Annotated in this window: 55 protein-coding genes and 1 pseudogene (1 of these 56 cut by a window edge); 33 read left to right on the top strand and 23 right to left on the bottom strand. The window is 58.9% G+C overall.

The window, feature by feature from the left end; genetic code table 11:
* The 9 genes from ACN0RV_RS00280 to ACN0RV_RS00240 form a co-directional block, all read left to right on the top strand.
* A protein-coding gene (locus ACN0RV_RS00280) for a GNAT family N-acetyltransferase (RefSeq protein WP_417344536.1) crosses the window boundary here: on the top strand, nt 1-66 show its 3' end. 345 nt of this gene lie to the left of the window's left edge; only the last 66 of its 411 coding nucleotides appear in the window; its start codon lies off the left edge, out of view; it ends in the stop codon at nt 64-66.
* Between the two features lie 133 nt (nt 67-199).
* Complete coding sequence (locus ACN0RV_RS00275; RefSeq protein WP_417344534.1) at nt 200-853, top strand: thiol:disulfide interchange protein DsbA/DsbL; 654 nt, start codon at nt 200-202, stop codon at nt 851-853.
* 127 nt (nt 854-980) lie between these two features.
* Nucleotides 981-2,363, top strand: coding sequence for a sensor histidine kinase (locus ACN0RV_RS00270; RefSeq protein WP_417344532.1), 1,383 nt, complete (start codon nt 981-983; stop codon nt 2,361-2,363).
* Complete coding sequence (locus ACN0RV_RS00265; protein ID WP_417344530.1) at nt 2,360-3,013, top strand: response regulator; 654 nt, start codon at nt 2,360-2,362, stop codon at nt 3,011-3,013. Before ACN0RV_RS00270 ends, ACN0RV_RS00265 begins: the two co-directional genes overlap by 4 nt.
* 145 nt (nt 3,014-3,158) lie before the next feature.
* Nucleotides 3,159-4,757: an Ig-like domain-containing protein gene (locus ACN0RV_RS00260; protein WP_417344528.1), complete on the top strand. Its 1,599-nt coding sequence runs from the start codon at nt 3,159-3,161 to the stop codon at nt 4,755-4,757.
* A 190-nt stretch (nt 4,758-4,947) separates the two neighbouring features.
* Nucleotides 4,948-5,925 carry an SLAC1 anion channel family protein gene (locus ACN0RV_RS00255; RefSeq protein ID WP_417344526.1) on the top strand — a complete coding sequence of 326 codons (978 nt, stop codon included), beginning with the start codon at nt 4,948-4,950 and terminating at the stop codon, nt 5,923-5,925.
* Between the two features lie 160 nt (nt 5,926-6,085).
* The gene (locus ACN0RV_RS00250; RefSeq protein ID WP_417344524.1) at nt 6,086-6,787 is read left to right on the top strand and encodes a response regulator transcription factor; all 702 of its coding nucleotides are present in this window, start codon (nt 6,086-6,088) and stop codon (nt 6,785-6,787) included.
* Nucleotides 6,780-8,210: an ATP-binding protein gene (locus ACN0RV_RS00245; RefSeq protein ID WP_417344522.1), complete on the top strand. Its 1,431-nt coding sequence runs from the start codon at nt 6,780-6,782 to the stop codon at nt 8,208-8,210. Before ACN0RV_RS00250 ends, ACN0RV_RS00245 begins: the two co-directional genes overlap by 8 nt.
* A complete protein-coding gene (locus ACN0RV_RS00240; RefSeq protein ID WP_417344520.1) occupies nt 8,203-9,174 on the top strand; it encodes a hypothetical protein in 972 nt (323 codons plus the stop codon). The genes ACN0RV_RS00245 and ACN0RV_RS00240 overlap by 8 nt, the downstream gene beginning before the upstream one ends.
* A gap of 79 nt (nt 9,175-9,253) precedes the next feature.
* Here the strand turns inward: ACN0RV_RS00240 and ACN0RV_RS00235 are convergent, their stop codons facing one another.
* Genes ACN0RV_RS00235 through ACN0RV_RS00220 form a run of 4 tightly spaced genes read right to left on the bottom strand, consistent with a single transcriptional unit; the run spans nt 9,254 to nt 12,484 of the window.
* Nucleotides 9,254-10,540 (bottom strand): ATP-binding protein, encoded by a 1,287-nt coding sequence (locus tag ACN0RV_RS00235; protein ID WP_417344519.1) that lies wholly within the window; start codon nt 10,538-10,540, stop codon nt 9,254-9,256.
* Nucleotides 10,540-11,235 carry a response regulator gene (locus ACN0RV_RS00230; protein ID WP_286342990.1) on the bottom strand — a complete coding sequence of 232 codons (696 nt, stop codon included), beginning with the start codon at nt 11,233-11,235 and terminating at the stop codon, nt 10,540-10,542. The genes ACN0RV_RS00235 and ACN0RV_RS00230 overlap by 1 nt, the downstream gene beginning before the upstream one ends.
* A complete protein-coding gene (locus ACN0RV_RS00225) occupies nt 11,232-11,618 on the bottom strand; it encodes a DUF3019 domain-containing protein (RefSeq protein WP_417344517.1) in 387 nt (128 codons plus the stop codon). Before ACN0RV_RS00225 ends, ACN0RV_RS00230 begins: the two co-directional genes overlap by 4 nt.
* 8 nt (nt 11,619-11,626) lie before the next feature.
* Nucleotides 11,627-12,484, bottom strand: coding sequence for a MipA/OmpV family protein (locus ACN0RV_RS00220; protein WP_417344515.1), 858 nt, complete (start codon nt 12,482-12,484; stop codon nt 11,627-11,629).
* A gap of 185 nt (nt 12,485-12,669) precedes the next feature.
* Here ACN0RV_RS00220 and ACN0RV_RS00215 point away from each other — a divergent pair, with 185 nt between their 5' ends.
* The 13 genes and pseudogenes from ACN0RV_RS00215 to ACN0RV_RS00155 form a co-directional block, all read left to right on the top strand.
* Complete coding sequence (locus tag ACN0RV_RS00215) at nt 12,670-13,443, top strand: MipA/OmpV family protein (protein WP_417344513.1); 774 nt, start codon at nt 12,670-12,672, stop codon at nt 13,441-13,443.
* A 16-nt stretch (nt 13,444-13,459) separates the two neighbouring features.
* A complete protein-coding gene (locus ACN0RV_RS00210) occupies nt 13,460-13,918 on the top strand; it encodes a CC0125/CC1285 family lipoprotein (protein WP_417344511.1) in 459 nt (152 codons plus the stop codon).
* A 510-nt stretch (nt 13,919-14,428) separates the two neighbouring features.
* Entirely contained in the window at nt 14,429-16,396 is a 1,968-nt protein-coding gene (locus tag ACN0RV_RS00205) for a Cache 3/Cache 2 fusion domain-containing protein (RefSeq protein WP_417345368.1), read from the top strand.
* 110 nt (nt 16,397-16,506) lie between these two features.
* On the top strand, nt 16,507-18,963 hold the full coding sequence (locus ACN0RV_RS00200; protein ID WP_417344509.1) for an EAL domain-containing protein: 2,457 nt from the start codon (nt 16,507-16,509) through the stop codon (nt 18,961-18,963).
* 674 nt (nt 18,964-19,637) lie between these two features.
* Complete coding sequence (locus ACN0RV_RS00195; RefSeq protein WP_417344507.1) at nt 19,638-20,180, top strand: Na+/H+ antiporter subunit E; 543 nt, start codon at nt 19,638-19,640, stop codon at nt 20,178-20,180.
* A gap of 66 nt (nt 20,181-20,246) precedes the next feature.
* On the top strand, nt 20,247-20,525 hold the full coding sequence (locus ACN0RV_RS00190) for a monovalent cation/H+ antiporter complex subunit F (protein ID WP_417344505.1): 279 nt from the start codon (nt 20,247-20,249) through the stop codon (nt 20,523-20,525).
* On the top strand, nt 20,509-20,811 hold the full coding sequence (gene mnhG / locus ACN0RV_RS00185) for a monovalent cation/H(+) antiporter subunit G (protein WP_417344503.1): 303 nt from the start codon (nt 20,509-20,511) through the stop codon (nt 20,809-20,811). Before ACN0RV_RS00190 ends, mnhG begins: the two co-directional genes overlap by 17 nt.
* Nucleotides 20,799-21,116, top strand: a complete 318-nt coding sequence (locus ACN0RV_RS00180) for a Na(+)/H(+) antiporter subunit B (RefSeq protein WP_417344501.1) — start codon at nt 20,799-20,801, stop codon at nt 21,114-21,116. Before mnhG ends, ACN0RV_RS00180 begins: the two co-directional genes overlap by 13 nt.
* A 1-nt stretch (nt 21,117) precedes the next feature.
* Nucleotides 21,118-21,774: a hydrogen gas-evolving membrane-bound hydrogenase subunit E gene (gene mbhE, locus ACN0RV_RS00175; RefSeq protein ID WP_417344500.1), complete on the top strand. Its 657-nt coding sequence runs from the start codon at nt 21,118-21,120 to the stop codon at nt 21,772-21,774.
* Nucleotides 21,771-22,100, top strand: a complete 330-nt coding sequence (locus tag ACN0RV_RS00170; protein WP_417344499.1) for an NADH-quinone oxidoreductase subunit K — start codon at nt 21,771-21,773, stop codon at nt 22,098-22,100. The genes mbhE and ACN0RV_RS00170 overlap by 4 nt, the downstream gene beginning before the upstream one ends.
* Before the next feature lie 23 nt (nt 22,101-22,123).
* The gene (locus tag ACN0RV_RS00165) at nt 22,124-23,560 is read left to right on the top strand and encodes a complex I subunit 5 family protein (RefSeq protein WP_417344498.1); all 1,437 of its coding nucleotides are present in this window, start codon (nt 22,124-22,126) and stop codon (nt 23,558-23,560) included.
* Nucleotides 23,557-25,053, top strand: a complete 1,497-nt coding sequence (locus tag ACN0RV_RS00160; protein WP_417344496.1) for a complex I subunit 5 family protein — start codon at nt 23,557-23,559, stop codon at nt 25,051-25,053. The genes ACN0RV_RS00165 and ACN0RV_RS00160 overlap by 4 nt, the downstream gene beginning before the upstream one ends.
* Nucleotides 25,050-25,763 (top strand): annotated as a pseudogene (locus tag ACN0RV_RS00155) (proton-conducting transporter membrane subunit); the annotation flags it as partial. The gene ACN0RV_RS00160 and the pseudogene ACN0RV_RS00155, both read left to right, overlap by 4 nt.
* A 543-nt stretch (nt 25,764-26,306) precedes the next feature.
* On the opposite strand, the gene ACN0RV_RS00150 reads toward ACN0RV_RS00155, so the two are convergent.
* The 4 genes from ACN0RV_RS00150 to ACN0RV_RS00135 form a co-directional block, all read right to left on the bottom strand.
* Nucleotides 26,307-27,494, bottom strand: coding sequence for an NAD(P)/FAD-dependent oxidoreductase (locus ACN0RV_RS00150; protein ID WP_417344495.1), 1,188 nt, complete (start codon nt 27,492-27,494; stop codon nt 26,307-26,309).
* Nucleotides 27,495-27,562: 68 nt separating this feature from the next.
* Nucleotides 27,563-28,567 carry an NAD(P)H-dependent glycerol-3-phosphate dehydrogenase gene (gpsA, locus tag ACN0RV_RS00145; protein WP_417344493.1) on the bottom strand — a complete coding sequence of 335 codons (1,005 nt, stop codon included), beginning with the start codon at nt 28,565-28,567 and terminating at the stop codon, nt 27,563-27,565.
* Nucleotides 28,568-28,580: 13 nt separating this feature from the next.
* A complete protein-coding gene (secB, locus tag ACN0RV_RS00140; RefSeq protein WP_417344491.1) occupies nt 28,581-29,066 on the bottom strand; it encodes a protein-export chaperone SecB in 486 nt (161 codons plus the stop codon).
* Between the two features lie 138 nt (nt 29,067-29,204).
* Nucleotides 29,205-29,639 (bottom strand): rhodanese-like domain-containing protein, encoded by a 435-nt coding sequence (locus tag ACN0RV_RS00135; RefSeq protein ID WP_417344489.1) that lies wholly within the window; start codon nt 29,637-29,639, stop codon nt 29,205-29,207.
* 237 nt (nt 29,640-29,876) lie between these two features.
* On the opposite strand from ACN0RV_RS00135, the gene gpmM reads away from it, so the two are divergent.
* The 4 genes from gpmM to ACN0RV_RS00115 are packed head-to-tail and all read left to right on the top strand — an operon-like array spanning nt 29,877 to nt 34,591.
* Complete coding sequence (gene gpmM, locus ACN0RV_RS00130; RefSeq protein ID WP_417344487.1) at nt 29,877-31,412, top strand: 2,3-bisphosphoglycerate-independent phosphoglycerate mutase; 1,536 nt, start codon at nt 29,877-29,879, stop codon at nt 31,410-31,412.
* 1 nt (nt 31,413) lies between these two features.
* Nucleotides 31,414-32,553: a murein hydrolase activator EnvC family protein gene (locus tag ACN0RV_RS00125; RefSeq protein ID WP_417344486.1), complete on the top strand. Its 1,140-nt coding sequence runs from the start codon at nt 31,414-31,416 to the stop codon at nt 32,551-32,553.
* A 35-nt stretch (nt 32,554-32,588) separates the two neighbouring features.
* On the top strand, nt 32,589-33,779 hold the full coding sequence (locus ACN0RV_RS00120; protein ID WP_417344484.1) for a S41 family peptidase: 1,191 nt from the start codon (nt 32,589-32,591) through the stop codon (nt 33,777-33,779).
* Nucleotides 33,752-34,591 carry a divergent polysaccharide deacetylase family protein gene (locus tag ACN0RV_RS00115; RefSeq protein WP_417344478.1) on the top strand — a complete coding sequence of 280 codons (840 nt, stop codon included), beginning with the start codon at nt 33,752-33,754 and terminating at the stop codon, nt 34,589-34,591. The genes ACN0RV_RS00120 and ACN0RV_RS00115 overlap by 28 nt, the downstream gene beginning before the upstream one ends.
* Before the next feature lie 42 nt (nt 34,592-34,633).
* On the opposite strand, the gene ACN0RV_RS00110 is transcribed toward ACN0RV_RS00115, so the two are convergent.
* The 7 genes from ACN0RV_RS00110 to ftsY all read right to left on the bottom strand — a co-directional run bounded on the left by ACN0RV_RS00110 (nt 34,634) and on the right by ftsY (nt 40,942).
* Nucleotides 34,634-35,506 carry a hypothetical protein gene (locus ACN0RV_RS00110; protein WP_417344472.1) on the bottom strand — a complete coding sequence of 291 codons (873 nt, stop codon included), beginning with the start codon at nt 35,504-35,506 and terminating at the stop codon, nt 34,634-34,636.
* A 233-nt stretch (nt 35,507-35,739) separates the two neighbouring features.
* Nucleotides 35,740-36,618, bottom strand: a complete 879-nt coding sequence (locus ACN0RV_RS00105) for an AraC family transcriptional regulator (protein WP_417344470.1) — start codon at nt 36,616-36,618, stop codon at nt 35,740-35,742.
* A gap of 60 nt (nt 36,619-36,678) precedes the next feature.
* Nucleotides 36,679-36,963 (bottom strand): YkgJ family cysteine cluster protein, encoded by a 285-nt coding sequence (locus tag ACN0RV_RS00100; RefSeq protein ID WP_417344468.1) that lies wholly within the window; start codon nt 36,961-36,963, stop codon nt 36,679-36,681.
* 68 nt (nt 36,964-37,031) lie between these two features.
* On the bottom strand, nt 37,032-37,892 hold the full coding sequence (gene rpoH / locus ACN0RV_RS00095) for an RNA polymerase sigma factor RpoH (RefSeq protein WP_286340942.1): 861 nt from the start codon (nt 37,890-37,892) through the stop codon (nt 37,032-37,034).
* Nucleotides 37,893-37,976: 84 nt separating this feature from the next.
* The gene (gene ftsX / locus ACN0RV_RS00090; RefSeq protein WP_417344465.1) at nt 37,977-38,930 is read right to left on the bottom strand and encodes a permease-like cell division protein FtsX; all 954 of its coding nucleotides are present in this window, start codon (nt 38,928-38,930) and stop codon (nt 37,977-37,979) included.
* Nucleotides 38,927-39,604, bottom strand: a complete 678-nt coding sequence (ftsE, locus tag ACN0RV_RS00085) for a cell division ATP-binding protein FtsE (protein ID WP_417344463.1) — start codon at nt 39,602-39,604, stop codon at nt 38,927-38,929. Before ftsE ends, ftsX begins: the two co-directional genes overlap by 4 nt.
* Before the next feature lie 3 nt (nt 39,605-39,607).
* Nucleotides 39,608-40,942 carry a signal recognition particle-docking protein FtsY gene (gene ftsY / locus ACN0RV_RS00080; protein ID WP_417344461.1) on the bottom strand — a complete coding sequence of 445 codons (1,335 nt, stop codon included), beginning with the start codon at nt 40,940-40,942 and terminating at the stop codon, nt 39,608-39,610.
* 124 nt (nt 40,943-41,066) lie between these two features.
* On the opposite strand from ftsY, the gene rsmD reads away from it, so the two are divergent.
* The gene (gene rsmD / locus ACN0RV_RS00075; RefSeq protein ID WP_417344459.1) at nt 41,067-41,672 is read left to right on the top strand and encodes a 16S rRNA (guanine(966)-N(2))-methyltransferase RsmD; all 606 of its coding nucleotides are present in this window, start codon (nt 41,067-41,069) and stop codon (nt 41,670-41,672) included.
* Nucleotides 41,672-41,914 (top strand): DUF1145 domain-containing protein, encoded by a 243-nt coding sequence (locus tag ACN0RV_RS00070; RefSeq protein ID WP_417344458.1) that lies wholly within the window; start codon nt 41,672-41,674, stop codon nt 41,912-41,914. The genes rsmD and ACN0RV_RS00070 overlap by 1 nt, the downstream gene beginning before the upstream one ends.
* Here the strand turns inward: ACN0RV_RS00070 and ACN0RV_RS00065 are convergent.
* Nucleotides 41,908-42,912: a sensor domain-containing diguanylate cyclase gene (locus tag ACN0RV_RS00065; protein ID WP_417344456.1), complete on the bottom strand. Its 1,005-nt coding sequence runs from the start codon at nt 42,910-42,912 to the stop codon at nt 41,908-41,910. The two genes, ACN0RV_RS00070 and ACN0RV_RS00065, sit on opposite strands and share 7 nt — an antisense overlap.
* Before the next feature lie 334 nt (nt 42,913-43,246).
* Here ACN0RV_RS00065 and ACN0RV_RS00060 point away from each other — a divergent pair, with 334 nt between their 5' ends.
* Nucleotides 43,247-44,401 (top strand): HD-GYP domain-containing protein, encoded by a 1,155-nt coding sequence (locus tag ACN0RV_RS00060; RefSeq protein ID WP_417344454.1) that lies wholly within the window; start codon nt 43,247-43,249, stop codon nt 44,399-44,401.
* Between the two features lie 101 nt (nt 44,402-44,502).
* Nucleotides 44,503-45,276: a hypothetical protein gene (locus ACN0RV_RS00055; RefSeq protein ID WP_417344453.1), complete on the top strand. Its 774-nt coding sequence runs from the start codon at nt 44,503-44,505 to the stop codon at nt 45,274-45,276.
* Here the strand turns inward: ACN0RV_RS00055 and ACN0RV_RS00050 are convergent.
* Nucleotides 45,273-45,689 carry a YybH family protein gene (locus ACN0RV_RS00050; protein ID WP_417344451.1) on the bottom strand — a complete coding sequence of 139 codons (417 nt, stop codon included), beginning with the start codon at nt 45,687-45,689 and terminating at the stop codon, nt 45,273-45,275. The genes ACN0RV_RS00055 and ACN0RV_RS00050 overlap by 4 nt on opposite strands.
* A 92-nt stretch (nt 45,690-45,781) precedes the next feature.
* Here ACN0RV_RS00050 and ACN0RV_RS00045 point away from each other — a divergent pair, with 92 nt between their 5' ends.
* Complete coding sequence (locus ACN0RV_RS00045; RefSeq protein ID WP_417344449.1) at nt 45,782-46,333, top strand: lysophospholipid acyltransferase family protein; 552 nt, start codon at nt 45,782-45,784, stop codon at nt 46,331-46,333.
* On the opposite strand, the gene ACN0RV_RS00040 is transcribed toward ACN0RV_RS00045, so the two are convergent.
* The 4 genes from ACN0RV_RS00040 to hutC all read right to left on the bottom strand — a co-directional run bounded on the left by ACN0RV_RS00040 (nt 46,321) and on the right by hutC (nt 51,646).
* Nucleotides 46,321-47,580 (bottom strand): mechanosensitive ion channel family protein, encoded by a 1,260-nt coding sequence (locus ACN0RV_RS00040; RefSeq protein ID WP_417345366.1) that lies wholly within the window; start codon nt 47,578-47,580, stop codon nt 46,321-46,323. The two genes, ACN0RV_RS00045 and ACN0RV_RS00040, sit on opposite strands and share 13 nt — an antisense overlap.
* A 119-nt stretch (nt 47,581-47,699) precedes the next feature.
* Nucleotides 47,700-49,232, bottom strand: a complete 1,533-nt coding sequence (hutH, locus tag ACN0RV_RS00035) for a histidine ammonia-lyase (RefSeq protein WP_417345364.1) — start codon at nt 49,230-49,232, stop codon at nt 47,700-47,702.
* On the bottom strand, nt 49,232-50,920 hold the full coding sequence (gene hutU / locus ACN0RV_RS00030; RefSeq protein ID WP_417344447.1) for a urocanate hydratase: 1,689 nt from the start codon (nt 50,918-50,920) through the stop codon (nt 49,232-49,234). Before hutU ends, hutH begins: the two co-directional genes overlap by 1 nt.
* Before the next feature lie 18 nt (nt 50,921-50,938).
* Nucleotides 50,939-51,646, bottom strand: coding sequence for a histidine utilization repressor (hutC, locus tag ACN0RV_RS00025; protein WP_417344446.1), 708 nt, complete (start codon nt 51,644-51,646; stop codon nt 50,939-50,941).
* 109 nt (nt 51,647-51,755) lie between these two features.
* Here hutC and hutI point away from each other — a divergent pair, with 109 nt between their 5' ends.
* Nucleotides 51,756-52,985 carry an imidazolonepropionase gene (gene hutI / locus ACN0RV_RS00020; protein ID WP_417344444.1) on the top strand — a complete coding sequence of 410 codons (1,230 nt, stop codon included), beginning with the start codon at nt 51,756-51,758 and terminating at the stop codon, nt 52,983-52,985.
* Nucleotides 52,986-53,056: 71 nt separating this feature from the next.
* Nucleotides 53,057-53,743, top strand: coding sequence for an acireductone synthase (mtnC, locus tag ACN0RV_RS00015; protein WP_417344442.1), 687 nt, complete (start codon nt 53,057-53,059; stop codon nt 53,741-53,743).
* A gap of 37 nt (nt 53,744-53,780) precedes the next feature.
* Here the strand turns inward: mtnC and ACN0RV_RS00010 are convergent, their stop codons facing one another.
* Together ACN0RV_RS00010 and ACN0RV_RS00005 are read right to left on the bottom strand one after the other, a co-directional pair.
* A complete protein-coding gene (locus ACN0RV_RS00010) occupies nt 53,781-54,206 on the bottom strand; it encodes an acyl-CoA thioesterase (RefSeq protein WP_417344440.1) in 426 nt (141 codons plus the stop codon).
* Between the two features lie 91 nt (nt 54,207-54,297).
* Nucleotides 54,298-56,136 (bottom strand): AMP-dependent synthetase/ligase, encoded by a 1,839-nt coding sequence (locus ACN0RV_RS00005; RefSeq protein ID WP_417344438.1) that lies wholly within the window; start codon nt 56,134-56,136, stop codon nt 54,298-54,300.
* Nucleotides 56,137-56,719: the final 583 nt, after the last annotated feature.

Raw genomic sequence — 56,719 nt, 5'->3', positions numbered from 1 at the left:
GAGATCCACCGTCCGAACCTGTATCGCTCACTCTCCGTGAGCGATGAAAGTTCCCCCGAATTCTGAATAGTTTGCAAAAGGCGAAGCGGTTCACCCTTTGGCAACATCAGGGATTGACCTTGGTGTGGCACAAGGGTTTAGCATACGCCCCAACATATGTTCTAAGCTGAATCCACAACCTGACCAAAAGGACAACCGAGTGAGCAAGCGTATTGCCCTGGCCCTGGCCCTGATGTTCGCCCCCCTGGCGACCTGGGCGGCCCAATTTGTTGAAGGTACCCACTACATGGTCGTCAGCGATAAGCCGGCGTCCGAAAAGCCCGTTATCAAGGAGTTTTTCTCCCTCTACTGTGGCCACTGCTACAACATGGAGAAACGCTACCTGCCGCTGATCAAGCCTGGCCTGGACAAGTCCATCGACTTCCAGCAGGCCCACGTGGACTTCATGAACTCCGAGATCGGCAATGAGGTGATCCTCTCTCTGGCCGTGATGCAGGAGATGGGCGTCGAAGAGAAGGTGAAAAAGCCCCTGTTTGCCATCCTGGCGGGCGGCGATCACCACCACGGAGAAGGTGAGTCCCACGACCACGAAGCGGAAGCGGGCATCCACAACCGCAACGACATCAAGAAGGTATTTACCGACAATGGCGTCGACGTTGCCGACTACGACAAGATCGCCGCCAGCGATGCGGTCAAGCAGAAGGTGATGGGTTGGATGGTGGACCAGCAGAAGTTCCGTATCCAGAGCGTCCCCACCTTCGTGGTCAACGACAAGTACATGATCAACATGAGCCAGATCCGCACCCTGAGCGAGCTGACTGAGTTGATGAACTATCTGGCCACCGAGAAGTAGCTCTGGCACAGACGACAAAAAAGCCTCCACCTGCGGAGGCTTTTTTTGTGACCTTTGCTGAACAGCGGCGAAGAAAACCCCAAGGAGATCACACCACCTCCTCCCCGCATTGAGCTAGGCTGGCCCCATGAATGAGCTCTTAGTGTTCAATGTCTACCTGTTTTACGGTCTGGTGTTTTTCACCATCGGCTGCGTCATCAGCTTTCGCAACCTCAAGGTCAGCAAACTGGCCATCGCCTCCGCCCTGCCCGCCCTGGCCCTGTTCGGCTTTACCCATGCCTTTCATGAATGGTCTGAACTTTATCTCAAGCTGTGGATCGGCACCCTGACCCACCAATGGTGGGTGTGGATCAAGCTGATGCGCATCGCCAAGTTGCTGATCTCCTTCCTGGCCCTGGTATGGTTTGCCTGGAAAATGCTGGACATTCTTACCGCGCCCCACCGGCGCTGGCTGGGCACCCTGGTTCCTGGCCTTCTGATTCTCTATCTGATCGCCACCCTGGTGCACCTGGCTACTTTCCCCATAGAAGACTCTCTGCTGCTCTCGGTGCAGTTAACACGCTGGATATTCGGTCTTGCAGGTGGTTGTCTGGCCGGAGTGGCGATGATCTACTATGCCCGGGAATTGTCCGCCCTCCATCACCAGGGGGCGCACCCCTTCGCCTGGGCAGGCATCGCCCTCATAGCCTACGCCATTGCAGCAGGCCTTCTCTCGTCAACCTGGGGAATCTGGGTTCCCATAGTACGCATGCTTTGTGCGTTCGGCCTGCTGGTGAGTCTGCTCCAGGCACTCAAGCTGTTCGATCTGGAGTACCAGGAACAGATCGAGGAGCAGCAGCGGCGCATCATGCGAGGAGAAAAGCTGCGGGCCATGGGGGAGTTGGCTTCCGGTATCGCCCATGAGATCAAAACGCCTCTGAGTTACGCGACCCTAAGCTGCGACCTGCTGGAACGACAACTGGACGGGGCTCCGGAGCCAAGACGCCAACTTGAGCGGATACGCCACGGTCTGAATCGAGCTAGTCACATCAGTCAGGAGGTGTTGCATTTTGCCAGAAACGACAATGAGCACTGCCAGGTATCTATCACTCATGTCATCGACTCCGCCCTGAAGCTGATGCAGCACCGGCTGAAACACTTCGATGTGGAGCTGAACCTGCAAAGCGGATTGCTGGTGGAAGGGGATTCGGTCAAGCTGGAAGAGGTGATCATTAACCTGGTCAACAATGCCATTGATGCCAGTGGCGATGAACGCCGCCTCAGACTGAGCGCCCAGGAGTACCGAGACCGCGTGCTGGTGACCGTAGAAGACTGGGGAAAGGGCATGACAACAGAACAACTGAATCAGGCCATGAGTCCCTTCTTTACCACCAAACCCCAGGGCCAGGGTACCGGTCTGGGTCTGGCGATCTGCCAGCAGATTATCCAGCAGCATCAGGGCGAACTGGTGCTGACCAACAAAGCCCCTGGCCTGGAGGCCAGCTTCACTCTGCCAAGGAGCGCCCCGTGACCCTGACCGTATTGCTTGCCGAGGATGACCTGGAACTCAACGACACCATCACCGAGGTCCTGCAGTCTGAGGGGTGTGACGTCTACGCCTGCCACAGTGCCGAGCAGGCGCTGGATCTGGCCGAGCAGCGCAAGTTCGATATCGCCCTGTTTGACCTGGTGATGCCCGGCATGACCGGCGTCGAGGCGATCGCCGCCCTCAAGCGGTTGCAACCGGGCATCAGCGTGGTGATCACCACCGCCTTTGCCACCGTAGACACCGCAGTGGACGCCATGAAGAAGGGGGCCGACGACTTCATTACCAAGCCCTTCAACCTGGCCACCCTGATCACCACCCTGCGACGTGTTCAGGCCCAGAAGCAACCTGCGATGGCTTTAGAGGATGAAGACGCCAACAAGGTGTTCTCCGCCCTCTCCAATCCCATGCGCCGGGCGGTGCTGCAACAGCTTGCCCGACATAAGAAACTTCGCTTTATGGATCTCTGCCGCCTGGCTGGGGTAGAGAACCACACCCAGTTCAACTTCCACCTTCGCCAACTCAGGCAAAGCGGCCTGGTCGAGCAAAATGCGAGCAAGGTCTATTTTCTGACAACACAAGGGCAACAAATGGTGGCCCTACTCAGCTCCTCTTCCGACCAAGTAAATCATTAAAATCATGGGGTTGCCCCCCAATCTGATAAGTTCTCTTATCAGAGGGTAACGTTGTGTCAACTTCCCTAATCTGGATGACATTTTCATCAAATTCGATACTGCAGTTGGGAAACAGACAGTGGAATACCACTGCAGGAGAATGATGATGAAAACCCACACCAAACTATTGGCATCCCTAATTGCCGCCACTCTGCTGACCGCTTGCGGCAGCGACGACAACAACAACGATACCGTCCTTCCGGACCCAAATACGCCACCAGTCGCAGTGGATCTGGATGCCGCCACCACCAGCGCCACTGCCATCATGATCGATGCCCTGGCCTCCGCCAGCGACGCTGATGGTGACACCCTGACACTGAGCTCCGCCATCGCCACCCACGGCAACGCCGAGGTGAAAGATGGCCAGATCCAATACGACCCCGCCGGTTACGTGGGTGACGATGTCATCGATTACAAGGTCAGCGACGGAACAGATGAAACCGCCGCCAAGATCCTGGTCACCGTAACCGAAGAGGTGATTGAGCTGACCTATGTGGGCTCTGAAACTTGTGGCACCTGCCACAGCGGTAAATTCGAGAGCCATCAGAAGCATGGGCATAACTTCAAGATCTCCAAGATCGACGGTGAGATGCCGACCTTCCCCTACACCGATGTGACCGGTGCATTGGAAGCGGTTCAGGATGGCGCAACCGCCCGCAACACCCTTGGCGTGCCCGAATCCTATGAGGGAGTCACCTACACCACCGGCGGCTACTGGAAGAAGATCCGCTTCTTCGACAAGAACGGTCATATCGTCACCGGCGCCGACGTGCAGTACAACCTGTATGGCTCCGGCGACCAGCAGCTCAGCGACTACAAGAATGCAGAGAAATACGATGATCTGGTGTACAAGTGCGGTAACTGCCACAACACCGGCTGGAAGCCCTTTGATGAAACCCTGAACCCCCATCGCCAGGATGACCTGGCCGGCATGGGCGGCACCTTTGCCCTGGCCGCGGTGCAGTGTGAGGCCTGCCACGGCGCTGGCTCCGAGCACGTCAAGGCACCCTCTGCAGAGAACATCACCAAGATTGCCAAGCCACGCAGCTCCGAACTGCTGCAAAGCGACACCATGGGCTTTGGTGCCCCCGTACACTGCGGTGAGTGTCACACCCGGGACGGCGACCGTAACCACAGCAATGGCTACGTCAATAAGTTCCACACCGCCTTCCCTGACAGCGATCTGCCAGAAACCGCCGGCCGCATCGACGCCTCCGGAGGCCTGACCAAGCACCACCAGACCTACGATGAGTTCCTCGGCATCGATCCTGAAACCGGTGAAGCCACCAACCCTCACTACCTGGCGGGTCTGGATTGCGTCAGCTGTCACAACCCACACAAGTCCACCGTTAACCAGGACCAGGCTGAGCACAATGGCGCGGTAAAGGCTTGCACCGACTGTCACGCCAACAAGGAGTTCAACGATGGCACGGTCAGCCTGCACGCCAACTTCGACTGCACCAGCTGTCATATGCCGGAAACCGTCAAGAATGCCACCACCACCACCACCAATGGCGGCGTGACCTTCGGTGACGAGATGACCCACGTAGTGACCATCGACCTGTTCAATGAGAAGCCTCAGATCAGCGAAGACAGCAAGATGAACCCCTTCCTGAAAGAGGCCTGGGCCTGCGGTGAGTGTCACGCCGAAGGCAGCAAGCTGCAGAGCCTGCAGGACAACTATGGAGGTAAGATCCACAAGTAACCCTGCTGACTTTTCCGACCGAACACAACTCATCATTACTGTCGGAAACCTGGCCGCCCCCTTGGGGCGGCTTTTTTCGTTTTTAGTCTCTCCAGAAACCAGCTTTGTGATCCCGGTGCCACTCATTGCGCTGGAATTTTCTACAACGAAACCCTAATATATTAGAATAATCTAATTCAAGGATGTCCGGATGAATCAACAAGTACAGTTGAGCCACTCTTCCAAGCTGGCCTACTTTCCCATCTCCTTCTTCGCCATGATCATGGGGATGAGTGGCCTGACCCTGGCCTGGGAGAAAGCCCATCATGTACTGGGAGCCCCTAATTGGGTGGGCCAGATGCTTCTTGGGCTGACCCTATGTCTGTTTACCGTTGTCTCCGGCAGTTACGTGATGAAACTGTTTACCCAGCGCCAGGCGGTACGGGCAGAGCTAGAGCACCCGGTGAAACTCAGCTTCTTTCCTACCATCTCCATCAGCCTGCTGCTGCTCAGTGCCGCGCTGCTGCCGGTCTCCAGGCCCCTGTCTCTGCTGCTGTGGGCCAGTGGTGCCGTCCTGCACCTGCTGTTCACCCTCTATGTGCTAACCCAATGGATCCACCACCCCAAGTTCCAGATTGCTCACAGCACACCGGCCTGGTTTATTCCCATCGTCGGCAACGTCATCGTGCCCATCGCCGGTGTTGAACACGGCTTCATGGAGATCAGCTGGTTTTTCTTCTCCATCGGCATTCTGTTCTGGCTTATCCTCAAGGCGCTGATCCTCAACCGGGTGATCTTCCACGACCCTCTGCCAGAGAAGCTGCTGCCCACCCTGTTTATCTTCATTGCCCCGCCAGCGGTGGGCTTTGTCTCCTACACCAAGCTCACCGGTGGCCTGGACCCCATGGGACAAATACTGTTTAACGTAGCCATGTTCCTGGTGCTGCTGCTGGTGACTCAGTTCCCCCGCTTCTCCAAGATCCGCTTCTATATCAGCTGGTGGGCCTACTCCTTCCCCCTGGCTGCCGCATCGGTCGCCTCTCAGGTGATGTATACCGCCACAGGCAATGCGGTTTTCGGCTACCTGGCCTACGCCCTGCTGGCTCTGGTGACCGGCGTGATCCTGCTGCTGCTTGTTCTCACCCTGAAGGCGGTGCTCAACGATGAGGTCTGTCAACCCGAGGGGTAGCGGCCGAATAAAGGAAGCCGGGCCCTGTGTCCGGCCAAACCCAGTGCCCCCCCTCCGGTGAACACCGTCTCTCTCCCTGCAACTGACACATATCGCTGTAAGGCGATGTAAGATCACTGGGGTATCGTCGCCCCTCTGGGTACACTTAGGCTCTGGAGAATTGTCGACTGAGTGGACCAAGGTGGCCAAAGCCAAAATTTTGATCGTCGAGGACGATGCTGAAATCGCCCGACTCACCGCCATGTACCTGCAAGCTGAGCAGTATGAAACCCGGGTCGTAGACAGGGGTGACGAGGCTCTGACCGCCATCCGCGAGTTTCAGCCAGACCTGATGGTGCTGGACCTGATGCTACCGGGGATGAGCGGCATCGACGTCTGCCGGGCCGCCAGGGAGTTCTTCCAGCGGCCCATCATGGTGCTGACCGCCTGTGACGATGAGTTCAGCGAGATCAGCCTGCTGAAGATCGGCGCCGACGACTATCTGACCAAGCCGGTCAAGCCCCACCTGCTGACCGCCCGCATCGAGGCGCTGCTGCGACGCTGGCAACCCCAAGGCCAGGAGTGCCTGGAGGTCGGCCCCATCACCGTCAACCGTCGCCGCCAGAAGGTCAGCCTCAATCACCAGGAGGTGGACCTGGCCGAGTCCGAGTACAAGATGCTGTTGCTGCTCGCCGAGAGCGCCGGCCAGGTGGTCACCCGCGAGGAGTGCTGCCGCGCGCTGCGAGGCATCGATTACGATGGTTATGACCGCTCTGTGGACATGCGCATCTCAGGCCTGAGGAAAAAGTTAGGGGATGCCAAGGCCCCCTACCGGCTGATCCTCACCGTCCGCAACCGTGGCTACATGCTGGTCAATGAATAAACTCATCCCCCCGCTGTTCACCCGCATCTATGTGGGCATGGTGCTGGCCCTGGTGGGCAGCGTTTTCCTGACCTCCAGCTTCAGCGACTCCTGGTATGAGGAAACCGAGGTCCAGGACTTCTATGCCGACACCTTCGCCATGGTCACCTTCTTCCGTAAAAGTTGGCAGATGCAGTCGATCTCCGCCGAGGCGTACATCAGCGCCATCGATCTAAGCATGTCTCCCTGGGACACCAAGTGGTTGGAGGGCCTGGATACCCCGGCCTGCGAAGACTGCAAACTGATGGCCAGCTTCGACGACAGTGAGGTCTACCAGCTGGAGGAGTTTCGCTATCTCGCCACCTTCCCTATGCCTGAGCAGGGGGGAGTGCTGGTGATGTACGACAAGGATTTTGCCGTCTTCGAAGAGGACCTCAGGGGCATCCTGGAGGAAGATCCGGAAGCCGCCAGCTCACAACTGCTGTACGACTCCGAGTTCCGCGATCTGGATGAGGGCCTGCTAACCATAGTCGAAGAGGATCCCGACGTCGCCAGCACCCTACTGCTGTTTGGCCTGATGCTGGCCGCCTTCGGCGCGGTGATCTACCTTCCCGCCCGCCAGCTGCAGCGCCAAATACAAAGGCTCAGCGCCACCCAGGCCAAATTTGGTCAGGGGCAGCTGGGCGCCCGGGCCGATGTGCCCCGCTCCGAACCGGTTCGCCAGCTGAGCAGCGGCTTCAACAAGATGGCCGATGCCATCTCCCGCTCCGTCGAGGAGAGCCGGGTGCTGGCCCAGGCGGTGCCCCATGAGCTGCGCACCCCCCTTAGCCGGATCCAACTGGCCAACGGCCTGCTGCGCAAGCAGTGCGACAAGCCTGCGCAGGTGGAGCTGCTGGACGACATCGACAACTACATCGAGGACATGGATCAGCTGACCCATCAGGTACTGACCCTGTTCAGGCTGAACTCCCCGGACAAGGGCACCTGCACTAAGCAGCCCAATGTGAACCTGGCGGAGATTCTGGATCAGCGACTGAAGTGGTTCCAGCAGACCGGCACACTGCCGGTACGGGCCTATATCCCCAACCTCCCCGCCCTGGGAGTAAACCCCACCTGTTTCCGGCTGCTGCTGGATAACCTGATGAGCAACGCCCAGCGCTATGGCCACAGTCAGGTACGCCTCAGCGCCGAGGCAACGGATCAGGGCACCCAGATCCATGTGGAAGAGGATGGCGAAGGGATCCCGGAAACAGATCGCGAACTCATCTTCATCCCCTTCTCCCGCCTGGACAGCAGCCGCACCCAGGCAACAGGTGGACTCGGTCTTGGCCTGGCCATCGCCCAGGCCGCCGCCCACAGACTGGGGGCTCAGCTGTCCGTCAGCGACAGCGAGCTGGGCGGTGCCAGGTTCACCATCGTTTTTAAGGAGCAAATCGGTGCTTAGACCCCTGGCCGTTCTGGCCTTGCTTTCAGCTTCTGTTCACGCCAACGACTTTGTCGACAACGGTAGGCTGGCACCGGAGAACCTCCCTGATTATCTGAACCAATTCCAAAAACAACAACGGCAAGCACGGCTGGAGCTTGATGGTCAGCGATACCCCTTACGGTTTCTGGATATGGACATGGAGGAGCAAAGGGTCTATCTGAGCTTCGATCAGGGCGTTATCGTCGCCGAACTGGGTGAAGAGCCCGATGGCGAACGGGAGCTGGTGATCCTGCTGGGCAATCCGGACGATCAGGATGTCATGATGGAGGCGCCGGGCAGAGTCCTGGTCGATGAACAAGCGCAGCTGACCACAGAGGGGGACAACTCAGTATTCAGGAGCCTCCTCGAAGATGAACAGAGCGGCGCACGCCAGCAGGCGCTGCTGATATTCAATGACTCTGTGTTTGAGGCGGGCAGCAGCAGCCTGAATGTGGTGGGACACCGGGCCGTGCTCAAAGGCGATTTGGGCACCAACGCCTACCTGCAGCTGCGAACCCTGGTTCAGACCCTCCCAGAGGTTACCGAGCTGGTGTTCCAGGAAGTGCCTGGCTCCCTGTTCGACGGCATCAACCTTCACAGCGGCCGACTTGTCCGCCAGGCTGGGCTCACCACGGTAATGCCCTCAGACGGTGAAGCCTACTCCGGTGGCGTGGATCTCTTCCTGGCGGGCGCCAAAAGGGTCTACCATCCAGGTGGCAAGCTAGGGGTGCACTCCTGGTGCTGCGAAGAGGAGAAAGGCGCCGACGAACTGCCGAAGAGCCATCCGGCCCACGATGCCCAGCTGACCTTTGTCCGGGAGATGCTGGGGCCAGAGCTGGGCCCGGAGTTCTACTTCTACACCCTGGAGGTGGCGCCCTTCGATGGCATTCACCTGATGAGCCACGACGAGATTCGCCACTACCTCAAGCCTCAACCCTTTTAGGGCGTGTTGACCTTTGCTGAGTATTTTTGCGCCAGCACCCAGCCACTAAGGCCTCTACGTGTCGACATTGTACCCAAAACTAGGTCGCCTGCTTTAATCCCAGGGAGAACTTTGCCCCTCCCAGGGTTTTAGAACGACCGACGGTCAAGCGGGTATCCATCCACTGGGCAATGCGGGCCACAATGGCCAGACCCATGCCATGGCCGGCGTTGCCCCGGCTCTGGCGCCCGCGGACAAAGGGCTTGAGCACCTGTTCCGCCTCGCTTTCATCGATCCCCTCGCCGTCGTCCTCCACATGAAGCCACACCCGATCGCCTTCCTGCCTAAGGGACAGCTCGACCCGGCTTTGGCCAAACCTCAGGGCATTGCTGACCAGGTTGTTGACCTGCATCCCCAGGTACTGGGGGTCCGCCATCACCCGTGGCAGGCCATCGGGGGCATGGAGTATCAGAATCTTATCGTCGCCCTGCTGATTCTCCAGGGCTCGGCCCACCAGTTCGGTCAGGTCCAGAGATTGCCAGTTGGGGGTGATGTTGGCCTCATCCAGCCGGGCGTACTGCAGCAGGATCGCCACCAACTCCTCCATGGCATCCAGGTCCCGGCAGAGCCTCTGCAGGTAGCGCTGGCGCTGGTCTTCGCTGTGCACCTCCTCTAGGGCTTCAATGCCAAATCTCAGCCTGGCGATAGGGGTTTTCAGATCGTGAGACACCGCCCGGCTCAGCAGCTTGTTGTCCTCAAGCAGTTGCTGAATCCGCTCCGCCATATGGTTGAACTCGTTCTCGATGGGCCGAATGTAGGAAACCCTGCCCGAGCTTACCCGCTGCTCCAACTGGCCCATGCCAAACGCCTGGGCCACCCGGCTGAGGTTGATCAGGCTGCGGATCAGCGGAGACACCCAGACCAGCAGTATCAACACCACCCCGGCGTAGAACATCACGGTAAAGATCTGATTGATGCCGCTCTGCTGCTCGGGGAACTGCAGGCCGGTGCTGATGCTGAGCACCCTCTGGGTCAAAGGCAGGTGGTAGTGTAGGGAGATCCCCTCCTCGGATTCCAGCACCAGGGGCTCACCGGCGAGGAAGCCCGGCCTCAGACTCGGTGGGAGCACAAAGGCGCGCAGATCAGACAGGGCCAGTTGCTCAGGATTATGCCGGTTCCAGCTGCGGATCAGCGAGGCAGACTCCTGCTCCTCATCCAGGGTCCGCGCCAGGGATTCCCCCAGGCGCTGCACCGCCGCCAGCTGGGTAGCGGCATTGGGCTGACTCGCCTCCTGGGAATAAACCGAGGCCAGCTCACTGATGGACCAGCCGAGACCGGCGATGGCCACCAACACCACCAGCATCAGCGACAGGGCCAGACGCTTCATCAGCCCTCCTGCTCCTGGCAGAACAGATACCCCTTACCCCGGACAGTCTTGATCACATAGGGCTGAGGCGGCGCCTCCTGCAGTTTGCGCCTCAGTCTGGAGGCGCGAATGTCGATGGAGCGATCCAGGCCGTCATACTCGATGCCCCGCAGGGTCTGGGTCAGCTCCTCGCGGGTGACCACGGTACCGGCCCGGTTGGCCAGCAGCCACAGCAGGTCAAACTCATTGTCGTTCAGTTCCACCTTCTGACCGGATACCGTCACCGACTTGGCTACCGCGTCCATCTCCAGTTCGCCAAAATGAAGCTGCTCCTTGGGTGGCGCATCCGTGGTGCGACGCAGCAGCGCCTTAATTCGAGCCAGCAGCACCTTGGGCCGCACCGGCTTGGTCAGGTAATCATCAGCCCCGACGTCCAGGCCCAGGATCTCATCCCCCTCCTCGCTGCAGGCGGTCATAAACAGCACCGGCCCACGGTAGAAGGCCCGGGCCTCGCGGCACACCTCGAAGCCGTCTTTGACCGGCATCATCACATCGAGCAGCACCAGATCCGGGGTCTCCTCGGCGATCATGGTCAGGGCGTAGTCTCCCTGGCTGGCCACCGAGACGCTGTAGCCGTGCTCTATCAGATAATCGCTGATCCACTCCGCCAGGGAGAGGTCATCCTCCACCACCAGGATATGCTTGTTACTCATCAGAACAGCCTCCAGCCTGAACGGCTCTGTCTGGGCGCCTTGTAGACCCAGGTCACCTCGACCTTTACTTCAGCCAACGGCACGGGCTCTCCCTCACGAATCAGGCTGAATCGGGTGGTTTTGTCTCCCTCGAAACTGAACAGGTAGTTTTGGCGATTGCGCCCGGTCCAGCACAGCAGCTGCTGCCTGTCCCGCGCCTGCATCAGACAAAAGCGGCCACTTTCCGGGGTCTGCCAATTGAACTCCACGTCCTGGTAACAAAGCTGCCCTTTGTGCAGGGCGATGCAGCGCTCAGGGGTGGCGGTAAACTGCACCGGGCTGTCCATGCCCAGGGCACTCAGGGGCATCAGCATCAGCGAACAACAGAGGGTACGAATGGTCATCATCATCCCTCCTAAAACACGTAGCTGATGGACACGCTCGCCACGGAGCGGTGATCATCGTTGACGAAGGGACTGTCAGTCACCTCTCCGGGGAGGGACCAGAACCGGTAGAAGCCGCGAAACACCAGGCTCTGACTGATGGGGTAGGCCACCCCAAGCTCTACGCCGAAAGAGAGCGACCCATCGGGCCGGTACTCGGGAAACAGGGTGGTGGCCTCCTCCTTGCTCACCCCATAGAGGTGTCTGTTGAGGGTGGCGGAGCTGTACTCCATGCTGCCCAGCATGTGGAAATTCCAGTTCCTGACTTGCCAGGATTTACCCAGGCGCACCGAGCCATAGATCCCCTGATCGTCGTAGTAGTCATGGACCAGCCTCATCTGCAGCACATACTGGTTGTCCCAGTAGCGGGTCGCCCTCAGGCCGGCGCCGATGTAGAGGGAGTCCTCTTCCGAGAGCAGGTAGTAGTTGCGCTCCATCTCATTGAGCTGGGAAGGGTCGACCCCATCGATGCGGCTGATGGAGCCCAGCAGGTTGGCCGCCAGCAGATCCAGCGACCATTTCTCCGAGTTCCAGAAGTTAAATCCCAGGTTGATGCCATCCTGGGACTGATGAATCATCTCGGCGAACAGGCCACCATACTGATAGACACCGCTGATCAGCAGCGATGGCTGCAAGCTGTCGTCATCCTCGTAACGCAGGTCGCCACTGGAACCCAGGTAGCTGACCGCCGCGCCCATCTCAAAGTAGCCACCGTCACCACTGTGAGACACCCCACCAGTGACACTCTCGGCAATGTCTCCCGCCTGGGCGCCCCAGGAGAGCGCCAGCAAGCCGACGGCGGCCCCCCGCAATGCTTTGTTCAGGTCCATATCTTCCTGCCGGTTTCTCTGATTGTTATGCCCCGGCCTTCGGGCCGGTGGAACCGATTCGATAGCGACTATTCTACCCGCAAATCCGTGTCATCCCCATGCCAGGATACATTCGGATACAGAGTCTTATTCCACTGGTGGATAGAGTGACACCCATCAAACAGACAAACACCAGAGTGAACACCATGAAACAGATTGCACTGCTCATCACCGCCGCCCTGATCTCCGGCCAGGCCCTGGCAGACGGCAACACCTACATCCGTAACGGTAACATCTACATCCACGAGGGCAGCTACTTCGCCGGCGCCGGTGTGGCCACCGGCAGCAAGTTTTACAAAGGCCAGGATCACCAGAGCGGCGTCTATCTCAACGGCGGCTACCATGGCGAAGACTTCAACGCCGACCTGGGCGGCATCAACTACCGCTTCTACGGCAACAACGACAGCCAGATGAACTTCAGCGTGTTTGCCGTGGCCACCCCCGGCATCGATTCCGGGGACGCTGACATTTTAAAAGGGATGGAGGACAAGGACTGGGGTGCGGAGCTGGGCCTCAACGCCGATGTTCACTTCGCCCAGGGCACCCTGTCTACCAAGTTCCAGCACGACGTCACCGGCACTCACAAGGGGTATCAGGCCGACCTCACCTACTTCCATCCTTTAACACTGGGCTTCGGCGACTTGGTGCCCTTTGCCGGCGTGCACTACGCCAGTAAGGACTACGTCAACTACTACACCGGGGTAAAAGCCTCCGAAGCCACCCCAGGGCGTCGCGCCTACAAGGCCGACGGAGAATTCAGCTACCACGCCGGTTACCAGCTAGTGGTGCCCATCAGCAAGCACCTGGACATCGTCCACGGCGCCGCCTACACCCGCCTGGGCAATGAGTTTGGCCACTCCCCCCTGGTAGACAGCAAAAATCAGTGGGTGACCACCCTGGGCATGACCTACACCTTCTAACCCTAAGGAGAGAACCATGAGACGCCTGATGCAACTGATGGGCTGCCTGAGCCTGGCCCTGCTGGTGAGCGCCTGCGCCACCTCCTATGACACCGAGAAATCCTTCTGGACCTTCGGCGAAGGGTTCGACACGGTGCAGATCGCCCCGGACAGCTGGCAGATCAGCTTCGTGGGCAACAACGCCACCGACCGGGCGCTGGCGCGCAAGTACGTGCTCTACAAGTCTGCGGAGCTGTGCCGCAATGCGGGCTATCCCTACTTTGTGTTCACCAGTGAGCGGGTGGACCGAGACTCCGTCGGCCAGTTCGGGGTCGGTACCGACATCGATAAGGATTTCCTCATCGGCAGCAGCAGCATCGAGAAGCAGACCTCGCTGATGGTGGAGGTCACCGGCCTCAAGGAGCAGGCAGAACAGGGCGACTCCAGGGTTTACTCCACCGATTACATCCTCGGACACATCAAAATCGATGGCTGATCCCCTGATACCAGGCCGCCTTCGGGCGGCTTTTTGAGCCGCACCGCGTAGGGAACTCCCCTCTTTCAAATACACCAAGCCTTACTGCCGTCAATTGGCCTTCGCCGCATACAAAAATATAGTCTTATCTACTCCCCACCAGGCCAGAGATCCCTCACCATCTAGTCACCCCATGGAATTTCATCTCGAAACCGAGAAAAATCAGCACTGATGGCACTCTAATATTTAAAAGCTCTTTATTTTGCCAAGATAAATTAACAACTTTGATTGCAATATAACCAGAATAAATACCATCAAGTTGGAATCAATTCCAAAAGAAAAAGTCCGTCACACTTCAGCTTGGAATGTCAATCCTACATAAGTTCTTACATTTACATATCTAAAGATGCATATAGAATGCGCCAACCGCCCAATTCTGAATAAAAAACAGTCAGCAGAGCCCTTAATAAAACCATGTTCAATTTCAAACACCGAAGCCTAAGCGTACAACTCGGAGCCATCGTTGCTTTGATGGTCACCCTGTCATTCTCAGGAACGGCATATTTCGTCTACCAAGACGCCTACCAGGCCCTGCTGAAAACAACGTTAACCGAACATGAATCCAAGGTGAAAGCGCTCAGCCTCACCATGGAACAGAGCTTTAGTGGCTACTTGAAACAAGCCGAAGTATTGACCTCAACTCTGCGTAATCAATATATGAAGGGGGTGACGATTAATCCATCCCCAAAACTGTTGTCTGGAAAACAGGTAACCGATTTCTTGGTCTCTGGTGTTGAAGTCAGCAATAACCAAATGGTTGACCAGTTCGCCAAAGATTCCCAAGCTGGCGCGACCATATTCAGTAAAGATGGCAGTGACTACATCCGTCTCTCTACCTCATTTACCAACCCTCAGGGCGAAAGAATCGTAGGCACTCCATTGCAACGAAACAGCCCTGCTTATCAGACGTTGCAACGGGGCGAAGACTATTACAACAAGACCAACGTTCAAGGTAAAAGTTACCTTGCCTATTACTCCCCGCTTCGGAACGAACAAGGAATTGTTATCGGTGCAGTGGCCGTTGCCTTGCTGGTTGACCAGGCTGCCAACGACCTGTTTTCCAGTTTGTCACGCATCCAGTGGGGCGATACCGGTTACACCATCGTCTTTGACGACAGCGAAGCCAATCGAGGAATGTATCTCCACCACCCCCTTAAAGAAAACTTGAGCAAGAACATCATTTCGCTTGCCACAGAAGAGAAGCCATTCCAGAAATTATTCGACGGTGAATCCGGCGTTGTGCACTACCCCCATACCTACAATGGCTTTACCGGAGAAAAGTATCTTGCCTTTGCCAAAGTGCCGGGCTGGGAGTGGGTACTCACTGGCGGAACCTTCATTGACGAAATCACCAAAGGCTCCCGAGCAGCACTGTATCAGATTGTGACCATCGCACTGATCGCAGGACTGGCTACCATCGTTTTCGTAACTTGGGCGCTGAAACGGGTTCTGTCGCCACTAACTGCAGCCAACGACTATATGCGGGCCCTCGGCGATGGCCAGGTCAGCGTTCGAATTCCTGTACCCTCGCACAATGCAGACAATGAAATTACCAATTTGGTAGGCAACATGGGTGGAATGGCAGCAAATCTTCGCAAGACGATAGAGAGCATAAAATCAAACATCACCGAGTCCCGAGCGTCGGCCGATAGCGTAGCCCAATTCTCCGAAAACAGCCTGAAGCAGACTGAGCAGCAACAGCATCAGGTTGACCAGATGGCGACAGCCATTGAGGAGATGGCCTCTTCAGCCAACTCGGTGGCTGAACAGGTCGAGTCAATGGCCAATAATGTCCGTGAAGCCGACGCTGATAGTGAGCAGGGCTCCATCCTCATGGACAATGTAGAACAGGAGGTGGCTCAACTGACTCAGCAGCTTAGTCAATCCACCGAAGCAATTCAGCAAGTGCATGAAGAAAGCAAAAATATCGAATCTGTGACCACCATGATCGATACCATTGCCGACCAAACTAACCTATTGGCACTAAATGCGGCCATTGAAGCTGCTCGCGCCGGTGAACATGGTCGAGGTTTCTCCGTAGTAGCTGATGAGGTCCGGCAACTGGCGCACAGGACTCAGAGCTCTGTTCAGGAAGTGATAGGCATTATTGGCCAACTGCAGTCACGCATTCAATCGTCCGTGAATATGATGAATGCTGGCCAGGAATCAAGCCAACAGGTCAATGACAAGGTAAAAAGTGCTGGAGGGGCTTTCAGAGACATCCGGACTCAAGTGCAAAGTATCGCTTCCATGGCCGAAGGCATAGCGGCCACGTCAGAACAGCAAGCACAGGTAAGCCAGGAGATCTCTTCTAACGCATCCCAGGTCAGTGAAATTACCCATATGACCAAGGATGCTGCAGTTCAAACCGCCAACAGAGCCGAGGAACTCCACCGACTCGCGGAAAACCTGTCCCAACAAATGGAACATTTTCACTAATCGGCATAACAACTGGTTGGCTCCGTAATTTGGCCCTGAGAGGGTATTCACCTCTCAGGGCCTCTCAAACTCTTCGTCGACTCAACACTGAATATGGAAACAACGTTGAAATGGAATTAAGGCTTGGCGTCGCACAAAACTGGAAGCGAACACTGGCTCAGATGACAACCACACTCTGCGCTACAGCCTTTATTGCAGTCAGGGATATACAGGAAGATCTGGTCGTACTGGTCAGCGAAGGCCAGTGCCAGGACGTTACGGAGGCACTTAAGCACCTGTCGCGCATAGAAGAAGTTCACATCGAGAATACTTGCCTAATCGGCAATCCAATCCAGATCGGCACCACCCAGGCTTTCGCCATTTCCCTGTCCAAGCAACGCCCATCGGCATTTCTCTGCCTCGATTCAGTATGTGGCTCATCTCTATCCGAGGCGCAATGGGTGCTGCTGGAAAACTTTCTTGTGAGGGTCAGGCACGACTTGATTGAAATTGATGCCTGCCGCAACCACGACCTGGTCAACGAGCATCTATACCACAACAGGCAACAATCACAGCCCTCACTACAGAGCTTTATCGACAGTCTCGAGGGCTACGTTTGGGTTAAAAATCTGGAAGGAAATTATATTTCCGCAAACGAAAAAACTAGGCGTCACTGGAACACTTCACCCATAGGAAAAAACGCCTTTGATCTGTTTCCCAAAGAAAAAGCGACTGCCTACTCTGATATAGATAAGGAAGTACTACGAACCAGAAACCAAATTGTCACTGATGAATATGCAAACTGGAAAGGCGATACAGGCTGGATAGAAATAGTCAAAGCCCCCCTGCTGTCAGACACTGGCGACCTCATCGGTGTCATAGGTATGACCCGAGATATCACTCAGCGCAAAGCTTTCGAAGAGCAAATACGTATAGCCACTGCTGCCTTCTCAAACTCATACGACGCCTTTGTAGTAACTGACGAAGAAGGAAATATTGTAGAGGTAAATCAAGCATTCTCCAGCATCACTGGTTTTACAAGAAACGAGGTTTTAGGGCTCAATCCCAGGTGCTTAAAGTCGGGCCGCCACAGCCAGGAGTTCTACCAGTCGATGTGGCATAACCTGTCTTCTGAGGGACGTTGGCAGGGTGAAATATGGAACCGCCGCAAGGATGGCACCATCTACCCCCAACTCAGCACAATCAATGCAATTTTTGATGAAAACGGCCGTGTGCGCTACTACATAGCAGTTTTCATTGATATCTCCCAGCAAAAAAAGGCCGAGAGTCGGCTGGCACAATTGGCCTACCATGACTCCCTGACAGGCCTAAAAAATCGCGCATCGATATTGGCATTGATGGACCGCACCCTGACAAGGGTAACAACTCATGGGGAAGCGGGAGCAGTATTGTTCATCGATATCGATCATTTCAAATTAATTAATGACACTCGCGGACACACCATCGGCGACGAGGTGCTAATTGAAGTGTCCCAAAGACTAAAGAAATCAATTCGTGCTGATGATGTCGCCTCAAGACTTGGGGGGGATGAGTTCCTTGTTCTCGTATCAGACACCCAGTGCAGCGCAACGGTAACTGAAATTGTCATACGCATAATGGCATCATTGAGCCGCCCCATCATCGTTAGTGATGGTACGCAGCTCAGGCTGAGCTCCAGTATCGGTGTAGCACAATACCCTCGGCACGGCACGGAAAGTGTTACATTGCTTAGAAACGCCGACGCTGCCATGTTCCACGCCAAGAATTCCGGGCGAAACGGCTTCACCTTTTACAATGAGTCGATGCTGAAGGAGTTTCAAAAAGAGGTCAGAATTAGAGAGGAGGTGCCGCACGCAATCCTAAACAATGAGTTTCATCTGGTTTACCAGCCCAAAGTCGACCTTGCCACCAGCAAACTCATTGGTGTAGAGGCCCTTATCCGATGGCAACACCCTAACCTTGGCCCTATCCCACCGTCCGAATTTATTCCCATAATTGAAAAAAGCGGATATATCGAAGAAGTTGGCCTCTGGGTGATCGAGGAAGCCTGTAAGCAGGGTAAAAAATGGCTCGACAATGGATTCGATGTTGGGCGCATTTCCGTGAATGTGTCAGGCCGACAAATATTGGGGGGTTCGCTTGCTTACGACGTAAAGAGGCTCATCTCATCAACTGGTTTCAAACCATCATTATTGGAGGTGGAGGTCACCGAGAGTTGGCTTGTTCAAAATCTAGAAAGCTCTTCGAACCAATTAGAGCAGCTGAGAGATATGGGAATCTTAATCGCCATTGATGACTTCGGAACCGGATACTCATCCCTTAGCTATTTAGCAAACTTACCGGCAAGCACTCTGAAGATTGACCGGAGCTTCACTCAAAACATCGCCATCAATACCAAAAACCAATTGATCGCCGAAGCAATTATCTCATTGGGTGATTCATTCGGTATGGATGTCATCGCCGAAGGTGTTGAAGATCGACAGCAAGCCGAGATTTTGACTGGGTTTGGCTGTAAGCAGGCACAAGGGTTTCTTTTTGGCAGGCCAATGCCCCCCTCCGAACTAGTTGAAAAATACTACTGCTTATAGTGAATAACACCACACAGCATCGCTGCGCCATGCGCTAACTGGCAACAAGCCATTCTTAAAAGGCGTCGAATTCTTCCTGACTTCCGTCACGGTATTAACTATGAGTTGCCACTATTCAAAAGCCACAACCTTACCAAATTCCCAAAAGTCTCTTGATTCCAAAGTAACTAAGATACTAACCCTGTTCCATCAGTGAAAGCCCTCAGACAACCAGTTCGCCAGGGAAGGGGGAAAGCCAGCCCCCTGATGGTTGAGGTAACCAGCCTCAAGGAGAAGGCAGAACAGGGCGACTCCAGGGTTTACTCCACCGATTACATCCTCGGCCACATCAAAATCGATGGCTGATCCCCTGATACATAGCTCGCCCTGGGAGTGACCAGCCATCTCAGCGTCTCATCGGCCCAGCCCGGCCTCGGGCCATACGCCCCTTGCCACTTATTTGCCATGAAGCCAACCCTGAATTTCGGCCTAACCCTCTGATCATCACCTACACTTTTGAAAGGAAGGGTATTGGTAAAGCGCCCCGAACGGACGACGAAAGACGCACCACACAGCCCTGCCTTCCCAAGCAATCTGCCTGTTGGCACAGTCTGTCTCCAGACCGGATGTTCAGATGTGTGGTGGCGGGTGTGAACACTGCCCCCTGGCAGCAGAGATGGATTTAGGAGCTGTGGATGAGTCAACCCCTGGCGACCGGCAAACAGCACGAAGGCCTGAGTACCCAGCACCTCGGGGCGGGCTGGCGTGCCGCAGCATTTGCCCTGCTGTGGTGGATGCTCAGTGACGGTGCCATGGCATCCTGGTGGGTTGGAGTCCCGGTGGTGCTGTTGGCAACCTGGGTCAGCATGAAACTGGTGGCCCCCTTTAGCTTCTCTCCTGTGGGTTTTGCCCGATTCGTTCCGCACTTCATCTGGTATTCACTGCGGGGCGGGGTTGATGTCGCCTGGCGGGCGTTCCACCCTCGACGCCCCTTGGCGCCAACCCTTATCGACTTTCCACTGAGATTGCCGTCGGGTATGGCCAGGGTGTTTATGGCCAACACCGTCAGCCTGCTCCCCGGCACCCTCAGTACCGAGCTGAGGACAGGGTTGCTGAGAGTGCATGTACTCGATGGGCGCAAAACAGTCATACCGGAATTATTGGAGCTGGAGAGGATCATCGCCCTGGTGTTTGGCACCCCACTGCCGCCAGCCGACGACAGCGACAGGTTGAGTTGAATCGCGGAGATGCCGCCCAACCCCAGCATCTTAGCCACCCCAACCATTTAGGAGAACGGAGTCCGTATGCAGACCCTGCAATTTGTATTAGCACTGTTCCTGTTGCTGAACCTGATTGCCGGTATGTGGCGGGTATTGAGGGGGCCCACCGCGGCTGATCGCATGCTGTCCGCCCAGTTGTTCGGCACCACTTCGGTGGCCACCCTGCTGCTGCTGGCACAGGCCTCCGGCCAGTCAGAACTGCGGGATGTTGCCCTGGTGTTCGCCCTGTTGTCGGCGGTCACTGCGGTGGCCTTCGTGCGACGCGCCTGGCCGGGGGAGGAGGCTGATGATGACAACAGTTAACGCCCTGTCTGTGATTCTGCTGGTCTGCGGTGGGCTGTTTTTCCTGGCCGGCACCCTGGGACTGCTGCGCTTCCCTGACGTCTACACCCGACTGCATGCCTTGACCAAGGCGGACAACCTTGGCCTGGGGCTGATCGTCGCTGGCCTGTCACTTGACGTCGAGAGCTGGCTTACCGTGATCAAGTTGCTGCTGATCTGGGGGCTGGTGATACTTGCCAGCGCCAGCATCGCCCACCTGATTGCCCGGGGTGCGCTTCTGCGGGGTATCAAGATATGGAAGGGGTAACCACGCTCTACTGGCTGCTGGACGGATTGTTGGGAATGGGGTTGTTCTGCCTTGCCTGGCAGGCACTGGCCAGCCCGGACCTGTTCAGGGCAATAGTGCTGTACATCAACTTTGGGTTGCTGATGGCCTTGGCCTGGGTGCGGCTCGGTGCCGTGGATATCGCCCTGGCGGAAGCGGCCATCGGTGCGGGCCTCACCGGCGCACTGCTGTTGGCCGCCCTGGCGAGATTGAAAACCGATGACAAGAGCAACTCTCCGACCGACGACACCACGTCAGATATGGCCCACAAAGGGCAGGAGCGCTGAGATGATCAGAGAATGCTGGGTGCGATGGCCGCTGTTGCTGCTGGTCTTCTCAGGGATCGCCTACGCCGTGGTGATCACCCCCGAGCCAGCACAGCAGTTGCCTCCCCTGGTGGCCAGTCACATGAATGCCAGCGGTGTCACCAATCAGGTGACCGCGGTACTGCTCAACTTCCGTGGCTACGACACCCTGCTGGAACTGGCGGTGCTGCTGGTGGCCCTGCTCGGCGCCTGGTCACTGGGCGGCCTGACAGAGTACCGCTCTCCCCCTCCCGGGCTGGTGCTGGAGATGATGTCACGGCAGCTGGTTCCGGTCCTGCTGCTGGTGGCGGGCTACCTGTTGTGGGCAGGCGCATCCTCCCCCGGCGGTGCATTTCAGGCGGGATCGCTGCTCGGAGCAGCGGGCGTATTGCTGCTGCTGTGTGATTGGCGAGTGGAAAACCGCTTCCTGACGCTGCCGGTCAGACTGAGCATAGTGGCCGGCCTGGGGGTGTTTATCCTGACCGGGGCCGCCCTGCTGCTGGACAGGGGATTCCTGCACTTTCCCCCCATTGTCGCCTCGAAGCTGATACTGGTGATTGAGGCGGCCGCCACCCTCTCCATTGGCATCACCTTAGCCGCCCTGTTTCTGGGCAACCCACCCACAGGGAGGCCCGGATGAACCACGTCTACCTCTATGCCCTGCTTGGTGTTGCCCTGTTTGTGCTGGGACTCAACACCCTGATGGTGCACCGCCACCTGCTGAGAAAGATTCTCGCCCTCAATGTGATGTGCAGTGGCGTCTTTCTGACCCTGGTGGCCCTGGCGTTTCGCAATCCGCAACTGCCGCCTGACCCGGTCCCCCACGCCATGGTGATCACCGGCATCGTGGTCACTGTGTCGGCAACGGCCCTGGCGCTGCGTCTGATGCTCAAGGTGTTCCTGGCCACCGGAAAGAGTGAGCTTATCGATCACCTGCAGGAGTCCCACCACGACCAGGGACCGTAAGCTGAGATGGAAAGGAGTCAACATTGCTGGAGTTTGCCTGGGTCACCCTACTGATCATCTTGCCGCTGCTGGGGGGCATCGCCTGCTTCCTGTTCCCAGCGCGCAATCAGTGGCTGGGCATAGTCACCGCCATCGCCATCCTGGCCTGTGTAGCCGGCCTGGGCTGGCAACTTAGCCACCTGGAGGAGGTGCGCTACCCCATGGGTAGCTGGGGTGCCCCCCTGGGTATCGACCTGTTTGCCGATGGACTGAGCCTGATTATGCTGATGACCACCGCCCTCACCGGCCTGGGAATCAGTGTCTATGCCAGCGGCTACTTCGGTGCAGAGAGGGCTGGCCACTTCTGGCCTCTGTGGCTGCTGCTGTGGGGCGCACTCAATGCCCTGTTTCTCTCCGCAGACATCTTCAATCTCTACGTCACCCTGGAATTGCTTGGCTTGGCGGCGGTGGCGCTGGTGGCCCTGGCCGGCGGCGCTCAGGCGCTGACCTCTGCCATGCGCTATCTGCTGGTGGGTTTGGTTAGCTCGTTGTTCTACCTGTTGGGCGTGGCCCTGCTCTATCACGGTGTTGGCACCCTGGACCTCACCCTGCTGGCCCAGCGGATAACCCCGTCACCTTCGGTATGGGTTGCCCTGGGACTCATGGGCGCCGGCCTTTTGATCAAATCCGCCCTATTCCCCCTGCACTTCTGGCTGCCGCCAGCCCACGCCAACGCCCCGACTCCGGTCAGCGCGCTGTTGTCGGCCCTGGTGGTCAAGGCCTCCTTCTACATCCTGCTGCGCCTGTGGTGGACCCTGCTGCCGGCGACCACAGTGCCACTGGCCCAACTGCTGGGAGGACTGGGGGGCATCGCCGTGTTGTGGGGCGGAGTGCTGGCACTGCGCCAGACCCGACTGAAGCTGCTGATCGCTTACTCGACGGTCTCCCAGCTGGGCTACCTGTTTCTGGCTTTTCCCCTGGGCATCGGTCTCGCCTGGAAGGGAGCGGTCTACATGGTGCTGTCTCACGCCATGGCCAAAGCGGCTCTGTTTATGGCGGCGGGCAACATCATGACTGCGGCAGGCCACGACCGCATTGCCGAGTTTGACCCCATCCTCCAGAAACTGCCTCTGACCATGACCGCCTTCACCCTGGCCGGGGTCAGCATCATGGGGCTGCCTCCCAGCGGGGGCTTCATCGCCAAGTGGTTGCTGCTGCAAGCGTCAGTTCAGTCCGGGCAATGGTGGTGGGCCCTGATCCTGCTGTTGGGCGGCTTCCTGGCTGCGGCCTACCTGTTCAGGGTGATCGGCTGCGTCTTTACCCAGGCCACCCCCTCGGCGTCGCTGCAAAGGTTGTCCCCACAGATGATCTGGCCCCCCCTGGCCATGGCCCTGCTGGCGATCATCCTGGGGCTGTTCGCGGCACCTCCCATGACAATGATGGAGCTGGGAGCACCATTCGGTGTAAGGGGGAGCGGATGAGTTGGAGCCAGTCCCTGCCGCTGCTGATCCTCGGCAGTTCTCTGCTGCCGGGCTTGATCATCTTCCTGCTGCCGGAAGAGAGGGTCATCACCCGCACCACCCTGAACCTGGCTGGCGCGGTGGTGAAGATAGTGCTGGTACTGGCGATGCTGGCAGGCATGTTGCGAGGCGAGCACTATCAGGCTCAGCTGCCCCTGATCGCGGGTCTGGACCTGATGCTGCGCGCCACACCGCTGTCGATGCTGTTTCTGCTGCTCTCCGCCCTACTGTGGCTGGTCACCACGGTCTACGCCGTGGGCTACCTGGAAAATTCCCCCAATCGCAGTCGCTTCTTCGGCTTCTTCAGCCTGTGTGTGACCGCCACAGTCGGTGTCGCCCTGGCGGGCAACCTGCTTACCTTCCTGCTGTTCTATGAACTGCTGACCCTGTGTACCTATCCGCTGATCGTCCATCGCGGCACCGAGGTAGCGCGACGGGCCGGACGCAACTACCTGGCCTATACCGTCGGCGGCGGCGCCCTGCTGCTGCTGGCCACCGTGTGGCTGTTCACCCTAACGGGTTCTCTGGACTTCCGGGAGGGCGGATTCCTGGCCGAGGTGGATGCCTCCCTTCACCCGCAGCTGATCCTGGTGTTCGGCTTGCTGATCGCCGGACTGGGGGTCAAGGCGGCGCTGATCCCCCTCCATGGCTGGCTGCCCCAGGCGATGGTGGCACCGGCCCCGGTCAGTGCCCTGCTGCACGCGGTGGCCGTAGTCAAAGCCGGCGCATTCGGCATCATTCGTGTCATTTTTGACGTTTATGGCATCAATTTCGCCGCCAGTCTGGGGCTGATGCTGCCCCTGGCAGCCCTGGCCGCCATCACCATTGTCTACGGTTCGGTCAGGGCGCTGTTCCAGCAGGAGCTGAAGCGGCGGCTGGCGTTCTCCACCGTCAGTCAGATCGCCTACATCATCCTTGGCGTTGCCCTGGCGGGCCCCATTGCCGCCACCGGCGGTTTGGTGCACCTGGTGCATCAGGGGGTGCAGAAGATCACCCTGTTCCTCTGCGCCGGAAACCTGGCCGAAACCCTGGGCATTCACCACATCGAGGAGATGGACGGGGTGGGCCAGCGCATGCCCTGGACCATGGCCTCCTTCACCCTGGGGGCGTTTGGCATGATCGGCGCTCCTCCCCTGGCGGGATTCTTCAGCAAGTGGTATCTGGGGCTTGGTGCCCTTGAGATGAATCAGGGCTGGGTGATTCTGATCCTCTCCGGCAGCAGCGCACTCAACGCCGCCTACTTCCTGCCCATCCTGCACCGCGCCTGGTTCAGGGCGCCGCCGGCGAACTGGCCGGCGGAGCGCAACCTGGGTCAACAGGAGACAGCCTGGGCGCTGCTGCTGCCTCCCCTGGCAACGGCAGTCATGATCGTGATGCTGGGGGTACTGGCCTCCGCTCCCTTCGGCCTGGTGGAGTGGGCCGGAATCATCGCCGACAGGGGGTTCGCGCCATGACGCTGATGACCCTGCTTCTGACTCTGGCCCCGGGGCTGCCGCTGGTTCTGGCCTTGCCAATCCTGCGCCACGCCTTGCCCTGGCCGCTTCTGCTGGCCCTGCTGCCGACGGCAATCATGGTGCTGATGCCGACCCAGGCTTGGGTATCCCTGTCATGGTTCAATACCGGTGTTGCCCTGAGTCTGGACCCGACCGCGCGCTGGTGGCTGGCGATGTCGGTGGTGGCCTGGGCCAGCGCCTACCTGCTGTTTCCTGCCACCCTTCGGGTCTACCGGGGCACCTGGTTACTGCTGGCCCTCAGTGGCCAGACAGGCGCGCTGCTAAGCACCGACCTGATGGGGTTTTATGCCTTCTCGACCCTGATGAGTTACGCCTTTGTCGGCTTGCTGCTGACCGACTTCGACCCGGCCAACCGCCGCGCTGGCCAGCTCTATCTGATACCGCTGATCATCGCCGATCTGCTGCTGTTTGACGCCATGCTGCTGGCCACTGTCGCCAATGGCAATCTGGGCTTTACCCAGCTGGAGCAGGCAGTGGCACACCCGGACTTCTCCCCCCTCTATCCACTGTTGGTGGCCCTGGGCTACCTGCTGAAGATGGGCCTGTGGCCTCTGCTGCTGTGGATTCCCCAAACCCACCGTTCGCCGAGTCCGGCGCTGTCACTGCTGTTCTGGGTCGGCCCCATCGCCACCGGACTGTTCGGCCTGCTGCGCTGGCTGCCACTGGGTATCCTTGATGCCTCCTTGGCCGGGGGGCTGCTGCTGGCAACCGGGGCCGGCGTGGCTGTGTACGTTCTGTGGCAAGGAGTGTCACAGAGCCGCAGGCGCAAGCTGGGCACCCTGGTGGTGAGCCTGACTGCTGCCGGGGTGACCATGGTGATTGGCGCGGGTCTGATGCTGCCCACTCTCTGGCCCGAGGTTGGCACCGGGCTTCCTTTGCTGGCGGGCATCGGTACTGGGGGGTTGGTCCTCATCGGCGCCCTTGGCTTGGGGAAGGAGGACGCCGTCAGCCCGAAAGGCTCAGCGGTTCCATTTAGCCACAGCGTTGTGTTTCGGAGGATAAAGAGAGTCGCGACCCATAGCCTGCCCAGGCTGCGAGCCGCCTGGTTTGGCTATTGGCGGGAGATATGGCTGAGACACAGGTGGCCTCAACGCCTGGAAGGCGGTGAACGCTACCTGCGTCAGTGGCGCCTGGCCATCACCCTGCTTCTGCTGCTGGCGGTAGCCATGGTGGCACTGCCTGTTTCGGCGTACTCAGGCGTTCTGTCCCGCCACATAGCCGGAAGCCCAGGCCCACTGGAAGTTGAAGCCTCCCAGCCAGCCGGTGACGTCCATCACCTCACCGACGAAGTAGAGTCCGGGGACCCTCTTGCACTCCATGGTCTTGGAGCTGAGCTCATCGGTGTCCACTCCGCCCAGGGTCACCTCGGCGGTGCGGTAACCCTCGTCCCCACCGGGCTTGAGCTGCCAGCGGTTGAGCTGCTCGGGAATGGCGGCCAGGGTGGCCTTGTTCAGCTGCCCCAGAGGCTGATTGGGCCAACTGTGGTAGGCGATCAGCGTCTCCGCCAGACGCCCCGGGAAATGCTCTGACAACCAGGTGGAGAGCTGACGCTTGGGGTTCTGCTCCCTGGCCTGGGCCAGGGCCTCGGCCACGTCTACCGAGGGGAGCAGGTCGATGGTGACCCCCTCACCGGGTTCCCGGTAGTTGGAAGCCTGCAGCACGCAGGGACCGGAGAGGCCGCGATGGGTGATCAGCATCTGCTCAGTAAAGGCCGGGCCACGCTGGGCAGCCACATTGGCGGTCAGGCTGATGCCGGACAGGGGCTCGAAGTGCTGCTTGTCCTGGGGTTGCAGGGTGAAGGGAACCAGACCGGCCCGGGTCGGCTTGAGCTTAAGGCCAAACTGCTCCGCCAGCTTATAGCCATAGGGAGTGGCCCCCAGCTTGGGCATGGAGAGGCCTCCGGTGGCCACCACCAGAGACTGGCATTGGATGCGGCCGATGCTGGTGGCCACGGCAAACCCGCTCTCCAGTCGGCTCACCGACTCAATCTCGGTCCGCAGTCTCAACTGCACCTGGCCCTTGTCGCACTCATCCAGCAACATACGCACGATCTCTTTGGCGCTGTCATCACAGAACAACTGGCCGTGGTCTCGCTCGTGATAGGCGATGTTGTGGCGCACCACCAGATCGATAAAATCCCACTGGGTGTATTGGGCCAGGGCGGATTTGACGAAGTGGGGATTGCTGCACAGGTAATTGGCTGGCTCCACATAGAGGTTGGTGAAGTTGCAGCGGCCACCGCCACTGATCAGGATCTTCTTACCCGCCTGCTTGGCATGGTCGATGACCATCACCTTACGACCGCGGGCAGCGGCGGTTGCGGCACACATCAATCCGGCGGCACCGGCGCCGATCACCAGCACCTCTGTTTCAAGACTCATCACTTCTACCTAAAAACAAAAAGGGATGCGGCTGCATCCCTTTGGAATCATTTTGACCACCGGTCATTTTACTCGGACTTGGGGTCCCGCGACAGCAGTTGTTTTGCTGCCTCTTTCACCGGCTTGCCCTCATAGAGCACCTGGAAAAGCTGTTCACAGATGGGCATCTCCACGCCAACCCGCTTGGCCAGCATGTACACCTCTTTGGTGTTGCGATACCCCTCCACCACCTGACCGATCTCAGTCTGGGCGGTGTCGACATCTTTCCCCTGGCCCAGGGCCAGGCCGAAGCGTCGGTTACGGGACTGGTTGTCGGTGCAGGTCAGCACCAGATCACCCAGGCCGGCCATCCCCATGAAGGTGTTCTTGTCCGCGCCCAGGGCACAACCCAGACGACACAGCTCCACCAAACCACGGGTAATCAGCGCGGTACGGGCATTGGCACCAAAACCGATGCCGTCAGACATGCCAGCGCCGATGGCGATAACGTTTTTCACCGCACCACCGAGCTGCATACCGATAAAATCGGCGTTGCGGTACACCCGAAGCCAGGTGCCGCAATGCATCAGCCGGGCCATCTCTTCGGCGAAATCATCGTCGGTAGAGGCCAGGGAGATGGCGGTGGGCAGGCCGGCGGCCATCTCTTTGGCAAAGGTGGGACCGGACATCACCGCCAGCGGGATCTGCTCACCCAGGATCTCCCGGGCAACGTCCTGCAGCAGCCGGCCAGTCTCGGGCTCCAGGCCTTTGGTGGCCCAGACGACGCGGGCGTCATCACGCAACAGCGGCTGTGCCTGTTTCAGCACCAGGGCGAACACATGGCTCGGCACCACCACCAGCACATTGCGGCTGGCAGCCAGGGCCTTGCCCAGGTCCGCTTCCACCACCAGTTCATCGGGGAAGTCGACGCCGGGGAGAAACTCCTCGTTGCGGCGATCCTGCTCCAGCCGTTCCATGTGGTCCGGCAGGTGCCCCCAGATGATGGTGCGATGACCATTACGGGCCAGGGATATGGCAAGGGCGGTGCCGTAAGACCCCGCCCCTAAAACCGTTACTGCGGCTTGTTCAGTCAACTGACTCGCTCCCTTAGGCGTCAGCTTGCTCGGCAGCGGCTTGCTCCTGCTGACGCTGAACGTACTGAGCGAACAGGCCATCGAAGTTTACAGGCGCCAGGTTCAGTGGAGGGAAGGTACCACGGTTAACCATGCTGGCGATCGCTTCGCGGGCGTATGGGAACAGGATGTTAGGACAACCGGCGCCCAGGGCGTGGGCCAGCTGAGGCTCAGGCAGGTTGGCGATGGAGAAGATACCGGCTTGCTGTACTTCACACAGGAAGGCCACGTCTTCTTCTACCTTGGTGGTTACGGTGATGTTCAGAACCACTTCGTAAACGTCGTCAGCCAGCTTGTTGCTGCGGGTATCCAGGTCCAGCTTAACTTCTGGCTTCCACTCTTTCTGGAAGATAGCGGGAGAGTTAGGAGTCTCGAAGGAGATGTCCTTGGTGTATACACGCTGAATCTGGAACTGAGGTGCGGCCTGCTCGTTGGCTGCGTTGTTAGCTGCTTCTGCCATTTGTCTAAATCCTAAATATTGTTGTCGTCGTTCTGGGCGTCTCGAAACTCCACAACCTGGTTACGGCGGTCGCGCCGGGCCGGCTTGAAGCTGAGTGTGTCGCCATCCATATCGTCTTATGCGCGACCAGAAAGAGGTTTAGCGCCTTTTACGCACTACCAGCAGGTTGGCCGCTTTCCAATCGGTCATGCCACCCTGCAGGCTGAACACCTTCTCAAAGCCCGCGGATACCAACATTTGCGCCGCCTGTACGGAGCTCACGCCAGCGTTACACACAACTATAATGGGAGCGCTCTTGTGGTTTTCAAGGGTCGACAGCTGATTATTTTTAATCTCCGCCAGAGGAATGTGCTTGGCGTTGGCGATGTGGCCCTTGCGGAACTCCTCATCGCTGCGCACGTCCACGACCACAGCGCCCTCTTTGTTGATCATCTGCACCGCCTGCTGGGCGGGGATATTCTTTACCTTGGAGAAGGCGGATTTGATGGTGACGAACAGGAAGGCCACCAGCAGACCCACCCAAGCCGCACTCAGCATGGCGTGACGGCCGAGAAAATCGATATATTCCTGCATTAACTTGCCTAAATCGGTTGACGTTGGTGAGGAGCGAAAGTCGCCAGTATAACCGGATCCCCCGGCATGTGAAGTGTCTGTAACCGGCAGGGACGGGGTGCGGATCACAGCACAGGGGGAAATGAGGATGTAATAAAATTACATTTTTGCCTGGGCGATCTGGAGAAGATCGCTGGTTACGTTGTACACTGACAGCAGTTTTATTTGCGATTGCCTCGACGGCAAAAAGGATAGTAGATGACCAAGCGCACTACCCCACTTGCCCTCCTGATCCTGGACGGCTGGGGACACAGAGCCGACGCTGACGACAACGCCATCAGCAGAGCCAACACTCCCACTATGGATCGCCTGTTCCGCGACTACCCCTCTACCCTGATCTCCGGATCCGGTAACGACGTTGGCCTGCCCGACGGTCAGATGGGTAACTCCGAAGTGGGCCACATCAACCTGGGCGCCGGGCGCATCGTCTATCAGGACCTGACCCGCATCGGCAAGTCCATCGAAGACGGTGAGTTCAACCACAACCCTGTACTGTGCAGTGCCGTAGACAAGGCCAAGGCCAACGACGGTGCCGTGCACATCATGGGACTGCTCTCTCCCGGTGGCGTACACAGCCATGAAGACCACCTGGAAGCCGCCATCCGCATGGCCGCCGAGCGTGGTGCCAAGAAAGTGTACCTGCACGGCTTCCTGGACGGCCGCGATACCCCGCCCCGTTCCGCCCACAACTCCCTGGTTCGCTTCGACAAGCTGTTTGCCGAACTTGGCTGTGGTGCCATCGGCTCCATCGTAGGTCGTTACTACGCCATGGACCGCGACCAACGTTGGGAGCGGGTTCAGGCCGCGTTTGACCTGCTGACCCTGGGCAAGAGCGAACACAGCTACACCAGTGCCACCGACGCCCTGCAGGCCGCCTACGATCGTGACGAGAACGACGAGTTTGTCGCCCCCTCCTCCATCGACGCCGACGCCACCTTCAACGATGGCGACGCGGTAATCTTCATGAACTTCCGTGCCGACCGCGCCCGTCAGCTGACCCGCGCCTTCATCGACGCTGATTTCGACGGCTTCACCAAGGCGAAGGCCCCCAAGCTGGCCGACTTCGTGATGCTGACCGAGTACGCCGCCGACATCGACACCAGCTGCGCCTTCCCGCCTGAGGCCCTGAAGAACACCTTCGGTGAACTGATGGCCAACCAGGGCAAACGTCAGCTGCGCATCTCCGAGACCGAGAAGTACGCCCACGTCACCTTCTTCTTCAATGGCGGCATCGAGCAGCCCTTCGAAGGCGAAGAGCGCATTTTGGTGAAGTCCCCCAATGTGGCTACCTACGACATGCAGCCCGAGATGAGCAGCCTCGAGCTGACCGACAAGCTGGTGGACGCCATTGAGAACGGCAACTTCGACGCCATCATCTGCAACTACCCCAACGGCGACATGGTGGGTCACACCGGAGACTTCGATGCCGCCGTGAAGGCGTGCGAAGCCGTGGACGCCAGCATCCAGCGTGTTCTGGACGTCGTCGAGCGTGCCGGTGGCGAGTGCCTGATCACCGCCGACCACGGTAACGCCGAGCAGATGTGCGACGCCAACTCTGGTCAGGCCCATACCGCGCACACCAGTGAACCGGTTCCCTTCATCTACGTGGGCCGCAACGCCCAGGTACGGGAAGGCGGACGCCTCTCCGACGTGGCTCCCACCATGCTGCACCTGATGGGCCTGGAGATCCCCGAGGAGATGACCGGTACCCCCATCGTCACCCTGGCGGAATAAGATGAAGTTCCTGTCGTTCCTGTGGCCCGCCCTCCTGGCGGGCCTGTTCAGCCTGCCCCTGGCCGCCAGCCAGGAGGAGATTGATCAGCAGCAGCAGCAGCTTCAAAAGCTGCAGAAGCAGATCAAGGCCAGCCAGTCCAAGCTGATCGCCAGCAAGGCCAGCCGGGATAAAACCAGCAAGGCATTGCGCCAGGATGAACTGGCCATCAGCAAGCAGGCGGCGGCCATTCGTGGTAACCGCAACAAGCTGAACAGCCTCAATGGTCAGCTGGCCGAGCTCTCCAGGGAGCAGACCCAGCTGGAACGACAGTTTGAACAGCAGCAACAGCAGCTGGCCGCCCAGATCCGCGCCTCCTGGGTCGCGGGTCAGGGAGAAACCGGCCAGCTTCTGCTCAAACAGAACAGCGCCGACAAACAGCGGCTGCTGACCTATTACCACTACCTCAATCAGGCACGCATCCAGGCCATGGAAGCGATTGCCGCCACCAAAGACGCCCTCACCAACAACCACCGCCAGCAACTGGAGCGCAAAGCCCAACTGGAGCGCACCCAGGAGAATCTGGACAACCAGCAAAAATCCCTTCGTAAGCAACAGGAGAAGCGAAAGCAGACCCTGGCCAAACTGGAGGCTCAGCTCAAGAAGGAGAGTCGCAAGCTCGATCAGCTTGAGGTGGACAGTGAGATCCTGGCCCAGGCCATTGAGGAGGCCCTGGCCGCCCTCGCCGCCCGTCCGGTCTCCCTGGACGGACTGAGAGAGCTCAAAGGCAGGCTGGACTGGCCGCTCTCCGGCAAGGTCAAGCACCGCTTTGGCAGCCACCGACAGGGGCAGCTCAAGTGGAACGGCCTGCTGATCGCCGGGCGGGAAGGCCGCAATGTTGAGGCGGTGGCCCCAGGCCAGGTGGTGTTCTCCGACTGGCTGCGAGGCTATGGCATGGTGGTGGTGGTGGATCATGGCGAAGAGTACCTCAGCCTGTACGGCCACGCCCAAAGTCTGCTCAAGGAGGTGGGCGACCGGGTAGAGGGGGGAGAAGTGATTGCCCTCAGCGGAGACTCAGGCGGACAGTCCGATAGCGGACTATACTTTGAAATCCGTCATCGGGGACTCGCTGTGGACCCGGCCCCCTACCTGAAGAGGCGGTAACACAGCCCCGCCAACGTGGCCAGAGGGTATGCGCTATGCCGCAACTGTTCGCCTTGCTGGTCGGCATTCTGCTTGTATTCAGTCCACAGGCGGAAGAGCACAGGGAAGTGGCGGCGCCGACACTGGAGGAAGCCCAGGAACTGATCGTCACGGTGCAGGACATCGTGGAGTATTACTACGTCGATCAGGTGGATCGCCGTGCCATGATCGAGGGCGCGCTTAAGGGGTTGTTTGAGTCCCTGGATCCGCACTCCACCTACCTGACCCCGCAGACTCTGGAACTGCTCAGAGAAGCCAACGACGGCCACTACTACGGCTACGGCATCGAGGTGAGCATCGAGGAGGGTGTGGTTCAGGTGATCACCCCCCTGGCACACAGCTCCGCCCACTACGCCGGCATCAAGCCCGGCGACATTCTGGTGCGCGTGGACGACCTGCCCGCCACACCGGACACCATGGACAAGCTGATCCAGTACATCAAGAGCGCCAGCCGCGAAGATCGTACCCTCACCCTGACCCTCAAGCGGGAGAAGGCGCCCATGCCGCTGACGGTCAGTCTGCAACCGAGCAACATCACCATCGACAGCACCCAGTTCCGCTCACTGCCCCATCAGGTGGGCTACCTGAAGATCAACAGTTTCAATCGCCAGACCACAGACGAGGTGGCCAGGTTCAGCAGCCGCATCCAACAGGAGGGGCTCACCCAACTGATTCTGGATCTGCGTAACAACCCCGGCGGCATGTTCGATTCCGCCGTTCAGATCGCCGACATGTTTCTCGAGGCCGGCCTGATTGTGTCCACCCATGGCCGTTTCCTGGACGCCAACAACGACTACTACGCCTCAGACGCCGCCCCCTTGGGGCAACTGGAAGTGGTGGTGCTGATCAACGAAGGCAGCGCCTCGGCGGCGGAGATTCTGGCCGGCGCCCTCAAGGATCATCAGAAGGCCACCCTGTTTGGCCAAACCTCGTTCGGCAAGGGGACGGTGCAAAGCCTCATCCCCCTGCTGGGACAGCAGGGTGCCATCAAGCTGACCACCGCCCGCTACGCCACCCCCAACGGCACCTTTATCGACAAGAAGGGGATCGACCCCGATGTTCAGGTGCTGCTGGAGAATGGCGTCGAGAAGCCTATAATGGCTGAATCAGAAATGAACGGACAATGGCTACAGGACAGTCAGTTAGCAGCCGCCTATGAGTGGTTGTTGCAGCCTTCCCGGGAGTAATCATCAGGTACGCTTTTCTGGCTCTGCTGCTGTGGGTACACACCGCCACAGCGGCAGAGCTGACCCTTATTATCGACGATGTAGGATACCGGCAAACCGATAAAGGCGTGCTGGCACTGCCTGCTGCCACCACACTGAGTGTGCTGCCCCATACCCCCTGGGGTCGGCAGTTGGCCGTCGCCGGCTGGCGCCAGGGCAATGAGATCATGCTGCATCTGCCGATGCTGGCCGATGGCGGCAACGCCTTGGGGCCCAGTGCCCTGGTGGGTGGCATGACCCCCTGGGAAGTGCAGCTCACCATCAAGCGCGCCTTGGCGGACATCCCCTTTGCCCGGGGCATCAACAACCACATGGGCAGCACCCTGACCCGCCAGCGCCCCATGATGGACGCCGTCATGGTGGAGGTGGCCGACAGAGATCTCTACTTTGTCGACAGCCTCACCACCCCGGACTCCGTCGCCTACGACGCCGCCGTGGCTCAGGGCATTCCGGCCCTGAAGCGTCATGTGTTTCTGGACAACGAAACCGAAGAAGTGGATCTGCAACAGCAGTTTGACCAGGCGGTGACCATCGCCAAGCGATATGGCCGGGCGGTGCTCATTGGCCACCCCTACCCGGAAACCCTGACCTTCCTGGAGCAGGCGTTACCCTCCCTGGACGGCCAGGGCGTCTCCCTGGTGCCGGCTTCGGCTCTGCTGAGCGACAGACAACGGGCCCAACTCCGGTCGCTGAAGCCGCCCACCGCCTTTCTGCATAAGCTGCCCACGCCGCAGGTGTCCCAGGCGAGCCTCGGCGGTGCCAGCCTCCACTGAAAAGGGCCAGCAATCGCTGGCCCTTTGTCATTGTTCGGCAGTTTAGAAGCCAAACTTGCCATTGCTGTTGGCCCACTGCTCCTGGGGCGGAATCGCTTCGATGGTGTCCCAATGCTCGACAATCTTGCCTTTGCTCAGGCGGAACAGGTCGTAGAAGGCCACATGCTCACCGAGGAACTGCCCTTCGCTCACCGACAGCACGAAGTTGCCCTTACCCAGGGTGATGTGGTGCTTGGTGTAGATCATCGGGGTGCCCGCGTCCGCCAGTGCCCCGAGGGCGGCCATCAGCCCCTCCAGATCATCGGCCACGCCAGGGTTGTGCTGCAGATAGTCACCCTTGCCCCCATCGATGTAGTTGCTGATGTCCCCTGTGCCATCCATCAGAATGGTCTCGACAAACTCGGTGACGATCATGATGTTCTCGTCGGTGCGGTCCAGATCGCTGATTCGGGTCTCCCCATCGAACTGGGTGCGACCGCTGGCGTTGGGCGGCGCAATCTCCTGCAAGTTGTCCCAGTGCTCGACAATCAGCCCATTCTCGAAACGGAAGATGTCGAAGCCCGCCTTGGGGCCGAAGAAGTTGTACTCGGTATGCGCCACCACATACTCACCGTACTCGAACACCCGCTTCACATCCGCTTTGGCACTGCCTTCGGGCAGGGCCTGCAGCACCTCACCGAAGCCGGCCAGACCATCTTTCACCGCCAGGTTGTGCTGGGTGTACTTGTTGGGGTTGATGTAGGCCACAGGGGCCTGATCACCGGTCTCGATGCTCTCCAGCAGGGCCACCACCTTCTGCTCCTTGTCCGTGAGGGTCGGGGCCTCATTGTCGGAGTCGGAATTGGCACAACCCACCAGGCCCAGGGTCAGGACCAATGAGGTAGCGGCTGCCAGTTGTTTGATCTGATGTTTCATGACTGTCTCTCCCTTGGAATCTGCACACCATCCTAGATTTCTCTCGTCGATGAGGCGCGGTGGGTTAGAGCCTAAAAATGGTAAATATCGAACAATTAGACTTGCTAACCAGACCTGATAAACGGAGTTAAACAGAAAAAAGAGAGCCAAGATCGTCAAATGTCGGCGAATTGCCAGACAAATAGGGGATAAGCACTGGAGATTGCGCCATCGAGAAGCTGGTGAATATCCAACTACAGCGTGGGCGTGATAAAGCCCTGGCGAAACTGGCTGGGCGTCATTCGCACCTGTTTCTTAAAGTACTTAACGAAGTTGCTGGCATCTTCAAACCCAAGATCCAGGGCCATCTGAGACGAGGTGTCCTGGCTGATCACCAACCGCCGCTTGATCTCCAGGATGGTGTAGGCATCGATGGCCTGCTTGGCAGTCATCTCCATGGCCGCCTTACACAAGCAGTTGAGGGTCTTATAGGTAACGCCTATCTGGCTGGCGTACCAGTTGGCGTCCCGGGTCCGGTGAAAATGGGCCTCCAGCAGCTCCATGAAACGTCCCAGCCGGGCGCGCTGCTCATCCGGCAACCTCTCCTGGCGATGTTGCGGCTTAAGCCGGTGAAGCAACAGGTTCAGCGCGGAGAACAGATGCATCACCATCAGTGAGTCCGGCTGCTCCAAAGTGGTTTCCCTGGCCATCTCACCGGTCAGTGCCTGACAACGGGCCAGGTTTTCGGCGTCGAGTTGGGTCTGCGGATGGTGGTGTTGATTCAGATGAGTGGGGGTAAAACTGGTCAGGCGCATGTGGTTGTGCAACTTGTCCAGGAAGCCCTGGGTGAACAGCAACAGCTTGCCTTTCAGCTCGGAGCTGAATCGAAACGCCTGCACCTGTCCCGGCTGAACAAAGACCACGGTTCCGGGAGAAATGGGGTACTCCTGAAAGTCCACCATATGATGGCCCTGGCCCTGCTCAATCAACAACAGTTGGAAGAAGCGGATGCGGTGGGGAAGCTGAGGGTCATGCCGCTTCATGGCACGGCCAGAGAGGGACTGCAGAGATAAGATCTCAAGCTCCGCCTGATTGGTCCGACTCAGGTCAAACCCCACCTTGGGAATCGCCATCCCTGTCTCCGCTTCTGTTACCGACAGCCCAGTGTACTGGCTGCCAGCGCAGGCGCAAGGCTATCCCTTGAGTGCCGCCCCGGCTCTCAGGGACTCATAGGTGTCCTGCTCAAGCAGGGTGAGGGTCACCATCGCCTGCTCATCGGTACCGCCGCAGAGATCGGTGTCCGGCTTGAAGGCACCGCACACCACCGGGCGCGTAGGCTGACCGAACAGCTTGCACAGGTTGTTGTCATCCAGCTGAATGCAGCGCACACCGGCGGGCTTGCCATGGGGCATGCCGGGAATGGGGGAACTGATTGAGGGGGCGATGCAGCAGGCACCACAGCCGAGACGACACTCCATACTTCCCCCTTAACCGACTCGGGCCGGCAGAGCCGACCCGAAAATAAACTGATTGAATTTAAAGACCATTATTCCATCAAGTTCTTCAATTTCTTGATGGCGTTCTTCTCCAGCTGACGAATTCGCTCCGCGGATACCTGGTAGCGCTCCGCCAGCTCCTGCAGGGTGGTCTTCTCCTCATCCAGCCAGCGAGTCTTGAGGATCTCCTGACTGCGCTCATCCAGGGTTCGCAGGGCAGCGTAGAGCCTGTCCTTGGACTGGGAGTCGTGATCCTCCTGCTCGATCTCCAGCGCATGGTTGGAGCTCTGATCCTCCAGGTAGTGCACCGGCGCAAAGCTCACATCAGGCTCATCGGGCTCATTGGGGATGTCGAAGGAGGCGTCCTGAGCGGCCAGGCGGGATTCCATCTCCAGCACCTCGGACTCGCTCACGCCCAGGGACTCGGCCACGGTGGCGACCTCCTCCTGGGTAAACCAGCCAAGACGCTGCTTGGCTTTACGCAGGTTGAAGAACAGCTTGCGCTGGGCCTTGGTGGTGGCCACCTTAACGATACGCCAGTTCTTCAGAACGTATTCGTGGATCTCCGCCTTGATCCAGTGCACGGCGAAGGAGACCAATCGTACCCCAACCTCGGGATCGAAGCGCTTCACCGCCTTCATCAGGCCGATGTTGCCTTCCTGAATCAGGTCGGCTTGGGGCAGGCCGTAGCCGGAGTAGCTCTTGGCAACGTGAACAACGAAACGCAGATGGGACATGATCAGCGCCTTGGCCGAATCAATGTCGCCCTCCTGGCGCAATCGCACGGCCAGGTGGTACTCCTCTTCTGCTGACAGCATGGGGATGCCATTGACGGACTGGATGTAAGACTCCAGACTGCCGCCCCCTTGGGGGACCACCATCAAACCCAATGCTTGTTTTTTGTCGCTCATCGATACCTCAGAAATCAACTGGACCGGAGAGTCTATCATGAAACGGGATCCGCTTCACAGCTTCCTCAGTCTGACCTTTGGAGTCTACTGAGGTTCAATGGCGGTGAGATGACGCTGCACCGACAGCCAGGCCCCCAACCAGCATAGCAGCACCGAGGTGCCGACCATGGCGCCCAGCTCTGACAGAGAGAGGCCTTCGAGACGGAAGTTGCTCTGATAGCTGCTGACAAACTCGGCCAGGGCACCATCAAACCAGATCAGGATGGCGCTGACGCAGGTCCAGGCGATTACCGAGGCACTCAGCCCGTACCAGATGCCGGCATAGAGGAAGGGACGGCGAATGAAACCATTGGTCGCCCCCACCAGCTTCATCACCCGAATCTCATCCTGGCGCTGGGTGATGGCCATGCGGATGGTGTTGGCGGTCACCAGCACCACGGCACCAATCAGCAGGGCAGCCACACCCCAGGCCATCTTGGAGAGACTGGCCATCAGCGCCTTAAGCTGCAGCAGCCACTCCAGGTCCAGCCGGGCCATCTCCACCCCATTGAGCCCAGACAGCTTTTGTTTCAGCCGCTGCAGCCGCTCCACCTCGCGATATTGCAGGCTGGGGAGCACCCGGATCACCGGAGGCAGAGGGTTGTCATCCAGATACTGAAGGGCTTCGCCAAACTGAGACATCGCCTTGAAGTCCGCCAGGGAGTCATCGGCGGTGAAGTAATCCACCTGACCTACCTCCTCCATGCCACGCAGTTGCGACTGCAAACTGGCCAGTCGCTGCTCGGACAGGCCGGCATCGAGAAACAGGCTGATCTCTGTAGGATCGGTCCAGTGCTGCTGCACCTGGGCGGAGTTTTTTACCAATACCGCCAGCACCGTGGGCAGGCTCAGGCTGATCCCCAGCACCGCCATGGTCAGCAGTGAGGTCAGTGGCAGGCGCCACAGTTCACCCAATGAGGCAAACAGGTGACGGAAGTGGCTTTGCAGGTAAGCCATGAATCGGCGCCCCAGAGGCTGCTTGTCGGCCCCCAGGCTCATGAGCGGCCCCCCTGCAGATCTTCACTGATCATCCGGCCATCCCTCAGGGTAAGGTTGCGGTAACGCATGCGGGCGATCAGCCCCAGATCGTGGGTGGCGATCAGCACCGAGGTGCCGGTGCGGTTGAAGGTTTCAAACAGCGTCATGATCTCAAGGGAAAGCTTGGGATCCAGGTTACCCGTGGGCTCATCCGCCAGCAGCAACTTGGGCTTGCTGACGATGGCGCGGGCGATGCCCACGCGCTGCTGCTCACCCCCGGAGAGGTGCTCTGGCAGATAACCGAGCTTGTCACCCAGGCCCACCAGTTCCAGCGCAGCCCCCACCCGCTTGTCTATTTCACTGCCGCGATAGCCCTCGATGAGCAACGGCAAGGAGACGTTTTCCCGCACGGTGCGGTCCATCAGCAGGTTGTGGTCCTGGAAGATGATGCCAATCTGGCGGCGCAGGAAGGGGACCTTGCTGCGGGCAAGCCGCCCCACATCGTGGCCCAGCACCTGCACCCGGCCGGTGGTGGGCTTTTCGATGGCGGTGATCAGCTTGAGCAGGGTACTTTTACCAGCGCCACTGTGGCCGGTGAGAAACGCCATCTCTCCCGGCTCAACGGCAAAATCCACCTTGTTGAGGGCCTGGAAGCCCCCGGCGTAGACCTTACTGACCTGCTCAAAGCGAATCATGGATTACTCGTTATCCTCGGTAAACAGTGCCTCGATAAAGGCGGAGCTGTCGAAGGGTCTCAGGTCGTCGATACCCTCACCCACACCAATGTAACGTACTGGAATACCAAACTTATCGGCAAGTGCGAAGATCACACCTCCCTTAGCGGTGCCATCCAGCTTGGTCAGGGTCAGGCCGGTCAGGGAGACCGCCTCATCAAACAGCTGGGCCTGGCTGATGGCGTTCTGGCCGGTGCTGGCATCCAGAGTCAGCATCACCTCATGGGGCGCCTTCTCATCCAGCTTCTTCATCACCCGGACGATCTTCTTCAGTTCATCCATCAGGTGGGCCTTGTTCTGCAGACGGCCGGCGGTATCGGCGATCAGCACGTCGACACCACGGGCCTTGGCGGCCTGCAGGGCATCGAAAATCACCGAGGCACTGTCGGCACCGGTGTGCTGGGCGACGACGGGGATATTGTTGCGCTCCCCCCAGACCTGCAACTGCTCCACGGCCGCCGCACGGAAGGTATCACCCGCCGCCAGCATCACCGACTTGCCTTCAGCCTGGAACTGTTTGGCCAGCTTACCGATGGTGGTGGTCTTGCCCACACCATTCACCCCGACCATCAGGATGACAAAGGGGCCATCCGGGTTGTCGATCACCAGGGGCTGGTCCACCTTCTCCAGGGTGGTTCCCAGCTCACCCTTGAGGTGAGTGAACAGGGCATCGCTATCCTTGAGTTCACCGAAGCTGGCGCGCTCAGTCAGGCTGTCGATGATGCGGCTGGTGGTTTCCACCCCCACGTCCGCCAGCAGCAGCTGGGTCTCCAGCTCCTCGAACAGTTCATCGTCGATCTTCTTGCCGCGGAACAGGGCCAGGAAGCCGCCGCCGATGTTCTCCCGGGTCTTCTTCAGCCCCGCCTTGAGACGAGCAAAGAAGCCTCCCTTCTCCTCCTCCGGCTCTGCTTCCGGCTCAAGCTCGGGCTCAGGCTCAGGCTCAGGCTCAGGCTCGTGCTCGGGCTCAGGCTCGTGCTCGGGCTCAGGCTCGTGCTCGGGCTCAGCAGCAACCACTTCGACAACTGGCTCTGCCTCAGGCTCAACCTCGGGCTCGGCCTCAAGTTGAGGCTGCTCCTCAGACTTAGATTCAACCTCCACCTGGGGTTGCACCTCTTCGGCCTTGGGCTCTACCTCTGCTGGCTTTTCAGCAGCTTGTGGCTCGTTGGATTCATCTTGAGAAACCTGAGGCGCCTGCTCAGAGTCGGAGGGAGCGGGTGCGGCCTGCTCGGGCTGCTGCTCAACCTCGTCGTGCTTCTCGTCTTTGTTACGGCTAAACCAGGAAAAAATGCCTTTCGCCATCTCTTAAACCTTTACTGATGTTCGGGTCCCGCTGTGGTTAGGCTTGGGGCAGAGCCCCTGCTACAATAGCGAGTTTTTCAAGCGCCATAGTCTAACCACAAACGCAGCAAAAACCGAGGAATCCATGGCCAGAGGCTCGCGAAACCCCAAATCCCGCACATCCACCCAAGGTGGCAGTGGTCAGGTCCGCATCATCAGCGGTCGTTTTCGCGGCCGAAAACTGCCGGTCTCAGACCTCCAGGGGCTGCGCCCCACCACAGATCGGGTCAGGGAAACTCTGTTTAACTGGCTTCAGGGCGACACCCTGGATGCCCGGGTCCTGGACTGCTTCGCCGGCAGCGGTGCCCTGGGGCTGGAAGCGCTGTCCCGTTACGCCGCCAGCGTCACCCTGATGGAACTGGATAAAGGGGCCGCCTCTCAGCTCAAGCGCAACCTGACCACACTGGGCGCCGACAACGCCAGGGTGATCCAGGGTGATACCCGCGCCCTGCTGCAACAAGGGGGGCAGCCTCAGGATCTGGTGTTTGTGGATCCCCCCTTCCGTCAGGGACTGGTGGCACCGGTTCTGGCCCTGCTGGAGCAGGAGAACTGGCTGGCAGATCATGCCCTTATCTATGTGGAAACCGAATCTGAGCTGAGCCTGGAGGAGATTCCTCCCCACTGGACACTGCTCAAGGAGAAAGTGGCAGGCCAGGTGGCCTATCGACTGTTTCAGCGGGAGAGTGAATGATGAAATCTCTGTTTAAACTGGGCCGCGGCGCCACCCTGGTGGCCTGGGTGCTGATGATACTGAACCTGATCACCCCTTTACCCCTGGGTGAGTATCTGGCTCTGTTGCTGCTGCTGACCCTGGCGGCCCACGTGAGCCTGGCCGCGGTAACCCTGGTGATTCGCCAGCACGGGCTGGCGGCCAGCGGGCGTGTGTTGCTGTTTGGCCTGTTCGAGTTTTACCGTCCTGACCGGCCTCACTGAAGCAGTGGTTCACCGCAGCAACGGTTGCGCCCAAGCCCCTTCGCCCTGAGCAGATGACTGTCCAGCCGCTCCAGCATTTCAGGCTCCATGCTGGTGCGGTTCCAGCCGCCATAACCCACGGAAACGGTGAAGGTGAGCGCCTCGGGCGAGGTTGGCAGGGGGGAAGCCATGGCCAGCAGGCGAATCTTCTCAGCCAGTCCGGCCAAATTCTTGATGTCGATTCCGGGAATCAGCACCAGAAACTCCTCACCACTCCAGCGCACCACCAGATCCTCTTTGCGTACCGCCCCTTTGAGCAGAGCAGAGAAGTGGCACAGCAGTTCATCCCCTGTGATGTGGCCATAGGTATCGTTCACCTGCTTAAAGCGGTCGATATCCAGCATCATCATCCCCAGCACCATCTTGCCCGGTGATTTGGCCGCCAGACGCCCCCCCAAAGACAGCAACTCTTCCAGACGACTCTCCATGCCTCGGCGATTGAGTAGGTTGGTCAGAGGATCGGTGACACTGTCGTTGGCCAGGGCTTTCCCCAACTCAAGCAGATTCAGATCCGACTCGATGATGTTCACCACTGACTGCAACAGCGCCTGCCACTGATGAATGTGGTCCTGAGATACCAGATCATAGATACACAGGGTGCCAAACAGACAGCCATCGGGCTGACGCACCGGCAACCCCAGATAGCTGAGCACCCCTACCTGGGTTTCCCGGCCGTTGACCCACATCGGCTCCTCCCAGGCGTTGTCTACCGCCAGAGACGAACCGGTTTTCATCACCTGCTCACAGTAGAGGTCGACGATGGGAAACTTATCCCCGGGGGAGGTTAACGGCGGGCAGCCGTCACTGGTGGCCAGGATCTTCATATTCTCGGTGTCACAGCGGGAAAGGTAGGCCCCGGGTAAGCCGGTTACCTGGCTGAGCATGTTGAGCAGGTGATTCCACTGCTTTTGGGCGTGATTTTCCAGCTCCCCCAATAATCTGATGTCCTGCGCCGTCATGGTCACTCCTTTGATACAACCCAGCCCTCTAAACGGGACTCTTCACCTGGCCTCCTGGCGGGCACCTGATTACAAGGTAAGCAAAAGTTACCGTATTCGCGAACTGAATCTCTGCTTTACTGGCGCTTATCGGTCAAATACCGCTTAATTAACATTTTTTTTGCGTTAACAATGGCAGATAATGGCGGGAATGACGCTCAGCAAACTTAGGCAAATTACAAATCGCCGTTAAACACTCGTGGGAGAGTTGATCTCATCGCGTCAGTGGTTAAGGTAACTGAGAACCGGAGACCGAATCAGGGTCGCCCGTAAGGAAGAAGAATACGATAACAAGATGAAAATCATCCCGATAGAGCAGCTGGCGCTGGGCATGTATGTGGAGAGCATCCCAGATCATCCGTCACTGTCCATGGTACAGAAAGGCTATATCCAGGACCCCTCGGTCCTGGGGGTTCTGCGCAACCTCGGGGTGGAGCGCATCATCATCGATCCCAGCAAATCCAAACAGGCACCCGCCAGTGCTACCTGCGCGGCGGCCAAAGTCAAAGCCCCGGCCCCAAGCAAAGCCAGTCTCAAGAGTGAACTTCCCAGGGCAAAGAAACTGCTCAACCAGGCCAAGAAGCTGCAATCCAGGCTGATGTCCGACGTCAAGCTGGGACAGAAGATCGACCTGCAGCCGGTGAACGCCATGGCGGATGAGTTTATCGGAAGCGTATTCCGTAACCCCAGCGCCCTGGCCTGCCTGCGCCTGATCAAGGATAAGGATGATTATCTTCTGGAACATTCACTGGGAGTGACCATCCTGATGACCCTGTTCGCCAGAGCCCTGGGGATCAGCGGCACCACACTGCATCAGCTCTGTGTGGGCTCCCTGCTGCACGATATTGGCAAGGTCCGTATTCCCGAAGAGATCCTCAACAAGCCGGGCAAACTGACCCCAGAGGAGTTCGAGGTGATGAAGAGCCACGCGGCCCACAGCCGCACCATCATCGCCGCCACTCCCGGCATCAGCAAGGTCAGCCTGGATGTCGCTGCCATGCACCATGAGAAGCTGGACGGCACGGGCTACCCCATGGGCCTCAAGGGAGAGCAGATCTCCATGGCGGGCCGTATGGTGGCCATCTGCGACATCTATGACGCCATGACCGCCGACCGGGTCTACCACAAGGGGATGGCCCCCACCCTGGCCCTGAAACGCCTGCTGGAGATGACTCCTCACGCCCTGGATAAGAACCTGGTGGTGAAGTTCATCCAGACCCTGGGCGTCTACCCCAACGGCTGTATGGTTGAGCTTGCCAGCGGCAGGGTGGGCATCGTCATGGAGACTCAGGACAGAAAGCCCACCAAACCTCTGGTGAAGGTGGTGTACAACCTGAAGAGCCATACCCATGTGATGCAGTCGGAGATTGAGCTGGAGAAGCACAATGATTCCATCGTCAAGGCGATCGACCCAAGAGACTACAAGTTGGACCTGACCAACTACCTCTAGGCAGCTATGACAAACAAAGGGGCAGGCAACCCCTTTTGTTGCTGGACTTCGTTAACAGGACAGGTTAACGTACGCACCCCAATTGAGAACAGTTATCATTTATGAACTACTTGATCGCCAGTCTGCTGATCCTGGCCGTCGGCCCCATTCTCCACCATGGTCTGAAAAACTGGACCGGAATCATCACCGCCATCGGCGCCTTCGTGATGGTCTCTCTGGGTGGCCTGGTGCTGTTCGACGTCCTGCCCCAGGTGGTCACTCTAGGGGGACTGCCGGCAATCCTCTTTGTTCTTCTGGGGCTGTTTGGCCCAACCCTGTCAGAGAAACTGTTTAAAAGGCACTCCGCCTTTGCCCATAACCTGACCGTCGCCCTCGGGGTGTTTGGCCTGCTACTGCACGCGGTCACTGATGGCAGTGCTCTGTTTATGGCGGCCAACGAGCAGGGCCCGCTGCTGCTGGCCTTCGGCATTATCCTCCACCGGATGCCTGCCGGCTTGGCGGTATGGTGGCTGCTGCGTCCCGCCTACGGACGACTGATCGCCGTTGGCGTACTCGGACTGATGATGGCCGCCACCCTGATCGGGTACAAATTGGGACCCGAACTGCTGCACCACATGACCGCCACCCACATCGTCTACCTGCAGTCCTTCGTTACCGGCTCCATCCTTCATGTACTCTGGCATCGCCCCCATGAACGACACAGCCACGATCATGATCATCACCATGGCGGCCTGCCGGCCATCAACTCCGCCCACTGGATTGGCGGCGGCCTGGGATTGCTGTTCCTGGTGCTGTTAATGGTGGCCCATCCGGACCACGGCCACAGCGGCGCCAGTGATCATCTTCATGGCGAGGAGCAACACCAGGGGCACTAACTGGTGTGGTCGTGGACGATGCGCCACTGCCCCTCCAGCTTGCGAAATATCAGGGTGAACTCGCCTCCAGGCTGATCCTTTTCACGGATCAGTGTCCAGCGGCCAACCACCAGGGCGGCATCCTCCGCCAGCAACTGCACCGACTCCAGCTCAAACTGCAGCTGACCCATGGTGGCGGCGTCCGGATAGCGATTCAGATACCCCTTGAGGGTGGTATCCCAGCCGTACTTGATCTTGCCGCCGGAGATAAACCTCAGTTGGTCGCTGTGCCAGTAACCCTGCATATAGCCGGGAATGTCTCCCTGGTTCCAGGCCTGACGCTGCTGCTCCAGCACCTGTCGGATCTCCGCCTCGTTGGCCCACAGGCCCGCACTGAATAGCAGGGCCATCAGCCCTATCACCACACGCTTCATTCCACTCCTCCCTGTATTGGCCCGTTTTGGGGCACTTTTCCCAATTGGTATACTCAATACACTATGCATCAGACACTAACCACCTGACCACTATGAGGCAATCTTTCTCCGCTTGGCTGCTCAAACGGCTTGGCTGGACCATCGAGGGCGAGATACCTGCCCGCGGGCGCTACATCGTTATCGTTGGTCCTCACACCAGTAACTGGGACTTCCCCCTGGGGATGCTGGCCCAGTGGGCCCTGGGCATGAGCGCCAACTTCATCGGCAAGCACCAGCTGTTTCGCTGGCCCACCGGCTGGCTGTTCCGGGCCCTGGGGGGCTTCCCGGTCAACCGCGGCAAACAGAACAACCTGGTCAGCACCGCCGTCGAGTTGTTCGCCACCCAGGACAACTTCATCCTTGCCCTGGCGCCGGAAGGCACAAGAAAGCCGGTCTCCCGATGGAAAACCGGCTTCTATCACATCGCCCGCCAGGCCCAGGTGCCCATCTACTGCGCCGGGCTGGACTTCAAGGAGCGCCGGGTGGTGATCCGCCCTCCGCTGATGGCCGGAGAGAACATCGTCGAGGACATGAACACCATCCTCGACTTCTTCCGCGCTATCCCAGGCAAATATCCCCAGCCGGTGCCCCGTTACGAGGAGTGAACCGCGGCCCGGGCAAAATCCTCGCCTGTGGGCCGCTGCATCGGCTTAAGCTCAAACTCCGGCAGTATGGCAAACAGGTGATCGAAGATGTCCGCCTGGATCCCCTCATACACCGGCCAGCGGGTGTCATTGGTAAAGCAGTAGATCTCCAAGGGAAGCCCAAGTTCACTGGGGGCCAGTTGACGCACCATCATGGTCATCTCCGGCCGCAGGTGGCTGCTGGCCTGAAGGTAGGCATCCAGGTAGGCCCGCAGGCACCCCAGGTTGGTCAGGCGACGGCCGTTCACCGTCATCGCCATGTCCTCACGCCCGGCATTGGCCTCGGCCAACTCCGAATGCTTTTGCGCCAGGTAGGGCGCCAGCAAGCTGATCTCCTTGAGTTTGGCCAACAGAGTTTCATCCACAAATTTCACGGAATTCACATCCAGCAGCACGGAACGTTTGATGCGCCGCCCTCCGGACTCCTGCATTCCACGCCAGTTTCGGAAAGAGTCCGTGGTCAGCGCATAGGCGGGGATCATGGTGATGGTCATGTCCCAGTTCTGCACCTTGACCGTCGTCAGGGTGACCTCAAGCACCTCACCGTCGGCACCGTACTTGGCCATCTCGATCCAATCTCCCGGACTGACCAGGCGGTTGGCGGCCAACTGGATGCCGGCCACAAACCCTAAGATGGTGTCACGGAACACCAACATCACCAGACCGGTGGCCACACCCAAGCCGGAGAGCAGGTAGAGCGGCGACTTATCCAGCAGGATGCCGACAAACAGGATCAGGCCGACAATGAACAGGAACAGCTTGGTCAGTTGGACGATGCTCTGCACCGGCAGCCTGCGCCCCTCAGGACGGGTGGCGATCAGCACCCGCACGATATCCAGCATCCCGAAGAACACCCTGAGCACCATCACCAGCATGATCAGTTCCAGGGCCCGGGAGACCAGGTTCTGCCAGGTGGGCCATAGGCTCAGCACCATGGGCGAGAACAGATCCAGCACCACGATGGGCGCGATCTGCGCCAGTTTCTCCAGCACCCTGAACTGTTGAACTGGCACGGACCAGGCGGTATTGCGGGCGATCACCTTGCGTGCCCCGCTGACCAGCACTCGCATAAACAGCCCATACACCAACAGCGCAGTGACCAGGGCGATCACCGCCAGAACCACCACGGTAATGGGGTCATCCCCCTTGGTGGGCATGTCCATGCTGGTCAGCCACTGGGCAAGCCAGTGACGCATCTCATTCTTAATCTCTTGTTCCACGAGGGGGTCCACCAATAGGGTAATGACTCCAGAATACTGGCAGAGCCAACTAGAAAAAAGCCCCGCAGATGCGGGGCTTGTCTCAATTATCGGCTAGCCTGCCTAGATTATAGGCTAGGAAGAACCCCTTGGGGCAACAGGGTGTTGTAACCCGCTTCAAACAACAACTCGGTGGCCCGGGTAATGTCCGGGGCGAAGTACCTGTCCTTGTCGTAGAAACTGACCCGTTGACGCAGCTGCGCCTTGGCCTGCTCCACCTGGGTGCTGGCCTTCAGCGGCTTGCGGAAATCCAGGCCCTGGGCCGCCGCCAGCAGTTCCACCGCCAGCACGCCTCGGCTGTTCTCCGCCATCTCCCGCAGACGGCGGGCGGCGAAGGTGGCCATGGAGACGTGGTCCTCCTGGTTGGCCGAGGTGGGCAGGCTGTCTACGGAAGCGGGATGGGCCAGGGTCTTGTTCTCACTGGCCAGGGCCGCTGCGGTCACCTGGGCAATCATAAAGCCGGAGTTCACCCCGCCGTTGTCCACCAGGAAAGGCGGCAGGCCGGAAAGGTTACGGTCGATCAGCAGGGCGATACGACGCTCCGCCAGGGCGCCAATCTCGGCGATGGCGATGGCCAGGTTGTCTGCCGCCATGGCCACCGGCTCGGCATGGAAGTTACCGCCGGAGATGATGTCACCCTCGTCGGCAAACACCAGGGGATTGTCGGTGACGCCATTGGACTCCACCAGCAACACCTCGGCCGCCTGACGGATCTGGGTCAGACAGGCGCCCATCACCTGGGGCTGGCAACGCAGGGAGTAGGGATCCTGCACCTTCTCACAGCCAGCGTGGCTGTCACCCAGCTCAGAGTTCTCATCCAGCAGGTGACGGAACACCGCCGCAGAGTCCATCTGACCCCGTTGACCGCGTACTTCGTGGATGCGGGCATCGAAGGGGCGACGGCTGCCCAGAGCCGCTTCGACACTCATGGCTCCCACCACAGACGCGCCGGCCCACAGGTCTTCGGCACGGAACAGCCCCTGTAGCGCCAGAGCGGTGGACGCCTGAGTGCCGTTGAGCAGGGCCAGACCCTCCTTGGGCGCCAGCTCCATGGGGCTCAGCCCCGCCTTGGTCAGGCCGGTGGCGGCGTCGATGATCTCGCCGTGATAACGCACCTCGCCCTCACCCAGCAGTGGCAGCACCATATGGGACAGGGGGGCCAGGTCGCCGGAGGCACCCACAGAGCCCTTCTCAGGCACTATGGGGTAAACCTCGGCATTCACCAGGGCGATCAGGGCATCGATCACCTCACGGCGGATGCCGGAGAAGCCCCGGGCCAGGGAGTTGATCTTCAGCACCATCATCAAACGCACGGCGCTGTCGCTCATGGGCTCACCGGTACCGGCGGCATGGGACAATACGATGGAGCGCTGCAGCAGCGCCAGGTCGTCTTTGCCGATGCGGGTGTTGGCCAGCAGACCAAAACCGGTATTGATGCCATAGACCACGCGGTCCTCATCGATCACCTGCTGCACGGTGGCGGCACTCTTGTCGATGGCGGCGTAGGCGCTGTCAGCCAGGGTCAGCTTAACCCGTTGCTGATCGATGCTGCGCAGCTGGGCCAGAGTCAGCTGGCCCGGGTTCAGGGTCAGTTCCAGCATCATTTGTTCTCCATGGGCAGATCCAGGCCCTGCTCACGGGCACAGTTTTTGGCAATGTCATAACCGGCGTCGGCGTGACGCATGACACCTGTGGCCGGGTCATTCCACAGCACGCGACTGATGCGGGTGTCGGCCTCTTCACTGCCGTCACACAGGATGACGATGCCGGAGTGCTGGGAGAAGCCCATACCCACACCCCCGCCGTGGTGCAGGCTCACCCAGGTGGCACCACCTGCGGTGTTGAGCATGGCGTTCAGCAGAGGCCAATCGGATACGGCATCGGACCCGTCCATCATCCCTTCGGTTTCCCGGTTGGGGGACGCCACGGAGCCAGAATCCAGGTGGTCACGGCCGATCACCACAGGGGCTTTCAGTTCACCGTTTTTCACCATCTCGTTGAAGGCACGTCCCAGGCGGGCACGATCTTTCAGACCCACCCAGCAGATACGGGCAGGCAGGCCCTGGAAGTGGATGCGCTCGCGAGCCATGTCCAGCCAGTTGTGCAGGTGCGGGTCATCGGGGATCAGCTCCTTCACCTTCTGGTCGGTCTTATAGATATCCTCTGGATCACCGGACAGGGCCACCCAGCGGAAGGGACCAATGCCTTCGCAGAACAGCGGGCGGATGTAGGCCGGCACGAAACCGGGGAAGTCGAAGGCGTTCTTCACCCCCTCTTCCAGCGCCATCTGACGAATGTTGTTGCCGTAATCCAGGGTCGCGGCACCGCGCGCCTGCAGGTCCAGCATCGCCTGAACCTGAACCGCCATGGAGGCCTTGGCCGCCTTCACCACCGCAGCCTCATCGGTCAGGCGCATCTCGGCGGCCTGAGCCATGGTCCAGCCCTGGGGCAGGTAACCGTTCAGCGGATCATGGGCAGAGGTCTGGTCGGTGACCACATCCGGGGTGATCCCCTTCTCCACCAGCTCACCGAAGATGTCGGCGGCGTTGGCCAGCAGGCCCACAGACACCGGCTTACCTTCCGCCTTGGCCTGGTCGATCATCCCCATCGCCTCATCCAGGCTGTAGGCTTTCTTATCCACGTAACCGGTACGCAGACGGAAATCGATGCGGGTCTCATCACACTCAACGGCGATCATGGAGAAACTGGCCATGGTGGCGGCCAGAGGCTGGGCGCCGCCCATGCCACCCAGGCCACCGGTGAGGATCCAGCGACCGGCAGCCTTTCCGTCGAAGTGCTTCTTGGCCACGGCAACGAAGGTCTCATAGGTGCCCTGCACAATGCCCTGGGTACCGATGTAGATCCAGGAGCCGGCGGTCATCTGGCCGTACATGGCCAGGCCCTTCTTATCCAGCTCATTGAAGTGTTCCCAGTTGGCCCAATGGGGCACCAGGTTGGAGTTGGCGATCAGCACCCGGGGGGCGTTCTCGTGGGTTTTGAACACGCCCACGGGCTTGCCAGACTGAACCAGCAGGGTCTCATCCAACTCCAGGCGTTTCAGGGTATCGACGATCTGATCGAAGCACTCCCAGTTACGGGCGGCGCGACCGATGCCGCCGTACACCACCAGCCCCTGGGGGTGCTCTGCCACATCCGGATCCAGGTTGTTCATCAGCATCCGCAGGGGCGCTTCGGTCTGCCAGCTCTTGGCGTTCAGTTCAGTGCCTCGCGGTGCACGGATCACCCGGCTCTCGTCCAGGCGGCTTGCGGTGTCCTTGTTGGTGCTCATCGTGATCTCCTCACTGTTCTAATTGTCCATCACCAGGTGGCCACCCAGCCGATAGCGGCTTCCAGGGTGAGTCAGTCTGGCAAAGCTCACCGCACCGGAGCGACTCCAGGTGCGGCGTAAAATTCTCAAACAGGGCTCGTTTGGCCCCAGTTGCAGCAACTCTGCGGTGGCCTTGTCCACCACCACCGCCTCCACCTCGTGGTGGGCTTCGGTCAGGGGCGCAACCTGACTCAGGTACTCATGGGGCGTCTGCAGGGCAAAATCCTGATCCAGGTATCCAGGCACCAGCGCCAAGTTGACGTAACGGTGCTCCAGCTGCATCGGCAGCCCCTCCTCCAGGTGCAACAGGGCGGTGTGGCCCACTTCGGTTCCTGGTGTCAGGCCCAGAGCGATGGCCACCTCGGTGTCCACAGCCAGCCGGGTTTTGGCCAGCACCTTCACCCTGTGGTCCTTGCCCCGCCCCTTCACCTCATCGGCAATGTTACGAATGGTCAGCATAGATCCCTGAGACTTTAGGGACGCCACAAAGGTCCCCTGCCCCTGACTGCGCACCAGCACCCCCTGCTCCACCAGCTCGGTGAGGGCCCGACGCGCGGTCATCCGACTACACTCAAACTGTCCGGCCAGGGCGTTCTCCGAAGGCACCTTGGCGTGCTCGGCCAAGGCTCCCTGCTCAATCAGCTCGGTGAGGTGCTGCTTAATTTCAATGAATTTTGGTGCGGCCAATGTGGGCTCCCAGGGTGGTTTCTTCGATCAAAAATGACACAGACAACTTGTATATACAAGCAAAGATTGCCAGAATGCCCATAGATAATTTGAGCCCAAGGAGCGCGAAATGGAGTGGGATCAGCTTTGGATTGACATCAATCTGGCCACCATGGATCCAGACAGATCAGGCAGCTATGGTGAGATTGAGGACGCCGCCCTGGCAGTCAAAGATGGCCAAATTGCCTGGGTGGGCCCGCGCTCTGAACTGCCCGAGTTTGACCCCCTCTCCATTCCGGTGGTCAAGGGCAACGGCCAGTGGCTGACCCCAGGCTTGGTGGACTGCCATACCCACCTGGTGTTTGCCGGCACCCGGGCCAGCGAGTTCGAGGCCAGGCTTAACGGCGCGACCTACGAAGAGATCGCCCGCCAGGGTGGCGGCATCCTTTCCACGGTCAAGGCCACTCGGGACGCGGACAGGGAAACCCTGTTCCAGCTGGGGCGCGAGCGCCTCAACGCGCTGCTGGCTGAGGGCGTGACCCGGGTAGAGATCAAATCGGGATACGGGCTGGATACCGAAACCGAGCATAAGATGCTGAGCCTGGCCCGCTACCTGGGCGAGGTTCACCCCTTGGATGTCCACACCACCTTCCTCGGTGCCCACGCCGTGCCTGCCGACTACAAGGGCAAGGAACAGGCCTATGTGGACCTGGTGTGCGATGAGATGATTCCCGCCATCGCCGCCGACAAACTGGCCGACGCCGTGGATGTGTTCTGTGAAAACATCGCCTTCGACCTGGAGCAGACGGAGCAGGTGTTCCGCAAGGCCCAGGAGTACCAGCTTCCGGTGAAATTGCACGCCGAGCAGCTGTCCAACATGGGTGGCAGCAAGCTGGCCGCCCGTTATCAGGCGCTGTCGGTCGACCATATCGAGTGCCTGGATGAAGAGGGTGTTCAGGCCCTGGCCGAGTCCGGCACCGTCGCCGTGATTCTCCCCGGTGCCTTCTACTTCCTCAGAGAGACCCGCAAGCCCCCCATCGACCTGCTGCGCCAGTACGGCGTCCCCATGGCCGTCGCGTCGGATTTCAACCCGGGCAGTTCCCCCCTGTGCTCCACCCTGCTGATGATCAATATGGCCTGCACCCTATTTGGCCTCACCCCGGCTGAAGCCCTGGCCGGCGTCACCCGCAACGGCGCCCGCGCCCTCGGCGTCGGTGACCGTGTGGGGCAGCTCAAAGTCGGTATGGAGGCCGATCTGGCTCAGTGGGCCATCGGCCACCCCGCTGAACTGGCCTGGCAATACGGCAACCGCCCCTGCAAAGCGGTCTACAAGGGCGGAAAAGTAGTACGAATGGGTTAAGTTAAAGCTGGCATTGAACACGCCTCGGCGCTAAAATTTGCGCTGATGCGACTTTATTTATTGTAGGGACTATGGGAATTCAAGCCGTTATCGTAGACACCGCCGGTACCACCACGGATTACGACTTCATTCAGAAAGTGTTGTTTTCTTACTCAGCCAATGAGATGGCTAAGTTTATCGAAGACAATCAAGACCACGTGGTGGTTTCCCACTGTATCGATGACGTCAAGGAGTTGGCTGGCGAACCCGATGCAGACCTGCCTCGCGTCGTTGAGATCCTGCTGGAATGGATCGCCCAGGATAAGAAGGCCACCCCCCTTAAAACTATCCAGGGGATGATCTGGCGCCAGGGCTATCAGAAAGGTGCGCTGGAAGGCCACATCTACCCCGATGCCATGGAAGCCCTGAAGTCCCTCAAACAGCAGGGCACGCGCATCTACAGCTACTCCTCCAGTTCTACAGAAGCACAGGAACTGCTGTTCCAGCACAGTCAGTTTGGCGACCTGCGCAACATGTTCCATGGCCACTTCGATACCCACGTGGGTCAGAAGGTGGAGTCTCAGGCCTACCGCAACATCATCAACACCATCAGCATGTGGCCCAACCTGATCCTGTTCATCTCCGACAGCCTGGAAGAGCTCAATGCCGCCAAGGCCGCCGGCCTGAAAACCTGCCAGATCGTTCGCTCCGACTCGGTGCGACAAGGCAAGCATCAGGTGATTGAAGACTTCAGCCACCTCAAGCTTTCAAGTTTCTAAAAAAAGCGGCCAACTGGCCGCTTTTTTGATGCCCTTTTCACTCAGTGAAATGGCTGGGCTCAATCCATGGCTTATCCCCCAGCAGCGGCCCCAGGGCCTCACGAATCTCATCGGGTATGCGCACCGGCTTCTCTTCGCCATAGTCATAGTGGACCATGGCCACTTCGGCTCTGGCCACCACCTTTCCCCCCTGGGAGGCCTGGTGCCAAATCTTCAATGAGCTGTTGCCCACCTGGTTGACCCCTGTGGTGATCACCACGTCCTGGCCGTAATAGGTTGGCAGAAGATAGTCCACCTTGAATCCAGCCAGGATCAGATTCCACTCTCTGTGGTCAAGGCTGGGAACGAAGCAGCGAAAGATGGGCGTGCGGGCCTCTTCAAACCAAACAGGCACCACAGTGTTGTTGATGTGACCCAGGGCATCGGTTTCAGAAAACCTGGGACTCAGGGTAATGGTATGCATGGCAACTCCTTTTCTATGCACAAAAAAGGGTGCCTGTGAGGCACCCTCTTCGTCAAGCGCTGTGCTCAGACCGAAGTGATTGACACCGGTATTACTTCATCGACGCCTTCTTACGCTCGACCAGCTTCTTGGCTTTGCTGTACATGGCATCAATCTCTTCGGCAAACCGTTCGTTGATCACCTTGCGTCTCAGCTTCAGAGTCGGGGTCAATTCGCCACGCTTCATGCAGAACTCTCGGGGCAGCAAGGTGAATTTCTTCACCTGTTCGAACTTGGCCAGCTCCTGCTGTACCTCCTTCAGACGCTGCTCGAAGTGCTCCACCACGTCGGAGTGCTGAATCAGCTCCAGCTGATCCTTATACTTGATGCCTTTCTCCTTGGCCCAGCTCTCCAGAGATTCGAAGGCCGGCACAATCAGCGCAGACACATAGTTACGGGCTTCGGCCACCACCGCCACCTGCTCGATCAGAGGATCTCGGGCTACCATCCCTTCGACCCGCTGAGGCGCAATGTACTTACCGTTGGAGGTCTTCATCAGCTCCTTGATGCGATCGGTAATGTGAAGGTGTCCCTCGTCGTCCAGGAGGCCGGCGTCACCGGTCTTCATCCAACCATCCTCAAACACCTCAGCGGTCTCCTCGGGGCGGTTGTAGTAGCCTTTCATGACCGTGTCGCCCTTCACCAGGATCTCGTCATCCTTGCCAATCTTCACCTGAACCTCAGGCATGGGACGACCGTTACCCTTCAGGCGTATGGAGCCAGGCAATCCGCAGCTGACGGTGGCCGTGGTTTCTGTCATGCCATAACCGCAAAGCAAAGTAATGCCCACGGACTGGAAGAACTCGTGAACCACGTCATCGAGCTTGGCACCCCCACAGGGCATAAAGCGAATCTCTCCACCCAATACATCTCGGAGCTTGGACAGCACCAACTTGTCGGCCAGCTTTATCAGTTGCTGACGCAGTGGATTCGATCGCTGACCATTGTTGGCCGCCTCGAAGCGAATGCGGCCCTGGCGCAGAGCCCAATAGAACAGGAAGCGACGGGGGGCAGGCGCCTTGCCTACCTTGTCGGCCACAGCGCTGTACACCTTTTCATAGAATCGCGGCACGGCACACATCACCGCCGGTTTGAATTCGGTCAACGCCTTCTGCACATCGGCAGGGTTCTCCAGGAAGCCCACGTGAGCGCCTCGACCCAGGGCAAACAGAGTCCAGCCCCGCTCAAACACATGAGACAGAGGCAGGAAGGCCAGGGAGCGCTCGCCCGCGTTGAAGCTCAGAATACGGGAGTGCTGCCTGGTGGTGCTGGCGAAGTTGCGGTAATCCAGCATCACCCCTTTAGGCTCGCCTGTGGTCCCTGAGGTGTAGATCAGGGTCAGCAGATCATCCAGGCTGCGCCCATCGAGTCGCTCTTGGTGCTGAGCCTGGCAGTACTCGACGTCATACTCCAGAAGCTCATGGAAGTAGTGCTGAACCACAGGACAGTCGGCTTTGCTGATAGAGGGTTTCATCAGCACGATGTTGGTCAGGGTCGGACACTGCGCCGCCACTTCCAACGCCTTGTCATACTGCTCCTGATCGCCCACAAACAGCAGCTTGGCTCCGGCATCATTGATGATGTATCTGGCCTGATCTGCGGTATTGGTGGGGTAGATGGGCACAACAACGGAACGACACTGCATGGCCGCAAGATCCGTCATTGCCCAGCGGTCGGAGTTTTGGGCAAAGATCGCCACTTTGTCCTGGGTCTCGATCCCAAGGTGGATCATCACCCTAGCCAACTGAGTCAACCTTTCGCCCAGCACACGCCAGCTGATGGCATGCCACTCTCCCTTCTCGCGGTAGGAGATGGCCGGCTGCTCCGGCAGCGCCTTGATTTGGTCCTGAATCAGATCTACCAGGTGCAGATCTTCGAGAAGTTGGGTCACTGCTTACTCCCACCGCAACGGATTTAGCGTACAGATGTTCACTGTTTGCTGCGAATCTTACCCAACTCAGACCGGGCAGGTAAGGTTGATCTCACTTAAATTGTGCAGCAGAGCACGTTAAGCACCAACTGTTCAGACCAGTCATAGAGCAAAATCTCTAGGATCCTATGATTTCAAGGCCTACAGAGGAAAACCTCCAAATGCAAAGCCCAAGAATACAGGAACAAGTCGACGCCGACCTGCAGGTGAAATTCACTGCCTGAATGGGCACAAATAAAGCTTCTGCGTTGTGGTCTGAAAGTGTGACTTTGCTTTGCTGAAGCTGTCAGAGCAATCATAGTCAATTCATTATTATGCGGCCTCCCCCACCAACGGCGGTATTTAAAGCCGCTGGCCTGACATGCGCCAGGAAGACGATTGTGCGTGGGGGACGGGGAGGCTTCGTCGCTGCTTATTCATTACGAAGCGGCCTCCCTTAGCACCGTGATACCGGCGAACGCCGGTATCCAGTGATGTGATGGACGCCCCCCTACGATACGGCGTCAAATGCGCCAGAATTAAGTTGCGACACATAATTCAGAGA

It is taken from the genome of Ferrimonas sp., from assembly GCF_048263965.1.
Taxonomy (GTDB): Bacteria; Pseudomonadota; Gammaproteobacteria; order Enterobacterales; family Shewanellaceae; genus Ferrimonas.
Note: the sequence above shows the minus strand (reverse complement) of the source record. Positions and strands in the feature narration are given on the sequence as shown.

Bases quoted from the DNA above. Each gene is read 5' to 3' on its own strand.
- ACN0RV_RS00270 (WP_417344532.1), top strand. From the start codon at position 981: ATGAATGAGCTCTTAGTGTTCAATGTCTACCTGTTTTACGGTCTGGTG.
- ACN0RV_RS00260 (WP_417344528.1), top strand. From the start codon at position 3,159: ATGAAAACCCACACCAAACTATTGGCATCCCTAATTGCCGCCACTCTG.
- ACN0RV_RS00255 (WP_417344526.1), top strand. From the start codon at position 4,948: ATGAATCAACAAGTACAGTTGAGCCACTCTTCCAAGCTGGCCTACTTT.
- ACN0RV_RS00245 (WP_417344522.1), top strand. From the start codon at position 6,780: ATGAATAAACTCATCCCCCCGCTGTTCACCCGCATCTATGTGGGCATG.
- ACN0RV_RS00235 (WP_417344519.1), bottom strand. From the start codon at position 10,540: ATGAAGCGTCTGGCCCTGTCGCTGATGCTGGTGGTGTTGGTGGCCATC.
- ACN0RV_RS00225 (WP_417344517.1), bottom strand. From the start codon at position 11,618: ATGATGACCATTCGTACCCTCTGTTGTTCGCTGATGCTGATGCCCCTG.
- ACN0RV_RS00220 (WP_417344515.1), bottom strand. From the start codon at position 12,484: ATGGACCTGAACAAAGCATTGCGGGGGGCCGCCGTCGGCTTGCTGGCG.
- ACN0RV_RS00215 (WP_417344513.1), top strand. From the start codon at position 12,670: ATGAAACAGATTGCACTGCTCATCACCGCCGCCCTGATCTCCGGCCAG.
- ACN0RV_RS00210 (WP_417344511.1), top strand. From the start codon at position 13,460: ATGAGACGCCTGATGCAACTGATGGGCTGCCTGAGCCTGGCCCTGCTG.
- ACN0RV_RS00205 (WP_417345368.1), top strand. From the start codon at position 14,429: ATGGTCACCCTGTCATTCTCAGGAACGGCATATTTCGTCTACCAAGAC.
- ACN0RV_RS00200 (WP_417344509.1), top strand. From the start codon at position 16,507: ATGGAATTAAGGCTTGGCGTCGCACAAAACTGGAAGCGAACACTGGCT.
- ACN0RV_RS00195 (WP_417344507.1), top strand. From the start codon at position 19,638: ATGAGTCAACCCCTGGCGACCGGCAAACAGCACGAAGGCCTGAGTACC.
- ACN0RV_RS00190 (WP_417344505.1), top strand. From the start codon at position 20,247: ATGCAGACCCTGCAATTTGTATTAGCACTGTTCCTGTTGCTGAACCTG.
- mnhG (WP_417344503.1), top strand. From the start codon at position 20,509: ATGATGACAACAGTTAACGCCCTGTCTGTGATTCTGCTGGTCTGCGGT.
- ACN0RV_RS00180 (WP_417344501.1), top strand. From the start codon at position 20,799: ATGGAAGGGGTAACCACGCTCTACTGGCTGCTGGACGGATTGTTGGGA.
- mbhE (WP_417344500.1), top strand. From the start codon at position 21,118: ATGATCAGAGAATGCTGGGTGCGATGGCCGCTGTTGCTGCTGGTCTTC.
- ACN0RV_RS00170 (WP_417344499.1), top strand. From the start codon at position 21,771: ATGAACCACGTCTACCTCTATGCCCTGCTTGGTGTTGCCCTGTTTGTG.
- ACN0RV_RS00160 (WP_417344496.1), top strand. From the start codon at position 23,557: ATGAGTTGGAGCCAGTCCCTGCCGCTGCTGATCCTCGGCAGTTCTCTG.
- ACN0RV_RS00150 (WP_417344495.1), bottom strand. From the start codon at position 27,494: ATGAGTCTTGAAACAGAGGTGCTGGTGATCGGCGCCGGTGCCGCCGGA.
- secB (WP_417344491.1), bottom strand. From the start codon at position 29,066: ATGGCAGAAGCAGCTAACAACGCAGCCAACGAGCAGGCCGCACCTCAG.
- ACN0RV_RS00135 (WP_417344489.1), bottom strand. From the start codon at position 29,639: ATGCAGGAATATATCGATTTTCTCGGCCGTCACGCCATGCTGAGTGCG.
- gpmM (WP_417344487.1), top strand. From the start codon at position 29,877: ATGACCAAGCGCACTACCCCACTTGCCCTCCTGATCCTGGACGGCTGG.
- ACN0RV_RS00125 (WP_417344486.1), top strand. From the start codon at position 31,414: ATGAAGTTCCTGTCGTTCCTGTGGCCCGCCCTCCTGGCGGGCCTGTTC.
- ACN0RV_RS00120 (WP_417344484.1), top strand. From the start codon at position 32,589: ATGCCGCAACTGTTCGCCTTGCTGGTCGGCATTCTGCTTGTATTCAGT.
- ACN0RV_RS00110 (WP_417344472.1), bottom strand. From the start codon at position 35,506: ATGAAACATCAGATCAAACAACTGGCAGCCGCTACCTCATTGGTCCTG.
- ACN0RV_RS00105 (WP_417344470.1), bottom strand. From the start codon at position 36,618: ATGGCGATTCCCAAGGTGGGGTTTGACCTGAGTCGGACCAATCAGGCG.
- ACN0RV_RS00100 (WP_417344468.1), bottom strand. From the start codon at position 36,963: ATGGAGTGTCGTCTCGGCTGTGGTGCCTGCTGCATCGCCCCCTCAATC.
- rpoH (WP_286340942.1), bottom strand. From the start codon at position 37,892: ATGAGCGACAAAAAACAAGCATTGGGTTTGATGGTGGTCCCCCAAGGG.
- ftsX (WP_417344465.1), bottom strand. From the start codon at position 38,930: ATGAGCCTGGGGGCCGACAAGCAGCCTCTGGGGCGCCGATTCATGGCT.
- ftsE (WP_417344463.1), bottom strand. From the start codon at position 39,604: ATGATTCGCTTTGAGCAGGTCAGTAAGGTCTACGCCGGGGGCTTCCAG.
- ftsY (WP_417344461.1), bottom strand. From the start codon at position 40,942: ATGGCGAAAGGCATTTTTTCCTGGTTTAGCCGTAACAAAGACGAGAAG.
- rsmD (WP_417344459.1), top strand. From the start codon at position 41,067: ATGGCCAGAGGCTCGCGAAACCCCAAATCCCGCACATCCACCCAAGGT.
- ACN0RV_RS00070 (WP_417344458.1), top strand. From the start codon at position 41,672: ATGAAATCTCTGTTTAAACTGGGCCGCGGCGCCACCCTGGTGGCCTGG.
- ACN0RV_RS00065 (WP_417344456.1), bottom strand. From the start codon at position 42,912: ATGACGGCGCAGGACATCAGATTATTGGGGGAGCTGGAAAATCACGCC.
- ACN0RV_RS00060 (WP_417344454.1), top strand. From the start codon at position 43,247: ATGAAAATCATCCCGATAGAGCAGCTGGCGCTGGGCATGTATGTGGAG.
- ACN0RV_RS00055 (WP_417344453.1), top strand. From the start codon at position 44,503: ATGAACTACTTGATCGCCAGTCTGCTGATCCTGGCCGTCGGCCCCATT.
- ACN0RV_RS00050 (WP_417344451.1), bottom strand. From the start codon at position 45,689: ATGAAGCGTGTGGTGATAGGGCTGATGGCCCTGCTATTCAGTGCGGGC.
- ACN0RV_RS00045 (WP_417344449.1), top strand. From the start codon at position 45,782: ATGAGGCAATCTTTCTCCGCTTGGCTGCTCAAACGGCTTGGCTGGACC.
- hutH (WP_417345364.1), bottom strand. From the start codon at position 49,232: ATGCTGGAACTGACCCTGAACCCGGGCCAGCTGACTCTGGCCCAGCTG.
- hutU (WP_417344447.1), bottom strand. From the start codon at position 50,920: ATGAGCACCAACAAGGACACCGCAAGCCGCCTGGACGAGAGCCGGGTG.
- hutI (WP_417344444.1), top strand. From the start codon at position 51,756: ATGGAGTGGGATCAGCTTTGGATTGACATCAATCTGGCCACCATGGAT.
- mtnC (WP_417344442.1), top strand. From the start codon at position 53,057: ATGGGAATTCAAGCCGTTATCGTAGACACCGCCGGTACCACCACGGAT.
- ACN0RV_RS00010 (WP_417344440.1), bottom strand. From the start codon at position 54,206: ATGCATACCATTACCCTGAGTCCCAGGTTTTCTGAAACCGATGCCCTG.